The 56,276-nt window shown below is 70.5% G+C and carries 53 protein-coding genes (2 of these 53 running past the window's edge); 28 read left to right on the forward strand and 25 right to left on the reverse strand.

Annotation, left to right across the window (positions count from 1 at the left end):
* Positions 1 to 370: the 3' portion of an ankyrin repeat domain-containing protein gene (locus tag K338_RS0102545; protein ID WP_022916618.1), read on the forward strand. It extends 8 nt beyond the left edge of the window; the window shows 370 of its 378 coding nt (coding positions 9-378); the start codon falls outside the window, past its left edge; it ends in the stop codon at positions 368 to 370.
* A gap of 118 nt (positions 371 to 488) precedes the next feature.
* Here the strand turns inward: K338_RS0102545 and K338_RS0102550 are convergent, their stop codons facing one another.
* From K338_RS0102550 to K338_RS20045, 6 genes are all read right to left on the reverse strand, one after another.
* Positions 489 to 2,000, reverse strand: a complete 1,512-nt coding sequence (locus tag K338_RS0102550; protein ID WP_022916619.1) for a catalase — start codon at positions 1,998 to 2,000, stop codon at positions 489 to 491.
* Positions 2,001 to 2,017: 17 nt separating this feature from the next.
* Positions 2,018 to 2,458, reverse strand: coding sequence for a Fur family transcriptional regulator (locus tag K338_RS0102555; protein ID WP_022916620.1), 441 nt, complete (start codon positions 2,456 to 2,458; stop codon positions 2,018 to 2,020).
* Positions 2,459 to 2,541: 83 nt separating this feature from the next.
* Positions 2,542 to 3,351, reverse strand: a complete 810-nt coding sequence (locus tag K338_RS0102560; protein WP_022916621.1) for a M48 family metalloprotease — start codon at positions 3,349 to 3,351, stop codon at positions 2,542 to 2,544.
* 2 nt (positions 3,352 to 3,353) lie between these two features.
* Positions 3,354 to 3,716 (reverse strand): BlaI/MecI/CopY family transcriptional regulator, encoded by a 363-nt coding sequence (locus K338_RS0102565; protein ID WP_022916622.1) that lies wholly within the window; start codon positions 3,714 to 3,716, stop codon positions 3,354 to 3,356.
* Positions 3,717 to 3,807: 91 nt separating this feature from the next.
* Complete coding sequence (locus K338_RS0102570; RefSeq protein ID WP_022916623.1) at positions 3,808 to 6,069, reverse strand: heavy metal translocating P-type ATPase; 2,262 nt, start codon at positions 6,067 to 6,069, stop codon at positions 3,808 to 3,810.
* A complete protein-coding gene (locus K338_RS20045; RefSeq protein WP_022916624.1) occupies positions 6,066 to 8,105 on the reverse strand; it encodes a cytochrome c oxidase assembly protein in 2,040 nt (679 codons plus the stop codon). Before K338_RS20045 ends, K338_RS0102570 begins: the two co-directional genes overlap by 4 nt.
* Before the next feature lie 98 nt (positions 8,106 to 8,203).
* On the opposite strand from K338_RS20045, the gene K338_RS24240 reads away from it, so the two are divergent.
* Complete coding sequence (locus K338_RS24240; protein ID WP_022916625.1) at positions 8,204 to 8,845, forward strand: DUF5134 domain-containing protein; 642 nt, start codon at positions 8,204 to 8,206, stop codon at positions 8,843 to 8,845.
* 33 nt (positions 8,846 to 8,878) lie between these two features.
* On the opposite strand, the gene K338_RS0102585 is transcribed toward K338_RS24240, so the two are convergent.
* Positions 8,879 to 10,507 (reverse strand): GH35 family beta-galactosidase, encoded by a 1,629-nt coding sequence (locus K338_RS0102585; protein ID WP_022916626.1) that lies wholly within the window; start codon positions 10,505 to 10,507, stop codon positions 8,879 to 8,881.
* A 119-nt stretch (positions 10,508 to 10,626) separates the two neighbouring features.
* On the opposite strand from K338_RS0102585, the gene K338_RS25420 reads away from it, so the two are divergent.
* On the forward strand, positions 10,627 to 11,118 hold the full coding sequence (locus tag K338_RS25420; RefSeq protein ID WP_157612179.1) for a hypothetical protein: 492 nt from the start codon (positions 10,627 to 10,629) through the stop codon (positions 11,116 to 11,118).
* A 120-nt stretch (positions 11,119 to 11,238) separates the two neighbouring features.
* Positions 11,239 to 12,282 (forward strand): NAD(P)-dependent alcohol dehydrogenase, encoded by a 1,044-nt coding sequence (locus tag K338_RS0102600; RefSeq protein ID WP_022916629.1) that lies wholly within the window; start codon positions 11,239 to 11,241, stop codon positions 12,280 to 12,282.
* Positions 12,283 to 12,326: 44 nt separating this feature from the next.
* Here K338_RS0102600 and K338_RS0102605 read toward each other — a convergent pair whose 3' ends face one another.
* The 4 genes from K338_RS0102605 to K338_RS20065 all read right to left on the reverse strand — a co-directional run bounded on the left by K338_RS0102605 (position 12,327) and on the right by K338_RS20065 (position 17,798).
* The gene (locus K338_RS0102605) at positions 12,327 to 13,550 is read right to left on the reverse strand and encodes an NAD(P)/FAD-dependent oxidoreductase (RefSeq protein ID WP_022916630.1); all 1,224 of its coding nucleotides are present in this window, start codon (positions 13,548 to 13,550) and stop codon (positions 12,327 to 12,329) included.
* Positions 13,551 to 14,010: 460 nt separating this feature from the next.
* Entirely contained in the window at positions 14,011 to 14,808 is a 798-nt protein-coding gene (locus K338_RS25935) for a class I SAM-dependent methyltransferase (protein WP_022916631.1), read from the reverse strand.
* Positions 14,809 to 14,851: 43 nt separating this feature from the next.
* Entirely contained in the window at positions 14,852 to 17,074 is a 2,223-nt protein-coding gene (locus tag K338_RS0102615; RefSeq protein WP_022916632.1) for an ATP-binding protein, read from the reverse strand.
* A gap of 10 nt (positions 17,075 to 17,084) precedes the next feature.
* On the reverse strand, positions 17,085 to 17,798 hold the full coding sequence (locus K338_RS20065; protein WP_022916633.1) for an endonuclease III domain-containing protein: 714 nt from the start codon (positions 17,796 to 17,798) through the stop codon (positions 17,085 to 17,087).
* On the opposite strand from K338_RS20065, the gene K338_RS0102625 reads away from it, so the two are divergent.
* On the forward strand, positions 17,718 to 18,488 hold the full coding sequence (locus K338_RS0102625; RefSeq protein ID WP_084480551.1) for an ATP-binding cassette domain-containing protein: 771 nt from the start codon (positions 17,718 to 17,720) through the stop codon (positions 18,486 to 18,488). The genes K338_RS20065 and K338_RS0102625 overlap by 81 nt on opposite strands.
* A gap of 47 nt (positions 18,489 to 18,535) precedes the next feature.
* On the opposite strand, the gene K338_RS0102630 is transcribed toward K338_RS0102625, so the two are convergent.
* Both K338_RS0102630 and K338_RS0102635 read right to left on the reverse strand, forming a co-directional pair.
* Positions 18,536 to 18,913 (reverse strand): transcriptional regulator, encoded by a 378-nt coding sequence (locus tag K338_RS0102630; RefSeq protein WP_022916635.1) that lies wholly within the window; start codon positions 18,911 to 18,913, stop codon positions 18,536 to 18,538.
* Positions 18,906 to 19,469 (reverse strand): hypothetical protein, encoded by a 564-nt coding sequence (locus K338_RS0102635; protein ID WP_022916636.1) that lies wholly within the window; start codon positions 19,467 to 19,469, stop codon positions 18,906 to 18,908. Before K338_RS0102635 ends, K338_RS0102630 begins: the two co-directional genes overlap by 8 nt.
* Before the next feature lie 116 nt (positions 19,470 to 19,585).
* Between K338_RS0102635 and K338_RS0102640 the strand changes: the two genes are divergently transcribed.
* On the forward strand, positions 19,586 to 19,795 hold the full coding sequence (locus K338_RS0102640) for a hypothetical protein (RefSeq protein WP_022916637.1): 210 nt from the start codon (positions 19,586 to 19,588) through the stop codon (positions 19,793 to 19,795).
* Positions 19,796 to 19,834: 39 nt separating this feature from the next.
* Here the strand turns inward: K338_RS0102640 and K338_RS0102645 are convergent, their stop codons facing one another.
* The gene (locus K338_RS0102645; RefSeq protein ID WP_022916638.1) at positions 19,835 to 20,608 is read right to left on the reverse strand and encodes an ABC transporter ATP-binding protein; all 774 of its coding nucleotides are present in this window, start codon (positions 20,606 to 20,608) and stop codon (positions 19,835 to 19,837) included.
* 74 nt (positions 20,609 to 20,682) lie between these two features.
* Complete coding sequence (locus tag K338_RS0102650; RefSeq protein ID WP_022916639.1) at positions 20,683 to 21,828, reverse strand: acyl-CoA dehydrogenase family protein; 1,146 nt, start codon at positions 21,826 to 21,828, stop codon at positions 20,683 to 20,685.
* Between the two features lie 409 nt (positions 21,829 to 22,237).
* Here K338_RS0102650 and K338_RS0102655 point away from each other — a divergent pair, with 409 nt between their 5' ends.
* Positions 22,238 to 22,519: an HU family DNA-binding protein gene (locus tag K338_RS0102655; RefSeq protein WP_022916640.1), complete on the forward strand. Its 282-nt coding sequence runs from the start codon at positions 22,238 to 22,240 to the stop codon at positions 22,517 to 22,519.
* Positions 22,520 to 22,709: 190 nt separating this feature from the next.
* Here K338_RS0102655 and K338_RS0102660 read toward each other — a convergent pair whose 3' ends face one another.
* Positions 22,710 to 23,696 (reverse strand): TetR/AcrR family transcriptional regulator, encoded by a 987-nt coding sequence (locus K338_RS0102660; protein WP_022916641.1) that lies wholly within the window; start codon positions 23,694 to 23,696, stop codon positions 22,710 to 22,712.
* Positions 23,697 to 23,787: 91 nt separating this feature from the next.
* Between K338_RS0102660 and K338_RS20075 the strand changes: the two genes are divergently transcribed.
* From K338_RS20075 to K338_RS24250, 6 genes are all read left to right on the forward strand, one after another.
* A complete protein-coding gene (locus tag K338_RS20075; protein ID WP_022916642.1) occupies positions 23,788 to 24,738 on the forward strand; it encodes an ATP-binding cassette domain-containing protein in 951 nt (316 codons plus the stop codon).
* Entirely contained in the window at positions 24,735 to 25,532 is a 798-nt protein-coding gene (locus K338_RS0102670) for an ABC transporter permease (RefSeq protein ID WP_022916643.1), read from the forward strand. Before K338_RS20075 ends, K338_RS0102670 begins: the two co-directional genes overlap by 4 nt.
* A complete protein-coding gene (locus tag K338_RS20080; RefSeq protein ID WP_022916644.1) occupies positions 25,529 to 26,176 on the forward strand; it encodes a GNAT family N-acetyltransferase in 648 nt (215 codons plus the stop codon). The genes K338_RS0102670 and K338_RS20080 overlap by 4 nt, the downstream gene beginning before the upstream one ends.
* 50 nt (positions 26,177 to 26,226) lie before the next feature.
* Positions 26,227 to 26,571 (forward strand): DUF3039 domain-containing protein, encoded by a 345-nt coding sequence (locus K338_RS20085; protein ID WP_022916645.1) that lies wholly within the window; start codon positions 26,227 to 26,229, stop codon positions 26,569 to 26,571.
* Positions 26,571 to 28,394, forward strand: a complete 1,824-nt coding sequence (locus K338_RS0102685; RefSeq protein WP_040652754.1) for a DEAD/DEAH box helicase — start codon at positions 26,571 to 26,573, stop codon at positions 28,392 to 28,394. The genes K338_RS20085 and K338_RS0102685 overlap by 1 nt, the downstream gene beginning before the upstream one ends.
* 131 nt (positions 28,395 to 28,525) lie before the next feature.
* Positions 28,526 to 28,879 (forward strand): hypothetical protein, encoded by a 354-nt coding sequence (locus K338_RS24250; protein WP_022916647.1) that lies wholly within the window; start codon positions 28,526 to 28,528, stop codon positions 28,877 to 28,879.
* A gap of 42 nt (positions 28,880 to 28,921) precedes the next feature.
* Here the strand turns inward: K338_RS24250 and K338_RS0102700 are convergent, their stop codons facing one another.
* On the reverse strand, positions 28,922 to 30,289 hold the full coding sequence (locus tag K338_RS0102700) for a nicotinate phosphoribosyltransferase (RefSeq protein ID WP_027286358.1): 1,368 nt from the start codon (positions 30,287 to 30,289) through the stop codon (positions 28,922 to 28,924).
* 199 nt (positions 30,290 to 30,488) lie between these two features.
* On the opposite strand from K338_RS0102700, the gene clpS reads away from it, so the two are divergent.
* The 5 genes from clpS (at position 30,489) to K338_RS0102725 (ending at position 36,008) form a co-directional block, all read left to right on the forward strand.
* On the forward strand, positions 30,489 to 30,794 hold the full coding sequence (gene clpS, locus K338_RS0102705) for an ATP-dependent Clp protease adapter ClpS (protein ID WP_022916649.1): 306 nt from the start codon (positions 30,489 to 30,491) through the stop codon (positions 30,792 to 30,794).
* Positions 30,791 to 31,390, forward strand: coding sequence for a DUF2017 domain-containing protein (locus K338_RS0102710; protein ID WP_022916650.1), 600 nt, complete (start codon positions 30,791 to 30,793; stop codon positions 31,388 to 31,390). The genes clpS and K338_RS0102710 overlap by 4 nt, the downstream gene beginning before the upstream one ends.
* Positions 31,391 to 31,431: 41 nt before the next feature.
* On the forward strand, positions 31,432 to 32,364 hold the full coding sequence (gene murI / locus K338_RS20095; RefSeq protein ID WP_022916651.1) for a glutamate racemase: 933 nt from the start codon (positions 31,432 to 31,434) through the stop codon (positions 32,362 to 32,364).
* The gene (locus K338_RS0102720) at positions 32,361 to 33,131 is read left to right on the forward strand and encodes an MBL fold metallo-hydrolase (protein ID WP_022916652.1); all 771 of its coding nucleotides are present in this window, start codon (positions 32,361 to 32,363) and stop codon (positions 33,129 to 33,131) included. Before murI ends, K338_RS0102720 begins: the two co-directional genes overlap by 4 nt.
* 180 nt (positions 33,132 to 33,311) lie before the next feature.
* A complete protein-coding gene (locus K338_RS0102725) occupies positions 33,312 to 36,008 on the forward strand; it encodes a phosphoenolpyruvate carboxylase (protein WP_022916653.1) in 2,697 nt (898 codons plus the stop codon).
* A 65-nt stretch (positions 36,009 to 36,073) separates the two neighbouring features.
* Here the strand turns inward: K338_RS0102725 and K338_RS0102730 are convergent, their stop codons facing one another.
* Positions 36,074 to 37,084: an MsnO8 family LLM class oxidoreductase gene (locus K338_RS0102730; protein WP_157612183.1), complete on the reverse strand. Its 1,011-nt coding sequence runs from the start codon at positions 37,082 to 37,084 to the stop codon at positions 36,074 to 36,076.
* A 122-nt stretch (positions 37,085 to 37,206) separates the two neighbouring features.
* On the opposite strand from K338_RS0102730, the gene rph reads away from it, so the two are divergent.
* From rph to K338_RS0102750, 4 genes are all read left to right on the forward strand, one after another.
* Positions 37,207 to 38,007 (forward strand): ribonuclease PH, encoded by an 801-nt coding sequence (gene rph, locus K338_RS20100; protein ID WP_051154665.1) that lies wholly within the window; start codon positions 37,207 to 37,209, stop codon positions 38,005 to 38,007.
* Positions 38,004 to 38,633 (forward strand): RdgB/HAM1 family non-canonical purine NTP pyrophosphatase, encoded by a 630-nt coding sequence (gene rdgB, locus K338_RS0102740; RefSeq protein WP_022916656.1) that lies wholly within the window; start codon positions 38,004 to 38,006, stop codon positions 38,631 to 38,633. Before rph ends, rdgB begins: the two co-directional genes overlap by 4 nt.
* Entirely contained in the window at positions 38,630 to 39,349 is a 720-nt protein-coding gene (locus K338_RS0102745) for an MgtC/SapB family protein (RefSeq protein WP_022916657.1), read from the forward strand. Before rdgB ends, K338_RS0102745 begins: the two co-directional genes overlap by 4 nt.
* A gap of 120 nt (positions 39,350 to 39,469) precedes the next feature.
* Complete coding sequence (locus K338_RS0102750) at positions 39,470 to 40,960, forward strand: mannitol dehydrogenase family protein (protein WP_022916658.1); 1,491 nt, start codon at positions 39,470 to 39,472, stop codon at positions 40,958 to 40,960.
* A gap of 102 nt (positions 40,961 to 41,062) precedes the next feature.
* On the opposite strand, the gene K338_RS0102755 is transcribed toward K338_RS0102750, so the two are convergent.
* Complete coding sequence (locus tag K338_RS0102755; protein ID WP_022916659.1) at positions 41,063 to 42,019, reverse strand: sugar-binding transcriptional regulator; 957 nt, start codon at positions 42,017 to 42,019, stop codon at positions 41,063 to 41,065.
* Between the two features lie 225 nt (positions 42,020 to 42,244).
* Here K338_RS0102755 and K338_RS0102760 point away from each other — a divergent pair, with 225 nt between their 5' ends.
* The 3 genes from K338_RS0102760 to K338_RS0102770 are packed head-to-tail and all read left to right on the forward strand — an operon-like array spanning position 42,245 to position 45,427.
* A complete protein-coding gene (locus K338_RS0102760; protein ID WP_022916660.1) occupies positions 42,245 to 43,582 on the forward strand; it encodes an ABC transporter substrate-binding protein in 1,338 nt (445 codons plus the stop codon).
* Positions 43,579 to 44,532 carry a carbohydrate ABC transporter permease gene (locus K338_RS0102765; RefSeq protein WP_022916661.1) on the forward strand — a complete coding sequence of 318 codons (954 nt, stop codon included), beginning with the start codon at positions 43,579 to 43,581 and terminating at the stop codon, positions 44,530 to 44,532. The genes K338_RS0102760 and K338_RS0102765 overlap by 4 nt, the downstream gene beginning before the upstream one ends.
* Before the next feature lie 4 nt (positions 44,533 to 44,536).
* Entirely contained in the window at positions 44,537 to 45,427 is an 891-nt protein-coding gene (locus K338_RS0102770; protein WP_022916662.1) for a carbohydrate ABC transporter permease, read from the forward strand.
* 110 nt (positions 45,428 to 45,537) lie between these two features.
* Here the strand turns inward: K338_RS0102770 and K338_RS0102775 are convergent, their stop codons facing one another.
* Both K338_RS0102775 and K338_RS0102780 read right to left on the reverse strand, forming a co-directional pair.
* Entirely contained in the window at positions 45,538 to 45,888 is a 351-nt protein-coding gene (locus K338_RS0102775; protein ID WP_027286363.1) for a DUF3054 domain-containing protein, read from the reverse strand.
* 101 nt (positions 45,889 to 45,989) lie between these two features.
* A complete protein-coding gene (locus K338_RS0102780) occupies positions 45,990 to 46,529 on the reverse strand; it encodes an NUDIX hydrolase family protein (RefSeq protein WP_022916664.1) in 540 nt (179 codons plus the stop codon).
* A gap of 142 nt (positions 46,530 to 46,671) precedes the next feature.
* On the opposite strand from K338_RS0102780, the gene K338_RS20105 reads away from it, so the two are divergent.
* Positions 46,672 to 47,334: a DedA family protein gene (locus tag K338_RS20105; RefSeq protein ID WP_022916665.1), complete on the forward strand. Its 663-nt coding sequence runs from the start codon at positions 46,672 to 46,674 to the stop codon at positions 47,332 to 47,334.
* Here K338_RS20105 and K338_RS0102790 read toward each other — a convergent pair.
* The 4 genes from K338_RS0102790 to K338_RS0102805 all read right to left on the reverse strand — a co-directional run bounded on the left by K338_RS0102790 (position 47,319) and on the right by K338_RS0102805 (position 54,663).
* Positions 47,319 to 49,418, reverse strand: a complete 2,100-nt coding sequence (locus K338_RS0102790) for a glycoside hydrolase family 3 protein (protein ID WP_022916666.1) — start codon at positions 49,416 to 49,418, stop codon at positions 47,319 to 47,321. The genes K338_RS20105 and K338_RS0102790 overlap by 16 nt on opposite strands.
* A gap of 52 nt (positions 49,419 to 49,470) precedes the next feature.
* Entirely contained in the window at positions 49,471 to 50,385 is a 915-nt protein-coding gene (locus tag K338_RS0102795) for an endonuclease/exonuclease/phosphatase family protein (protein WP_022916667.1), read from the reverse strand.
* Between the two features lie 38 nt (positions 50,386 to 50,423).
* Positions 50,424 to 52,574 carry a penicillin binding protein PBP4B gene (gene pbp4b / locus K338_RS0102800; RefSeq protein ID WP_169579514.1) on the reverse strand — a complete coding sequence of 717 codons (2,151 nt, stop codon included), beginning with the start codon at positions 52,572 to 52,574 and terminating at the stop codon, positions 50,424 to 50,426.
* Positions 52,575 to 52,773: 199 nt separating this feature from the next.
* The gene (locus K338_RS0102805) at positions 52,774 to 54,663 is read right to left on the reverse strand and encodes an endonuclease/exonuclease/phosphatase family protein (RefSeq protein WP_022916669.1); all 1,890 of its coding nucleotides are present in this window, start codon (positions 54,661 to 54,663) and stop codon (positions 52,774 to 52,776) included.
* A gap of 457 nt (positions 54,664 to 55,120) precedes the next feature.
* Here K338_RS0102805 and K338_RS20110 point away from each other — a divergent pair, with 457 nt between their 5' ends.
* Positions 55,121 to 55,906 carry a transporter substrate-binding domain-containing protein gene (locus K338_RS20110; protein WP_022916670.1) on the forward strand — a complete coding sequence of 262 codons (786 nt, stop codon included), beginning with the start codon at positions 55,121 to 55,123 and terminating at the stop codon, positions 55,904 to 55,906.
* Between the two features lie 66 nt (positions 55,907 to 55,972).
* Positions 55,973 to 56,276, forward strand: partial view of an amino acid ABC transporter permease gene (locus K338_RS0102815; RefSeq protein WP_022916671.1) — the beginning only. The gene runs 368 nt beyond the window's last position; the window shows 304 of its 672 coding nt (coding positions 1-304); its start codon is at positions 55,973 to 55,975; its stop codon lies off the right edge, out of view.

Raw genomic sequence — 56,276 nt, forward strand, 5'->3', positions numbered from 1 at the left:
GTTATCCGAGGAGCAGACAGCCAAGATCGTGGCGATGACGATGGACCTCGCGCGGGAGGGGCGAACTGCTGAGCTGCTGGAGTTCATCGACCATGGGCTGCCGGTCGACTCCCAGGACGAGGCGGGCAACACCGCACTGATGCTGGCTGCTTATCGCGGCCATCCGCAGACGGTGCGTGCTCTCGTCGACCGGGGAGCCGACGTCGATCTGCGGAACGACCGCGGCCAGGCACCGATCGCCGGTGCACTGTTCAAGGGCGAGGACGAGGTGGTGACGGTGCTGCGGGCTGCCGGTGCGGACCTCGATGCCGGCACCCCGAGCGCCCGGGAGGTCGCGCAGATGTTCGGGCGCGCACACCTGCTGGAGTAGTTCGTGCCTCGGCGAAGACCGAGCAGCCGGTGCACAGACGACGGAGCCCGGACGACTACAGTCGTCCGGGCTCCGCTGCTGCTCGGTGCTCACGCCTCGTGGCTAGCGCTTCATGGCCTCAGGCGTGGACGGGTTCGTTGTCCGGGTTGGGCTCGGTCTCGTCGAGCGTCCCGGCCGCGAGAGCCTCGATCGCGCGACGCACCCCCGCACCGTAGGCCGGGTCGGCCTGCGTGGCATTGTGGATGTGCCGCTCGACCGTCGCCTCGGAAGCCCCTTGGATCGCGCGAGCAGTGTTGGCGAACAGACGGCGCTGCTCCTCCGGGCTCATCAGCCGGAAGAGGTCCCCGGGCTGTTCGAAGTAGTTGTCGTCGTCCTCACGGAAGTTGAACCGGTCCGCGTGGTCGCCGACCGCAATCCCCGGCTCCCGGTAGGAGGGGTCAGCCTCGAAGCGACCGTAGGAGTTGGGCGTGTAGCCGGGCGTGGAGCCCTGGTTGCCGTCCACCCGACCCTGACCATCGCGGTGGTAGGTGTTGACCACCTTGGCGCCGCGCGGGTAGTTCACCGGGATCTGGTGATGGTTGACGCCCAGGCGGTAGCGCGCGGCATCACCGTAGGAGAACAGGCGTCCCTGCAGCATCTTGTCGGGAGAGAAGCCGATACCGGGCACGACGTTCGCCGGGGTGAAGGCCACCTGCTCGACGTCCTGGAAGTAGTTCTCCGGGTTGCGGTTGAGCTCGAACTCGCCGACCTCGATGAGCGGGAACTCCTGCTGCGACCAGACCTTGGTGAGGTCGAACGGGTTGAACCGGTGGTTGTCGGCCTGTTCCTGAGTCATCACCTGGATGTACATCGTCCACTTGGGGAAGTCGCCACGCTCGATGGACTCGTACAGGTCGCGCTGGGCGGACTCACGGTCTTCCGCGACAACGGCTGCGGCCTCGGCGTCGGTGAGGTTCTTGATGCCCTGCTGCGTCTTGAAGTGCATCATGACGTAGACGCGCTCACCCTCGGCGTTGATCATCGAGTACGCGTGGGAGCTGAAACCGTGCATGTGCCGGTAGCTGGCCGGGATGCCCCGGTCACCCATGACATAGGTGACCTGGTGCAAGGCCTCGGGCAGCCTGGTCCAGAAGTCCCAGTTGTTCTCCGCAGAGCGCAGGTTGGTGCGCGGGTCGCGCTTGACGGCGCGGTTGAGGTCCGGGAAGTGGTGGGCGTCGCGAAGGAAGAAGACGGGAGTGTTGTTCCCGACCATGTCCCAGTTGCCCTCTTCGGTGAAGAACCGAAGGGCGAAGCCACGGATGTCGCGTTCGGCATCGGCCGCGCCGCGTTCACCGGCAACGGTGGAGAAGCGAGCGAACATCTCGGTCTGCTTGCCCACCTCGGAGAAGACCGCTGCGCGGGAGTACTTGGTGATGTCCTGAGTGACGGTGAAGGTGCCCCAGGCGCCCGACCCCTTGGCGTGCATGCGGCGCTCGGGGATGACCTCGCGGTCGAAGTGCGCCAGCTTCTCCAGGAACCAAACGTCCTGCAGCAGCATCGGCCCACGAGGCCCGGCCGTCACGGCGTTGTCGTTGTCCCAGACCGGTGCGCCGGCGGCGGTGGTCAGGGGCTTGGTGTTGTCGGTTGTCATATGGGCTCCTCCGTGTGTCAGGAAGTGGGTGGTGTCTGAGTGGCTTGTGTGGCGCACGACGGGCACGTACCCCAGAAGATGACCTCAGCCGCGTCGATGACGTACCCGTGGTCGTCGCTGGCGGTCAGGCACGGGGCATGGCCCACAGTGCAGGCGACGTCGCTGACCTCGCCGCAGGATCGGCACACCAGGTGGTGGTGGTTGTCGTCACGGAACAGCTCGAAGCGACCGGGTGAGCCTTCTGGCTCGATCCGCCGAAGGATGTGCGCATCGGTGAGCGCGTTCAGGATGTGGTAGACGGACTGGATCGTCGCGGTGCCCAACCGGTCGCGCACCGCCTCGACGATCGCCTCGGCCGTGGAGTGGGGGTGCGCCTCCACCTCGGCGAGAACTGCCAGGCGTGGCCCCGTGACCCGAAGGTTGGCCTCGCGCAACAGCTCGGTGGGTGCGAAGGTCATGAGGACACCGTAGCGTATCTATGAGTAATTCAAAAATGCGAATATCTCCGGGTCCTGGTCGATAGCTGTCGATGGCAGCCCGGTCAGATCCGGATCGGTTCCGGGACACGGCAGCGTCGCGCCGGGGGCCATCGGCGCAGGGTCAACCGTTCCGCACGCAGCTCCAGGCTCGGGTCGCCGGTGAGCTGCGCCATCTGTGCGAGCGCGTTGGCCAGGTGCGCTGCGCCCGCCTGACGGGCGGCGGCGTCGTCGGCAACCAGCTCCACCAGCCGCAACGTCGCCTGCCGCAGCTTCGGGCCTGCGGCCAGGTGCCGCGGCAGGCAGCGGGCATTGATCTCCGCGATGCGCACCGCCCAGCTGTGGCGGTACCGCAGGTGGGCGTACTCGTGGGCGAGCACCGCCTGCAGCTGAGCGGGGGAGAGCACGATCTCCAGCGCGGTGGACACCAAGATCTCTGCGGAGCGACCAGGGGTGGCGCACGCGCACGGGGTGCTCGAGCGCAGCCGTACCAGGGTGAACCCGCGCCGCGGCTCGCGAGAGATGGCCGCTGGGCCGAGGGAACGCACGGCACGCCGGTGGGACTCCGCCAGCGGCGGTGCCGTGACGAGGAGCAGCCCGAGCAGCACGCCAAGCAACCCCAGGCTCAGCCACGCGACCAGGGTCAGGGCGATGCCACCGGCCGCCGTGCTGACTCCGGAGGCCGAGACCGCTGCGGCAAGGAGCAGCACCACCGCGCTGAGCGCCAGCGCACAACCGCCGAAGAAGGCGCTGAACCAGAGCGTCAGCGCTGTGCGTGGATGGTGCACGTGCCACGTCCCGATGGTCAGCACGTGTGGAGCTGTCAGCACGAGCAGAGCGGCGGCAGCAGCCAGGACACCGACAGCAGGAAGCACCGCTACCGTTTCTTCCCGGTGAGTGCCTGTTGCAGCACAGCCACGTCCCCGTCAGACAGGTTCCCGGCGAACTGCAGGAGGGCTGCCTGGCGGTCCCGGGCGCCATCAAGAGCATCGATCATCGTCGAGCTGGTGTGCTCGTCCCCGGACCGAGCTGCCCGGAAGCGCACCTTGCGCGGTGAGTCCCCAGACCGGAGCACCTCGCCCTTCTTCTCCAGCCGGTCCAGCACGGTCAGCACCGTCGTGTAGGCGGCCGCGGGGCCGGGCAGCTGTTCCTGGATCACACCGGCGCTGACGGGTTCGGACTGCTCCCACAGCACACCCAGCACCTGCGCCTCCAGCTCACCACGCGCACGCCGCCCCATGTCGCCACCTCCATTCGCTCGCCGTCGACTCTACAAGGCGTGGAGCTGCTCGGCATGGCCGACCGAGCGGGCGGTACCGGCGCGGCCGGTCTCAGCCGGAGGCGCGCACGTTCTGCAGCCGCAGGCTGTTGTAGACCACGAACACCGAGGAGAGCGACATCGCTGCGGCGGAGATGAGCGGGTTGAGCAGTCCCACCGCGGCCAGCGGTAGTGCGGCGACGTTGTAGCCGAACGCCCAGACCAGGTTCATCCGGATCGTGCGCAGGGTGCGCCGTGCGAGGGAGATGGCGTCCGGGATCACCATCAGCGTGTCCCGGACGAGGATGATGTCGGCCGCCTTGAGGGCGATGTCGGTGCCGGAGACCATGGCCAGGCCGAGGTCTGCCGTGGCCAGCGCCACCGAGTCGTTGATGCCGTCGCCGACCATCGCGACCGTCTGCCCCTCGCGCTGCAGCTCGGCGACCACGTCGGCCTTCTGCGCGGGGAGGACACCAGCGCGGACGGTGGTGATGCCGAGCTCGTCGGCCACCCAGCGGGCAGCCTGCGGGCTGTCGCCGGTGAGCAGTACGGTCCGCAACCCGTGGGCGTGCAGCGCGGCCACTGCTCGCCGGGCGTCCGGGCGGAGCCGGTCGGCCAGGTGCAGCGCGCCGAGGATCTGCCCGGCCCGGGCCAGGAGCACGACGGTGCGCCCCTCGGCGCGAGCCCGGTCGGTCTCCGCCTGGAGCGCGGCACTGATCACCACCCCGTCCTCAGCCATCAGCTCCGGGCTGCCGACCAGTACATCCGCGCCATCCACCTGGGCCTGGGCTCCGAGCCCGTGCCTGGAGGTGAAGCCGGTCGCCTCCGGGATGGTCAGGTCGTGCCGGCTGGCAGCGCGTTCGATGGCTCGTGCGATCGGGTGCTCGCTACCCCGTTCGACCGCTGCCGCCAGCGCGAGCACTCTCGAGCGGGGCGTGCCGTGGCCGACCACGGTGACCACAGTCATCGCCCCGGTGGTCAGCGTGCCGGTCTTGTCCAGCACCGCCGTGGTGATCGCCCCGCTGGCTTCGAGTGCGTCGTGCCCCTTGATGATCATGCCCAGGCTCGCGCCGCGACCGATGCCGACCATCAGCGCGGTCGGGGTGGCCAGCCCGAGTGCGCACGGGCAGGCGATGATCAGCACGCTGATTCCGATCCCGAGGGCCAGGGTGGCTGGTGCCCCGGTGACCAGGTGGAGGAGCGTGACCAGCACGGCTAGGGCGATGACGCCGGGCACGAAGTAGGTGATGATGCGGTCCACCAGTGCCTGCACACGGGCCTTGCGGGCCTGGGCCTGCTCGGTCAGCGCAGCCATCTGGGCGAGCTGGGTGTGCGCACCGACGGACTCGGCGAGCACCTCCAGGCGGCCGTCGGTGCTGATCGTCCCGCCGGTCACCTGCGCCCCGGGCCCGACCTCGGCCGGCAACGGCTCACCGGTGAGCATCGAGGCATCGACGGCGGCCCGTCCGTGGCGTACCTGCCCGTCGGCGGCGATCGTCTCCCCGGGTAGCACCACGAACACGTCACCGGTGCGCAGCTCACCTGCCGGTTCGAGGCTTTCGACGCCGTCACGCACGATCCGTACCGAGGTCGCCGCGAGTGCGTTCAGCGCGCCGAGCACGTCCCCGGCACTGCGCCGGGACCGGGTCTCGAAGTAGCGTCCGGCCAGCTGGAACGTGGTCATTCCGGCTGCTACGTCCAGGTAGATGGAGTCTGCGCCCGCAGGTGTGCTCCCGAAGCCGATCCAGTAGCCGCCGGCTCCGGTGTCTCCGCCGAGCCCGGTGCTCATGGTGAGCACCGCCCAGCCGAAGGACACGGTGATGCCCAGGGAGACGAGAGTGTCCATGCTCACCGCACCATGGCGCAGGTTGCGCCAGGTGGCGCGGTGGAACGGCCACGCGGCCCAGGTCACGATCGGCAGCGCGAGCAGCACGGACACAGCCTCCCAGCCGGGGAAGCGCCAGCCCGGGACGAGCGCGAGCACGATGGTGATGTCCATCAACGGCACGGTCAGCAGCGCAGCCAGCACCAGGCGGCGCCGCAGCGAGGTGATCCGGGTCTCGGTCGCGCGGCGGGACCAGGTGTCGTCGGCGCCGTCGTGCCGGTGCGCGCCATACCCTGCGGACTCCACCTGCTGGACCAGGCGGTCGACGTCGGCGGCGCCGGGGCCGGTGACGATCGCCCGCTGGGTGGCGTAGTTCACGCTCGCGCGCACGCCGTCGAGCTTGCCCAGGGCCCGCTCCACCCGGTTCGCGCAGGCGGCACAGGTCATTCCCGCCACGTCCAGCTCCACGGTCTGGGTGTCGGTGCTGGCCTCGGTGCCGGTCGCAGTCATGGCGAGTCCTCTCCTGGGGTACCAGCCGCTCGCGGAGCGGAGCGCTCCGCGAGCTGGCGCATCATCTGGTTGTACGCCGCGAGCTCCTCGTCCCGGCCGGCATCCAGCTGCCGGTCCTTGCGCCGGCCCTCGCGGGAGTCCTGGCGGGCCCACTGCACCGCGAGCACCACGATGATGATCATCAGCGGGATCTCCCCGCCCGCCCAGGCCACCCCGCCAGCCACGTACTGGGACCTGGCGAGATCGGCCCAGGGCATGTCCAGGTAGCTGTAGAACTCCTCGGCGACGATCTGCTTGCTGGTCATCAGGATGACCCCGAAGAACGCGTGGAACGGCATCGCAGCCAGTACGTACCCGAGCTTGGTGATGTGCGGCAACGGACGCGGTGTGCGGTCCACGCCCACGACCAAGCCGTAGTAGAGGTACCCGATGAGCAGGAAGTGCACGTTCATCAGCTGGTGTGCCCAGTGGTACTTCATGTAGTCGTTGAACAGCGGGGTGAAGTACAGGCCGTAGTAGGAAGAGATGAAGCCGATGAACACCAGCAGCGGGTTGTAGAGCACCCGCAGACCGCGCCAGTGCAGCAACCAGGTCAGCCACTGGTGCATCCCGGCACCACCTCGTCCTGAGCTGGTGCGCAGCGCAAGGGTGAGCGGTCCACCGAGCACGAGCAGCCCGGGGGCGAGCATGTTCAACGCCATGTGCCCGATCATGTGCACCCCGAAGTCCGGTCCGGAGTAGCGGCCGAAACCTGAGCTGGTCGCCAGCACGACGGTCAACCAGCCCAGCACCCAGGCCAGGGTGCGTCCCACCGGCCAGCGGTCGCCGCGCCGGTGCAGCCGCCAGGTGCCATAGAGATACAACCCGACCCCGAGCGCGGCCATCGAAGCGAAGAGGACGTTCGCGCGCCACTGGGTGAACAGCACCCAAGCGGTGGGCGGAAGTGGCGTGTCGAAGCCGAGATAGACCTCGGCGATGGTGGAGTGGACGAAGTAGTGCGGCGGTGGTACCCGGGTCATCGCCACGCTCACTGCCGACCATGCGGTGGCCAGCACCAACCCGGTGGCCAGCAGCAGCGCCAGCGATCGCGAGCGCAGCAGACCACCCTGACCCAGCCACCAGCCGGTGCCTACCACTGCCACCAGGGACACGAGCAGCGCTGCCCGCACGATGAGGAACCACCCGGTGACCGAGGCGGTCGGGGCACTGCCGGCGAGCGTGAAGAGGATGAAGGGCACCTCGGTGGTCACCATCACGACCAGACCGGCAACGGTCAGTCGCAGCAACCGGGGCAGCATCGCCGGCGCCAGCAACCGGCCGCTGCCCACCCGGAGCGCAGCGATGGCGATCGCGCCGAGGGTGGGGTAGGCGGCCACGGTCTGGATGGCCGCGGCATCGCTGCCGATGTCGTGGTTCGGGCCAACCAGGACTTGACCGGAGACCACCGGTGCCAGCACACCCACCAGCGCGGCGAACAGCGGCAGCAGCAGACCGGTCCACCGGTGGGCGTACCACGCGCCGGCTGCCACCAGCAGGGCCGCACCGGCGTTGATCAGCCACGGGGCGGAGGCTTCGGTCGCCTCGAACAGGTAGATCGCCGCCTGCGGGTCGGAAAGGTCGGCAAAGCTCAGGCCGTTGCCGTCCAGCCCACGCAGCAGGACCAGGAACGTCGCGCAGCCCAACCAGAGCAGCGAGGTCGTCTGGAGCATGCGCAGCTCGAGGCGCTCCGGCAACCAGGCCAGCTCCCGCGCCGATCCCACCTGCAGGAACAGCAGGTGCACGAGCGCGCCGATGCTGAGCACGGCACCGGCCTGCGCACCCACCTGCACGACGGTGGTGCTCAGTGCGACCCGGGCACCGGGGTACTCCAGCTGGATCGTCCGGTAGGACCAGTCCCCGAGCATGGCGGTGGTCAGCAGTGGCAGCGCCAGCACCAGCACTGCGCAGCCAGCAGCGAGCCCGACGCTGACCGCGCTCCGGGGCCGCAGTGCCGGATCGGCGTCGGACCCCACCGGCTGCTCGGTGGCAACGCCCACTGTGCAGCCCTCCCTTCTCCGCCATCAGCCACAGCTCTACACTGCGTAGTAGGCGATCGCGCCATAACTCTACATATTGTAGAGTTCACGGCGTGGTTATGGATCCTGTCCTGCAGTGGATGTTCACGGCAGTCTTCCTCGCCGTGGCTGGGCACTGTGTCATCGGTCTCGCAGACTTCCTTCGCCCGGTGGTGCGCGGTGGGGCAGGTGAACGCGCCGATGGCGTCGTGGAGCGCCGGACGGCGATAGCCCATCTGTGCCACCTGCTGATGAGTCTGGCCATGGCTGCGATGGCCTGGCCCTGGTGGACGCACCTGCCGGCTACCCCGCAGGTGGTGGTGTTCGCGCTGGCTGCTGCATGGTTCGTCGTCCAGACCCGCACCGCCACCGCGGGCCGGCTGCGCTACGCGGTCGACGCTGTGATGATGCTCGCCATGGTGTGGATGGTCGCGGTGATGGGGTACGGACCACATGCGACGGCCGCAGGCACGACCGGTGCGATGGGCGGGCACCAGCACGGCATGCTCGCCCCGGCCCAGGTCGCGGTGGGCCTGGTCTTCACTGTGGCGATGCTCGCCGCCGCAGTGACCTGTGCGACCGGTCGTACCAGCGCACCAGCCTCGTCCGGGATGCCTGCAGCCCGCCGCAGCACTGTGCTCCATCGGCGCGCCGACGTTGCGGCCCGCACGGCGATGAGCACCGGTATGGCGGCGATGTGCTGGCTGATGGTCGCCTCCTGAGCCCGACCACGCCAGCGTTCGGCACCGCGCCGGTCAGCGGTACCGGTACAGCCGGATGCGCTGGATGGTGAACCGTCCCGGTTCGAGCCGGAGATGGCGGCCCTGGTGGGTCTGGTCGCCGTTCAGCCAGCGGATGTGCTGCCACACACCGTCGACGAAGTGGCCCTCCTCGCAGCTGAGGATGCCGATGGTGTCCTCGCTCGCCGGCGACGGGCCGAACGTGACGACGAGGCCGATACCGCCGAAGACGAGCTCGTCGGCGCCGGTGCGGATCACGATGCCACCAGCGGGCAGGCGGGTCTCGTCCCGGGGCCGGTCACCGGACTCGTTGATCACCCCGTCCGCCAGTGCGGGGGCTGCCATACGCTCGTAGGTCACGTTCAGCGCCAGGTCGCCGAGGGTGACCCGGTGCGGGAAGCGCTGGTCCTCGACAGGTTTGACCAGGCCCGCCATCGTGGGGTGCCCAGTGTGCTCGGAGATCAGCGGGGAGAGCTGCGCCACGACGTCGTACGCACCGGCGAGCATGGTCGCCGGTGCCTCCTCGATGGTCTCGATACCGAACGGGGAGAAGCCGATCGCCGAACACGAGCCGTAGGCGTAGAAGGCGTTCTCGGCCGCCTCGATGCTGCGCAGCGCCTCGGGGACGAAGAGCGGGTTGTCCGGCCGGGTGTAGCGGTCGGCCCACTGGACGAAGTCCGGGAAGTAGATGTCCGGTGAGATGAAGCTCAAGGAGGGCGCTGCGACCTGCCAGATGTCGATCAGGTGCGGCAACGGTCCCGCTGCCGGGTACTGGCCCGGCAGCGTCGCAGGCCGGGGCAGGGCGGCATTGGTGTACATCGGCAGGTCGAGCTCCGCCTTGCCGGCCGCAGCCACGTGCTGCACGTATCGGGCGAAGTGCCAGGCCATGAACAGCTCATCGGTCCAGACGCCAGGACCGAACACCTCCGGCCAGCTCCCCGCCACGCGCCCACCGGCGTCCTGCCACCGTATGCGCAGCTCAGGGGTGAGCGTGCCCCCGTTCTCCTGCAGATGGGCGATGAGCTCCGGGGGCACCGGCTCGCCGTAGGCCCGCTCGGCGGCCGCACAGCGATCACGGGCCTCGGGGATCATCCCGATCTCGTTCTCCACCTGCACCAGGATCACCGTGTGGTCGACGTCCACCTCGGCCAGGTGGCGCAGCAGGGCGGCGAACGCCCGCGCGTCGGCGTCCCGGTTCTCCTCGCTGAACGGGGTGAGGATCTCCAGCGCTCGCCCGTGGGCGTCCCGGCTGCGGGGGAAGCGCTCCGGGTCCGTCTTCACCCAGGCGGGCGCGTAGCAGGACATGCTGTTCTTCCAGCTGCCGAACCACAGCAGCACCAGATGCATCCCGCGCGCACGCGCCTGGTCGATGAGGCCGTCGACCATCGACCAGGCGAAGCTGCCCTCGACCGGCTCCACCTGGTCCCAGTACACGGGCGCAACCACAGTGTTCATCTGCAGCGCCTCGAAGGTGTCCCAGTGCTCGGCCAGGTACCCGGGCTCACCGCTGGAGTTGCCGATCTCCCCGCCCCGGACCAGGAACGGCCGCCCGTCCACCAGCAACCGGCTCGCGGAGCCGTGGCGTTCGAGCCGCGGGAGCGACGGTGCGGGTGTGGCTGTCGTGGAGCTGTCTGTGCAGGCCATGGCCAGCGATTCTTGCACAGCTGGAGAGGCCGGCCCGCGGCGGCGGCCGGGGAGAACCGCCGCTGTCCACACCACGTTGACCTGCCCAGGCGTAGCCTCGCGGGGGACAGGAGCGGATGATGGGCGCAGTACTGGTGATCGACGACGACCCGCACATCCGCGAGCTGGTGGTGGCGCTCCTGGCCGGTGCCGGGCTGCAGACAGTGTGCGCCGGTGACGGCCGGGAGGCGCTGCGACAGCTCGGGGAGCACCCTGCTGGAGAACATGGCCGGGGGCCTGGGGTTCGAGCTGGGCGAGCTCGTGCTCGTCGGCATGCTCGCTATGGGGATCACGCTCTCGCCGTGGAGCCTGCTCGCCCTGCTGGCTCTTTCCTCGCCGAGGTGATCATCCCGATCGCGAACTCCACCGGCCTCCTGTTCCTGCTGAGCAGGGTGCTGCCGATGACCTACTGCGTGGACCTCGGCCGCGCCATCGTGTACGCCGGCAGCCCGGAGCACGACTCGGTGGTGCTGTTCAACCCAGCGCTCAGCCTCGCTGCCATCGCCGGTCTGACCGCGGTGTGCCTGGTGGTCGGCACCGTGCTGTACGCCCGGTCGGAGAAGATCCGCTGACGGCGGCCCGCGCGCATCGCGCGTTGGTTGCGGGCGACGAGCGCGGGGTGCACGGTGGACGGAGTGCTCGCGATCGCTCGAGCCAAGGGCAGCGGAAGCCACCAGCGCACGGAGTGAAGCATGAAAGCCCTGAGACTGCACGAGTACCACCAGCAGCCGGCGTACGAAGACGCCTCCGACCCGGAGATCGACGGCCCGTGGGACGTGATCGTGGACATCGGCGCTGCCGGTGTGTGCCGTACCGACCTGCACGTCATCGAGGGGCAGTGGGAAGAGATCCAGCATCCGGAGCTGCCCTACATCCTCGGTCACGAGAACGCCGGCTGGGTGCGGGAAGTCGGGTCCGCGGTGACCAACGTGGCCCCGGGGGATGCGGTGATCATGCACCCGTTGACCAGCTGCGGACTGTGCGGACCGTGCCGCATCGGGGACGACTCGCACTGCGAGAACGCCACCTTCCCCGGTCTGAACGTGGACGGTGGGATGGCCGAGCAGCTGCGCACCAACGCCCGCGCCGTGGTCAAGCTGGACGAGTCCCTGGAGCCGGCGGACGTCGCAGCGCTGGCGGACGCCGGACTGACCGCCTACCACGCCGTACGCAAGGCGAGAGCCCACCTGGTGCCCGGGACGCACGCCGTCGTGATCGGCGCCGGCGGACTGGGACACATCGGCATCCAGGTGCTCAAGGCACTGACCGCCAGCACGGTCACCGTGCTGGAGAAGAGCGACCAGGCGATGGAGCTCGCCCGCGACCTGGGCGCCGACCACACCGTGCAGATGACCGACGACGACACGGTCGCCGGGGAGGTCGACGAGCTCACCGCAGGCGGTGCGCACGTGGTGTTCGACTTCGTCGGTGAGCAGGGGGCGGAGAAGCTCGCGCCACGGCTGCTGCGCGACGGCGGCTTCCACCACGTGATCGGCTACGGTGGCACGATCGAGCTGCCCACGATCGAGATCATCTCCCGGGAGATCAGCGTGATCGGTGACCTGGTGGGCACCTACAACGACCTGGTGGAGCTGATGGCGCTGGCGGCCGACGGCCGGGTGTCGATGACCACCACCGCCTACCGGCTCAGCGCCGGCGCCCAGGCCCTGGCCGACCTCGATGCCGGCAGCATCACCGGGCGCGCCATCCTCGTGCCCGACCGCCTGATGTCCTGACACCGGGTGCGCGGAGCGACCCCGGGCTGCGGCCCAGCGCCCGCTCAGCGCAGCGGGTCGAAGGGTGCGAGCACCGCATCGCGCCGTCCGGTGACGATCTGCTCAGCGAGCAGCTTGCCGGTCGCCGGTCCCAGCACGATGCCCCACATCCCGTGCCCGCCGGCCACGTAGACCCCTGGCGCGCGGGTGGCGCCCACGAGCGGCAGGCCGTCCGGGGTCACCGGTCGCGCACCGACCCACTCGTCCTGCCGCTGCTCCAGGTCCACCCCGGTCAGCAGCGCCTGCGCCTGGTTCACCATCGCCTGGATCCGCCGGGGCTGCAGTGCTTCGTCAGGTCGGCGGAACTCCATCGTCCCGGCGATGCGCAGCCGGTCCTGGTACGGGGTGCAGGCGATGCGCTGGGTGGGCAGGTAGATCGGGTGCTGCGGCGGTGGCTGGCTGGCCACGGTGAAGGAGTAGCCACGTCCGGCGTGCACCGGCACCCGCACACCCAGCGGGCGCACCAGCTCCGGGAGCCACGCACCGGTGGCGACCACCACGGAGTCGGCCGCCAGGCGTTCACCGGAGTCGAGCACCACCCCGGGGCTGCTCTGGTGGTCCACTGCGACGGCGCGCACCCCCGTGCGTAGGTCTCCTCCCCGGGCCAGCACCGCCTCGCCGAGGGACTCGACGAACGGTCCTGGTTCGATGAAGCGTTGCCCGTCCAGCCGGTAGGCCACCTGCACGGCACCGGAGAGCTGCGGTGCCAACGTCTGCGGATGGTCCAGTCGCTCCAGCGGGATGTCCTGACCGTGGCCGGCCACCCGGGACATCTCGGCGACGAAACCTTCCGCCTCTCGTTCGGCGGTGAAGCCCACCACGAAGGGGCCGGTCCGGGTCCGGCTGTGCACCCCGCCGTCGGACAGCTCGTCGAACGCCGCCAGCGCCAGCTGGTTGATCGGGGTGAGCGCAGCCATGGTGCGGTGCCATGCGCGCATCGTGCCGTGACCGGCGAACCTCGCCAGGAAGGACCACAGGCGCAGGTCGAACCGGAACGGCACGTGCAGCGCAGCATCCGGATCGACCAGAGCCCGCGGCCCGTAGGTCCACAGGCTCGGATCTGCCAGCGGAGTGGTCTTCGCCGGTGTGAGGTAGCCGGCATTGCCCCAGGAGGACCCTGCCGCCACGCCGGTCCGGTCCACGACGGTCACCTGCACGCCATGCTCCTGCAGGTGCCAGGCAGTGGCCAGACCGACCATGCCTGCGCCGACAACAACCGCCCGTACCATCGCGCACTCCTCTCTGCCCACCCGAGAACTCAGCCTCAGTATGCGCAAGACGAATCGCGTCGCGGGCACCTGAGACAAGAAGCACCGCAAGAATCCGCTGCGCTGGACCAGGTGGAGCTGGCCATCCTGGCCGAGCTGGAGCACCACGGCCGGATGCCGAACACCGCCCTGGCGGCACGGGTGGGGACAGCAGAGCCGACCTGCCACAAGCGGTTGCGCGCACTGACCGTGTTCTTCGCCGCCGGCGACGAAGACTTCCTGGTGCACGTGGCAGTGGCCGACGCCGGGGGTTGCGTGCGGTCGTCTCCGACACGCTCAGCGTGCGGGAGGAGGTCGCAGCCACCAGCACGAGCCTCGTCTTCGACCACGCTCCGGGCCAGCGGCCGGCGGCAGCCGGCCGACCGGGAGCAGCCACCCAGCAGCGGTCGGACCGGGCCGCTGGGCGGACCCAGTGCCGCAGTCAGCGAGGACGACGGCCCCGTACGCAGAGGAACTGATAGAACCAGGTGCGCAGCTGCGGGTCCCGGCACAGCTCCTGGTAGCGCTCCAGCTGCGCCGCTGTGGCACCGGCTGCGACCAGATGATGGTAGGCCTGCTTGTTCAGGCTCAGGTGCAGCAGCATCCCGGGGCTGCCGCCGGTGACGGTCTGCGAGGTCTCGATGCCGTGGATCTCCGTGAGCCCGGCGGCCACCATCCGATCGTCGATCCGGTGCGCCCAGTCCACGTCGAGCCCACCCGCCGGCCCGACCACCCGATGGGAGAGGTGCTGGATCCTCTCCCACACCGCCAGGTCCTCCGCGCTGACCGCCGACAGCACTCGCCGCGGCCGGTCGGTCACGTCCCCGACCACCAGCCACCCGCCCGGGGCCAGGGAGTCGGCCAGCAGCGCCAGGATCTCTTCGCGCCGCGGCAGGTGCATCAGGGTGAGCCGGGTGTGGATCAGGTCGTAGGGGCCGGCCAGGTGCCCGGGTAGACCGTCGTTGATGTCGTGAGCCAACGGATCGACTCCCGGCTGGCTGTGCAGCTGGGCGGTGTCCAGGTCGACGGCGAGCACCTCACCGTCCGGTCCGACCTGGTCGGCCAGCCAGCGAGCCACCGACCCGCCGCCGGCACCGACGTCCAGGCAGCGCCACCCGGACTGGATACCGATAGGTGTGAGCATGCCGAAGGTCGCAGCATCGAGCATGGCAGCGAGGTGGTCCATCTGGGCGGCGCCCAGGTCAGAGCCGGTGTCGAAGAGGTAGCTGGTGTCGGTCATCCCTCGAGCGTGCGGGTACGACGGCGGTGCGCACCATCCGTAATCACCCGGATTCTCCTGTGAGCGCCCAGGCGATCACTGCCTGCCGGCTGGTCACGCCGAGCTTGGCGCGGATATGTTCCTGATGGGTCTCCACCGTGCGCCGGGAGATGACCAGCTGTTGGGCGATCTCCGCATTGGTCAGGCCGGTGCCGGTGAGCATCGCGATCTCGTGCTCGCGCGGGGACAGCGGCGAGCTGGTCGAGGCTGGTCTGAGCGCCTCGGTGACCAGCTCCTCGGCAGCCATGCCCGCACCTTCGGTGCGCAGCTCGGCAGCGACCTGCGGGCCGAGAGCCCCCTCGGCATCGGCGATCGCCGCGCGAACGATTCCGTCCACCAACGGCGGCAGCGCTGTACCACGGCGGGCGCGCCGAGCACCGGCAGCGGCGAGCCGCAGCACCGCCCGGGGCCGGTGCTCGCTGCTGGCGAGGCATACTGCCGACCAGAGCCATTCCGACTCCCCGTCCAGGCCGTCCAGCAGTCGCAGGTCGGCGATGGTCCCGGCCAGGTGCCGGCGGTGCGCGACCAGGTCGCCACGTCGGGCGGCCACGTAGGACATCCCCACGCGCGTCCGCCGGGTGAGGGCCGGCGCCGGCTCCGCGGGCTCCACCAGCCGGAGTGCCGCCGCTTGGGCGGTGGCGCCGGCGTCGATGTCGCCGCTGCAGAGGTGAGCATAGGCCAGCACGGTCAGGGACCAAGCGTGGGCGTGCCGGTCGCCACGCTCAGCGAAGACCGCCACGCTCTCCTCGGCGCAGGCCGCAGCGCGCGGCACGTCGCCGCACGCTGCGGCGACCTGACTGAGGGCGCGCAGCACACGAGCGGCACCGTCCTGGTCGGGCAGAGAGCGCATGAGCACCAGCGCCGCCTGCGCCTCAGCCACCGCCTGCCGGTAGCGGCCCTGGCGATACCCCAGCCGGCACAGGGCGAGCAGTGCTTCCGCCCGGGTCCGTGGCGCCGGCATGCCCACCTCGAGCAGCGCCTCGACCCGGTCCCGGGCCGCGTTCATCTGGCCCCGGTGCTCCCAGTAGCCGACTAGGCAGGTCACCAGCCGGAGCGCAAGGTCGGAGCAGGTGCCGCGAGCCCAACCGGCCGCTGCCAGCACGTTCGCCTCCATGTGCTGCAGTCGCGCAAAGCACTCCTGCCCACCGGGTCCCATGAGGCCACGAGCCTCAGCCCCAGCCGCCTCGAGAAAGTAGTGGGCGTGGGCCCAGCGGATCTGCTGGCTGCACCCGGTCTGTGTCAGCCGGGCGGCGGCATGCTGCCGGATCGGTTCCAGCAGCCGGTAGCTCAGCTCACCGGCGGCTGCCGGTTCGGAGAGCAGCAACGAATGGTCCAGCAGTGCCGTCAGGTCTGCCAGGAGTCCATCCCGTTCACCGGCCACTGCAGCGATGGCCGCCAGGTCGAACGAGCCGGCGAACACCGACAGGTCGGCCAGCAGCCGCTGCTGTGCCCCGGACAGCCGTTGACAGCTCCAGTCGATCGTGGCCGCCAGTGTGGTGTGCTCCGGACTGGTCGGCATCGGCAACGGGCTGTGCTGCAGCGCTGTCCTCAACCGGTCGAGCAGTGCGGGCAGCGCGAGCACGCGGGTCTGTCGAGCGGCGATCTCGATCGCCAGCGGGAGATGACCGACGAAGTCGCAGACCTGGTCGATGCGCTGACGGGTGCGCTCATCGAGCACCAGCTCGGTCACCAGGGATGCCCGGTCCAGGAACAGGTCGGCGGCAGCGTCCGGCGCCAGCGGTCGGATCTGGTGCAGCCGTTCGCCCGGCACTCCCAGCGGAACCCGGCTGGTGGCCAGCACGCGCAGCTGTGGTGCGGTGGCCAGCAGCCTGTGCACCAGTGCGGCGAGCGTGTCGAGCACGTGCTCGCAGCCATCGAGCAGGAGCAGCCGCTGCTCGTCCCGGGTCGCTGCCACCAGGGCGTCCGCGAGCTGGGTGCCGGGACCTTGCCGCACGCGCAGCGCGGCTGCGACCGTTGCGGCCACGTCCTCGCCGGTGGTGACCGTGGCCAGCGGCACCGGGACCAGCCCGGCGGCGAACTGGTCAGCCACCCGGCCAGCGACCTCCGCAGCGAGCCGGGTCTTGCCGACCCCGGGTGGGCCGACCAGCGTGACCAGGGGAGTGGTGCTGAGCAGGTGAGCAACGCCGTCGACCTCACTGTCCCGACCGACGAACCGGGTCAGACCGACCTGCGGGTCCGTCCCGACCGGTTGCCCGAGCTGCTGCACCTGGCCACCCTCAGCGGCGGTGCGCGCCTTCAGGAACCACGTCGACCGGTCCGGCCGGCGCAGGTCGTCTCCCGCGGCGAGCCCGTGCTTCGGTCTCGATCTGCTTCTTCGTGGCGGCGAAGGAGCAGATCGGGCACGCGGCCAGGTCGTGCCGCTGTGCCGGGCAGAACTCCCGGCCGAAGTAGATGATCTGCAGGTGCCGGCGGTTCCAGGTCTCCTTCGGGAAGGCGCGCTTCAGGTCCGCCTCCACCTTCTCCACAGTGGTCCCCGTGGACAGCCCCCAGCGCCGAGCCAACCGGAAGATGTGCGTGTCCACCGGGAACGCCGGGATGTCGAAGCCCTGGGCCATCACCACGCTCGCAGTCTTGTGCCCCACCCCGGCCAGGCCCTCGAGGAACTCCCAGTCCGGTAGCACCTCGCCACCAGCATCCAGGATCTGCCCGGCCGCGGTCCACACGTTCCGCGCCTTGGTGGGCGCCAGGCCGATCTGCCGGATCAGCTCCAGGATCCGCTCGGCACCCAGGTCATACATCTGCTGCGGGGTGGACGCGGCAGCGAACAGGGCTGGGGTGACCTCATTGACCTTCTTGTCCGTGGTCTGCGCCGACAGCGCCACCGCCACCAGCAGCGTGTACACGTTCACGTGGTCCAGGGCGATCGGCGGGTCCGGGTACAGCTCGTCGAGGATCGTCCCGATCCGTTCCACCTTCTCCGCTCGTCGCACGCGGCCAGCCTATCCGGGAACAGCGGGGCGACGGCGGGCTACCGCGACCAGATCGGCTCCGGAAAGTCCACCGTGCTCGCCCTGCTCGCCGGGCTGCGGGAACCGGACGCCGGGGCGGTGCTCCTCGACGGTGTGCCAGTCGGCGCGGTGGACCGGACGCTGCTGAGCAGCGTGGTGTTCCAGCACCCGTACCTGTTCGCCGGCACCATCGCCGAGAACGTGCGTGCCGGGGACCCGGCCGCCAGCGACGCCCAGCAGCAGGCAGCGATCGCTCGTGCGCGGGTGGACGATCTGGTCCAGCGACTGCCCGATGGTGTGCACACCCTGGTGGGGGAGGGCGGCATCGCGCTCTCCGGCGGAGAGCGCCAGCGGATCTCCATCGCCCGTGCCCTGCTCAAACCGGCGCCGGTGCTGCTCATCGACGAGGCGACGTCGGCGTTGGACGCGCAGAACGAGCGCGCGGTCGCAGCGGCCGTGACCACCGGGGCAAACCGGGAGCAGACCACCATCGTGGTGGCGCACCGGCTGAGCACGATCGCCGGCGCCGACCGGGTGCTGTTCCTGGACCAGGGGCGCATCGTGGAGGACGGCACCGTGGCGGAGCTGCTCGCCGCCGGCGGACGGTTCGCACAGTTCTGGCAGCGGCAGCGGGCCGCCGCGGGCTGGCGGCTGGAGCCGGCACGCACCTGAGCGGCTGACGCCTGTGCACGGTGCAGCCGCTGTGCTGCCGCAGAAGGTCAGCGTGCCGGCGGGTCGCTGCGGTCGAGGTGTGCGGCGTCCACGATCAGCTGCAGCGACCGCACGTGCGCCTCGAACGCCTCCCGCCCGACGGCGGTGGCCGAGTACCAGCGGGTGCGTCGTCTGCCGGTGTAGGTAGAGCTGGAGGTCACGTACCCGACCTCGGAGAGCGCGGCCAGGTGGGTGGACAGGTTGCCATCGCTCAGACCTAGCGTCTTGGCCAGCGCCGTGAACCGCATCGCCCCGTCAGCGGGCAGCCCGTGCAAGGTCGCCTGGATCCGCAGCCGGTTGGAGTCGGTGAGCACTGCGTCGAACGGGGTGCGCAGGTGTTCCAGCAGCTCCTCGGGCAGGTCGCTGCGCGGTGTCGGCTCAGACATGGCGGCTCCCCACCAGCGTCCGTCGCACACCGAGCACCAGCAGCGGCAGCGCTGTGGTCACCCCGAAGAGAGCCAGCGGCGGGGCGAGGTCCTGACCGGCAGCGAGCGCGGCCAGCACCACCACGGCGATGCTCGCCACGACGAACGGTACGTCCTCGGTGGCCACGGCGTACAAGCACATCGCCAGCCCCCACAGCCCGCCGAGGAACAGGGCGGTGTAGATCCAGGAGGACGGTTGCGCGGCGGCGACCAGGAACGGGGAGGCGCCGAGCACCACCACCCACCCCCACCGGATGCGGCCCTCCGACCCGGTGCGGATCGCGTGCCGTACCGGGTACCAGCTGCCCAGCATGCCGACCGCCCAGGCGAGCAGCACCACCACCAGCCGAGCTGCGCCGTCGAGCAGGTCGAGGGCGGCGTAGCCGACCCCGAACGCGATCCCCCAGCCGAGCAGCGGCACTCCGGTGATCCTCGAGCGCCCGATGGTCCGGGCCTGGTCGGTGAGCGACCCGAGCTCACGGATGAGCTGCTCCGCCTGCTCCGGTTGCTGGGACATGGGTGAAGTCTACGAAAGGCGAGACGCGCAGCCCCGGTGTCGGTTACTCTGCAGCACAGAGTTATTACTCTGTGGCACAAAGTATTCGACCCGGATACCTCGAGGAAGGGAAGACGATGGGGCGCAACTTCAGCAGCGGACTGCTCGCAGGGGTGACCGCTGCGACGATCTGGATGGCGATCGCACTATGGCAGGGGATGCCGACCGAGACCGTGGGGATGTGGGCGCTGGTGTTCCTCATCGGCACCACGCTGATCTCCACGATCATCTCCGGCATCATCGTCAAGGGCGCCGGCGGGACCGCTGCGGAGGCGGAACGATCCTGACCCCGCGCCGCCAAGGGTGCACCTGCCGGTATGGGGCGGTCAGCGGAACCGTTGCACCGCCAGCGGTGCCGCCTCCGCCAGCTCGGCGACCGCCTCGTGCTCCCGGGCCGCGAGCACCTCACCCAGCGGGCCGGAGGCCACGAACCGTCCCTCGGCGAGGAAGTGCACGCTCGGGCACATCCGGGCGACCAGCTCCAGGTCGTGCGAGATCACCACAGCAGCAGTGCCCAGCCGGGTGAGCAGGTCGCCGAGCCGGCGAGACATCTCCCCGCGCGCGGCCGGGTCTACAGCGGTGAACGGCTCGTCCAGCACCAGGATCTGCGGCCGGGTGGCCAGCGCTGTGGCCAACGCCACCCGCTGCCGCTCACCACCGGAGAGGGTGATCATCCGCCGGGTGGCGAAGTGCTCCTCGAGGGCGACGGCGTCCAGCAGCTCCTCGACCGGCGTCGCGTGCGTACGGCCCGCCTTGCGTGCTTCCTTCAACGCGGTGCGCAGCGAGACGGTCACCGTCATCCGCGGGTCGGAGATGGTCATCGAGTCCTGGGACATGAACCGTACCTCAGCCCGGAACTCCTTGCCCGGTCTGCCGCGCATCCGGTCCACCGGGCGCCCGCCGTAGGTCACCGAGCCGCGGCTGGGTCGCAGCACCCCCCGCAGCAGCCGGGCCAGCGTGGTCTTCCCGACGCCGGACGGGCCGACGATGCCCAGCGGCGCATCCCCGGGGGTGATCGTCAGGTCGATGCCCTGCAGGACCTCGTTCCCGGGGTAGCCGCCCCATGCGTCGTGGGCCTGAAGAACGGATCCTGCCGCCATGGAGCGAGCACTCCTTCGTCTGGGAGAACGGTCTTGCGTATGCTAACCCGCTCTGCTGTCCGTCCCGTCGGTGCTCAGTCCGGGACTGGACCGAGCAGCGCGTTCGCCCACGCGCTGTGCGCGGACTCGTCGTCGCTGGGGTGGAACAGTCCGGCGAGCACGTCCCGGTACAGCCGGGAGAGCTCGCTGCGGTTGAAGTACGCTCCACCGCCGCTGACCCGGATGGCCGCGTCCACCACGTCCTTGGCGGTCTCGGTGGCGCGCACCTTCACCGCCGACAGGCGGGGGAACCACATCGAGCCGTGGTCGGCCAGGCTGTCCACGTCTGCTGCGAGCGTGCTGATCTGCGGGTAGATGCCGTCCAGGGCGATGCCCGCGTGCGCCAGGCGCCACCGGATGTCCGGATCGCGGGAGTACGGGGCGCCGTCGTGCTGCAACGAGGTGCGCTTGCCCACGGTGGCCACGGCGACATCGATCGCCCGCTGGGCGATCCCGGTGTACACCGAGGCCAGCAGCAGCTCGAAGCAGGCGAAGATGCCGAAGATCAGCGGATCCGGGTTCGGGCCCGGGTCCAGCCGGCGCACCACCCGCTCGGCCGGGGCGTGCGCACCCTGGAGCACTGTGGTGCAGGATTGCGAGGCGCGCTGGCCCAGGGCGTCCCAGTCGTCCTTGATCTCGAAGCCGCCACCGTCGCGGGTGATGAACGCGTACACCGACTTCGGCCCGTCCGGGGAGGTGGTGTCGGTGCCGAACGTGCCCAGGCGGGTCCAGGCGGGGGAGAGGGAGGTGAAGATCTTCGTGCCGTGGAAGGTGTAGCCGCCCTCGCCGTCCGGTCGGGCCTCCGTGGTGGAGCCGAACAGCACCAGGTCGTTGCCGCGCTCGGAGATGCCGAAACCGAAGACCTCCCCGGCGGCGGCCTCGGTGAGCACCTGGTCCATGAACGTCTCGCCACGGTCGTGGACCACCTTGGCCACCCCGACCCACACCTGGTGCATGTTCACCGCCAGTGCGGTGGCAGGTGCCGCCCCGGCGAGGGCCATCTGCTCCCGGGTGACCTCTTCCAGGCTCATCCCCAGGCCGCCGAGCTCTTTGGGTACCAGGGCGGTGAGGTAGCCGGCCTCCTTCAGCTCCTGCAGGTCCTCTGTGAAGAACGCGTTCTCCCGGTCGTAGCCCGCGGCCCGGTCCCGGATCCGGTCCAGCAGCTCTGGTGCCAGCAGCATGGTGCTCCCTCTCTCACGTCTCGCCCGCACCCATCTCACCACGGAACCACCGGCTTCCGGGGGTCGGTCCAGGACCTGGTTGCGGTGCGGGACAGCTGGGCAGCGTCTGTGCACAACACACTGAGGCAGCAGCTGCTGATGCTGCGGGTTCCCCCACCTTCCTAGACTTTCGGCGTAGAGTCCGTGCAGCACGGAGCGGGCCGGCGTCGTCTTTCCGGCCGGTGGGGCTGTTGTGCCGGATGGGACGAAAATGACAGAAGTTCGGGTCGTGGGTGGTCGGAAGCCCAGAAAATCGCGGAAACACGCCGAGAATCGGCGTGGATTTGCGTGCACGGACGCTCCGCCGTCGTAGTGTGACCACGGCGCCTCCCGCTCGGGAAGCGATCAAGAACGATGAGAGGGAACCTACGTGTCCGTCAACCGCACTGATCTCGTTGCTGCGATCGCCGAGAAGGCGTCGCTGACCAAGACCGACGCCGACGCCGCGCTGGGTGCGCTGCAGGAGGTCCTGGTCGAGTCCCTCGGCAAGGGCGAGGCCGTCAAGGTCACCGGCCTGCTGAGCGTCGAGCGGGTGGAGCGCGCTGCGCGCACCGGCCGCAACCCCCGTACCGGTGAGGAGATCCAGATCCCGGCCGGTTACGGCGTCAAGGTCTCCGCTGGCTCGGCACTGAAGAAGGCCGTCGCCAAGTGACTCTCGGCGGCCGCTGAGCCGCCATCGACGAAGGGGCGTAGGAGAGATCCTGCGCCCCTTCGTCGTGCCGGGGGAGGGGTGTGCGGGTGCTGCGTGCGAGAGCCGGGGATGGCCGGCCGTTCGACACCGATGGGCGGTCGTCGGCCTGAGAGCGTGTGCGGACTGCCGAGGCGCGCGGGTGCGCGGTGCCCTACGCCTGCCGCTCCCGCGCCGCCGCCTGCAGCTCCCGCGCCGCCGCCTGCCGCTCCCGCGCCTGCGCCACGGCCTCGCGCTCGCGCTTGACCGCCTCCCGTACCCGCTTGGCCGCCTCCCGCGCGGCTTTCTCCGCCTCCCGTCGAGCGGCACGGGCCTCGCGCACCTTCGGATCTTTGGGGAAGGTGTCGGTCTCGGGAGGTTGCTGCAGGGCCGAGGGCGTCGCGGCCGGGGCTCCCTCGCTGCGTGCCTGGAGGTAGAGGTCGACGCCGTCGAGGATGCGCTCCAGCCCGAATGCGAGCGGGTCACTCTCGGCGGTGAACACGCCGGCGTCGATCGCCACGCGCAGGTGCGGGAACTGCTCGGCGGTGACCAGCTGGCCGATCACCTCCGCCACCTGGCGGTCCAGCTCGTCCGGGCTGATGCCGGTCTCCCGGGCCTGGTCGGTGTAGCCGTGGTTGACGATCGCCTGCCACCGTGCGTGCCCGGTCATCAGCAGGAGCACGGCGGTCGCCTCCTGCGCATCCAGCGCGGTGTCCACCAGCAACCCGAGGGCAGCGTCCATCCAGGCGAGGTTCGCCGGGGTGCTCGGGATGCCGGCGATCGGTAGGTCCAGCAGCCAGGGGTGCGCAGTGTAGACCGCCATCGTCTCGTCGTGCCAGCGGACGAGACCCTCGCGCCATCCGGTCGCCTCGGTGATGCTCAACGGGGGAGCCCCGAGCGCCTCCTCACCCATCAGCAGCAGCAGGTCGTCCTTGCTGGTCACGTAGCGGTACAGCGACATCGTGGTGAAGCCGAGCTGCTTCGCCACCGCGGACATGGACACAGCACCCAGCCCGTCGGAGTCGGCGATCTCGACGGCGGCGTCCACGATCCGTTCCAGGCTCAGCTCCCGCTTGGGTCCCCGTTGCTGCGGGTGGGCGGCCACCCCCCAGGCCAGGGCCAGGCCACGGGGCAGCTCTACCTCGTCCAGGTCTGGGTCCATGCACCCCAGCCTAGTTCTGTTTATGGCGTAGACAAGTTGGTGTACAACGCAGACAGTGTATGGCGTACACAGGCGTTGGGAGGGAGTTGTCATGAACGTAGCGATCGAGGTGAGCGGACTGCACAAGGCGTTCGGCGCCGTCGACGTGCTCGCGGGCATCGACCTGAGCGTGCGGCGCGGCACTGTGCACGCCCTGCTCGGCCCGAACGGTGCGGGCAAGACCACGCTGGTGCACATCCTGGCGACGCTGGTGCGCCCGGATGCCGGCACCGCGCGGATCGCCGGCGCCGACCTGCTCGCCGAACCGGCTCAGGTGCGCCGGCGGATCGCGCTGACCGGGCAGTCCGCTGCGGTCGATGACGTACTCACCGCTGCGGAGAACCTGCGGATGATGGCCCGGCTGCGCGGGCTGCGCGGCCGGGCTGCGCGGCGGCGGGCAGCGGAGCTGATCGAGCGGTTCGGCCTGGTCGAGGCGGCTGGTCGCAGGGTGAAGACGTTCTCCGGCGGGATGCGGCGCCGTCTCGACCTGGCCCTCAGCCTGGTGGTCGCCGCGGACGTGGTGTTCCTCGACGAACCGACCACCGGGCTCGACCCGCGCAGCCGGCGCGAGCTCTGGGAAGTGATCGGTGGGCTGCGCACCAGCGGCACCACCGTGCTGCTGACCACGCAGTACCTCGAGGAGGCCGACGAGCTTGCCGACCGGGTGTCCATCCTCGGCGGCGGGTCGATCGTGGCAGAGGGGACCCCCGCCGAGCTCAAGCGCACGGTGGGGGAGGAGCGGGTGGAGCTGCGGGACCATTCCGGAGCGCTGCTGCACGCCGAACCCACCGACGGCAACTCCGCCGGGCTGCGCCGCGCCCTGGACGTGATCGACCGGCTCGGCCTCACCGGCGAGCTGGTGGTGCGCCGGCCGAGCCTGGACGATGTGTTCTTCGCCCTCACCGAGACGGCCTCCGGCTCCGGGACCAGCCCGGACGGTGCCAGCGGCCCGGCTGCTCCCCCCACCCGGCCGCTGGCCGCTACCGGAAGGACCCCGCGATGACCGCCCTGACGCCCACAGCACCCTCGGCCGCCCACCGGCTCCCCGGCACCGAGGAGGCGGTGTTCATCGGCCGCAGCCTGCGCCACAGCCTGCGCAACGTGGACGCTCTGCTGATGGCGATCATGCTGCCGGTGATGCTGATGCTGTTGTTCGTCTACGTGTTCGGCGGCGCCTTCGACCCGAGCGGGGGTTACGTGAACTACGTGGTACCGGGCATCATCCTGCTCTGCGCCGGATTCGGGGCCTCCTCCACGGCTGTCGACGTGGCCGGGGACAAGACCTCCGGGATCATGGATCGGCTGCGCACCCTGCCGATCCGCAGCTGGGCCGCCGTGACCGGGCACGTCGTGGCCAGCCTGGTGCGCAACCTGCTCGCCACCGCAGTGGTGGTCGGGGTGGCGCTGGCGATCGGCTTCCGGCCGAGCGCCGGTCCCGGGCAGTGGCTGCTGGCGATCGCATTGATCGCGGTGTACATCCTGGCCATCACCTACTTGTTCGCCGCGATCGGCCTGGTCACGGGCAGCCCGGAGGCGGCCAACGGGTACGGGTTCGTGCTGCTCTTCCTGCCCTACCTGTCGACGGCGTTCGTCGGCGCGGACACGTTGCCCACCTGGCTGCGGGGGTTCGCCGAGCACCAGCCGATCACCCCGGTCATCGAGACGGTCCGGGCGCTGCTGATGGGCACCTCGGCCGGTTCGGCGCCGGTCCTGGCCCTGGCCTGGTTGGCCGGGATCCTCGCGGTGGCGGTGGTCTGGTCGGTACTGAGCTTCCGGCGACAGGCCGGCCGACGATGAGTATCGAAGTGGTGCGGGCTGAGGCTCTGGGCGACCGGGGACGGCGTGCGGCGGCCGCGCTGCTCGCCCGCGGCTTCGCCGAGGACTTCGCCGCCATCACCAGCGACCGAGACCGACTGGCCGCCGCGTTCGAGCCGATCCTCCTGCCCGAGCACATCTACCTGGCACTGCGCGACGGCCAGCCCGCCGGGATCGCCACGCTCACCGGTGCCGACCAGGAGGTGTTCGCCCCCCGGTGGGCACTGCTGCGCCGTCGGCTCGGAGTCCTGCGGGGCACAGTGCTGCACGTGGTGGTACGCATCTGGTTCATGGGCGGTGATCCGGACGGCGTCCCGGGCCGGGCAGAGATCGGGTCGGTCGCGACCGACCCGGAGCACCGGGGCCGTGGTGTGGCCACAGCGCTGATCCGGCACCTGGTGGAGGACTCCGCCCACCGGGTGTACGTGCTGCGTGACATCAAGGACACCAACGAGGCAGCACTGAGCGTGTACCGCAGGCTCGGCTTCGTCGAGTACACCCGCCGCAAGGCCCGCTTCTCCCGGCGCGCCGGGTTCTCCGCGTACGTCTCGATGAGGCGGGTGGGAGCCGGCAGCTCCCAGACCGAGGCAGCAGCTGGGCCGGACCGGGGCGCGCACGAGGGGTGAGTGGGCCTGTCCAGACAGCAGCACGCCGTCAGGCTTCGTACACTGGGACCATGAGCGAGCCGATTCCTCCCACCGAGCCCCAGGAGACCGAACGCCTGTCCTCCGGGGCGGGAACCGACGTCCTGGAGCGGGAAGAGGTCCGCGAAGAGGCCTCGCCGGGTGACGGCGACCGGTACGCGCACTACGTGAAGAAGGAGAAGATCACCGCGGCAGCCGTCTCCGGTGCCCCGGTGGTAGCCCTCTGCGGCAAGGTCTGGACCCCGAACCGAGACCCCAGCAAGTTCCCGGTCTGCCCCGCGTGCAAGGAGATCTACGAAGGACTGACCGGTGGTGGCGGGGACGACTCCTCCTCCGGAAAGGGCCGCGGGTTCTTCGGCTTCGGCTCCAAGAAGTGATCGGGCCGGACTCACCGGCCGCCACAGCTCACCCACCGACCGCCGCCGCACCGGCGGCGGGGTCCACGAGCGCGGCCTCCAACCTGCCCCCGGCCTACCCCGCCCGCGCGCCGTGGGGCACCGCCCCCGCATTGCGCGCCTGGCAGGCCGCCGCCCTGGAGCAGTACCTGGAACGCGCGCCTCGGGACTTCCTCGCCGTGGCCACCCCGGGCGCCGGGAAGACCACGTTCGCCCTCCGGGTGGCCACCGAGCTGCTGCAGGCACGGGTGGTGCGCCGGGTCACCGTGGTCGCTCCGACCGAGCACCTGAAGACCCAGTGGGCGGATGCCGCCGGTCGGGTGGGCATCCGGATCGACCCGAACTTCCGCAACGCCCAGGGTCGGCACGGGTCGGCCTACGACGGGGTGGCGCTCACCTATGCACAGGTCGCAGCGAACCCGAACCTGCACCGGGCGCGCACCCAGGCCGCGCCCACGCTGGTGATCCTGGACGAGGTGCACCACGGCGGTGACGCGCTCTCCTGGGGGGATGCCGTGCGGGAGGCGTTCGACCCGGCGCGGCGGCGGCTGTCCCTGACCGGTACGCCGTTCCGCTCGGACACCGCGCCGATCCCGTTCATCACCTACGCTCCCGACGCCGACGGCATCCGCCGCTCCCAGCCGGACTACACCTACGGCTACGGCGACGCGCTGCGCGACCACGTGGTCCGGCCGGTGATCTTCATGTCCTACTCCGGGCAGATGCGCTGGCGCACCAAGACCGGTGAAGAGGTCAGCGCACGGCTGGGTGAACCACTCACCAAGGACCTGGTGAACCAGGCCTGGCGCACCGCGCTGGACCCGGAGGGGGAGTGGATCCCCTCGGTGCTGGCGGCGGCGGACAAGCGCCTGACCGAGGTGCGCCGGCACGTGCCGGACGCCGGCGGGCTGGTGATCGCCACCGACCAGACCAAGGCCCGAGCCTATGCCGCGCACCTGCGCCGGGTCACCGGGCAGGCGCCGGTGGTGGTGCTCTCCGACGACGACGGCGCCTCGCACCGGATCGAGGAGTTCGCCGCCGGCGACCAGCGCTGGATGGTGGCGGTGCGGATGGTCTCCGAGGGGGTGGACGTGCCCCGGCTGGCGGTCGGGGTATATGCCACCTCGGCCGCCACACCGCTGTTCTTCGCCCAGGCCGTGGGCAGGTTCGTGCGCGCCCGCAAGCGCGGGGAGACCGCCTCGATCTTCCTGCCGTCGGTGCCGAACCTGCTGGCGCTGGCCGCCGAGCTGGAGACCGAACGGGACCACGCCCTGGACCGAGCTGGGCGCGCCGAGGCCGACGAGGGCCTGTTCTCCGCAGAGGACGACGAGCTCGCCCGGGCGCGCCGTGCGGAGAAGGCCAGCGACGAGCTGATGTTGCCCGGCTTCGAGGCGCTGGAGGCGCAGGCCTCCTTCGACAAGGTGCTCTACGACGGCGGCGAGTTCGGGCTCGGCGGGGACGTCGGCTCCGCCGAGGAGCAGGAGTACCTGGGGATCCCCGGGCTGCTGGACGCCGACCAGGTGGCCACGCTGCTGCGCTCCCGGCAAGCCGACCAGGTGGCCGCCCGGCGCCGGAACGGGCAGCCGGACGCGGCCCCGGTGGACGACCACCGGGTGGTGGCCGAGCTGCGCAAAGAGCTGAACGCGCTGGTCAAGGCCTGGGCCCGCCGTTCGGGCACCCCGCACGGAGTGGTGCACACCCGGCTTCGGGAGCAGTCCGGCGGTGGGGAGGTGGCCACCGCGTCGGCCGAGCACCTGCGGAGCCGGATCTCCACGGTGCGCCGGTGGTTCGTCGGCAAGAAGTAGTCCGCGAGCCCGCTCCTCGCCACCCCGCTTGCCCCTCCACCCCCCCTCCGTTCGGCTGAAACGATGCAGGCGATACTTCCCGCGCGGGGTCGTGCCCGCGGGTATCGACCTGGTGCAGGAAGTGCTTCGCGATGGTCGGTGGCACCGCCGAGGCTCTCGGTCTGCTGGCGGCGGTCGCGCTGACTGTGCTGGTGGCGCGCCAGCGACGCCGTGCGATGGTCGCACCGATGCTGGCGGCGGCCGCCATGCTCGGCACGCTGCTTGCCTACTGGTTCGGCAACCGGCCGGTGAACGCGCTGATCGTCGGGTGGACGCCGGACACGCTGCCGGCGGACTGGTCCGCCTACCGAGCCACCTGGGAGACGGCGCACGCGATCTCCGCGGGGCTCGCGGCCGTGGCGTTCGCCGCACTGCTGGCGCTGCTCTGGTCTCCGGTCGCCGGAGCCAGGCGGACGCCGGCGATACCTGGCCCGCCGGGCCGATGACGCAGAGCACGACCGCACGCAGGAAGTATCGCCTGGATCGATTCAGCCCGGCAGGGGGATGTGCGTGGTGGGGATGGCGGGGTCCCCGCTCGACAGCCGGCGTGAGTGCGGGGCCAGCTCGGCGCGGGAGGCCGCGTGCCGTGCCGCGGCCCGGCGCACGCCCTCGGCACCGGTGGTGCCCGGCTGCACCATCCCGTCCCGCACCAGCGGCACCAGCAGCGCCCGCAGATCCTCGTCCTCGGGCTGCCAGTCCGCTGCGGCCCCAGCCACCACGAGCTCCTCGCTGGCCCGCCCGGAGGGCTCCAACCGCCGGGCCGCGCTCTTCCGCCCGCCGACGCTCGCCTTGGCCGCCGAGGCCTTCTGCACCGGTTCCATCCGACCGTCAGCGCCCTCCCGGAGCACCAGCTTGTAGACCATCCCGCAGGTGGGCGCCCCGGAGCCGGTGACCACCGAGGTGCCCACCCCGTAAGAGTCCACCGGGGCCACCGCCAGGGAGGCGATCGCATACTCGTCCAGGTCGGAGGAGACCACGATCTTGGTGCCCGCTGCCCCCAGGGAGTCCAGCTGCTCGCGCACCTCCCGGGCTACCTGGGCCAGGTCGCCAGAGTCCAACCGCACCGAGTCCAGCTCGGTGCCTGCGGCGGCGATCGCCCGGCGCACCCCCTCGGCGATGTCGTAGGTGTCCACCAGCAGCGTGGTCTGGGTGCCCAGCGAGGCCACCTGGGAGGCGAAGGCGGACGGTTCGTCGTCGTGCAGCAGCGTGAAGGAGTGCGCCGCCGTGCCGATCGTGGCCAGTCCCCAGCGGCGGCCGGCCTCCAGGTTCGAGGTCCCGGCGAACCCGGCCACCACCGACGCGCGGGCCGCAGCCGGTGCTGCCTGCTCGTGCGCACGCCGGCCGCCCATCTCCAGGCACGGCCGGGAACCGGCGGCGCTGGTCATCCTCGAGGCTGCCGAGGCCACGGCCGAGTCGTAGTTGAGGATGGACAGCACCAACGTCTCCAGCAGCACCCCCTCGGCGAACGAGGACTCCACCACCAGCAGCGGCGAGCCCGGGAAGAACACCTCCCCCTCGGCGTAGCCGTAGATGTCACCGGTGAACCGGTAGTTCGCCAGGAAGTCCAGGGTCTGGTCGTTGACCACCTCGCCTTCGCGCAGGTAGTCCAGCTCGGCGTCGGTGAACCGGAACTGCGGCAGCGCCTCCAGCAGCCGGCCGGTGCCGGCCACCACCCCATAGCGCCGCCCCGGAGGCAGCCGCCGGGTGAACACCTCGAAGACGCACTCCCGCGAGGCGGTGCCGTCGGCCAGCGCCGCCTGCACCATCGTCAGCTCGTACCGGTCGGTCAGCAGCGCCGTGCTCGTGCTGCTGGTTGCGCCGGTGCTTCCCGTGGGCCCGGCCATCCGCTCAGACATGCTCATACGGTACTGGTCGCCCGGACCCCGGTGAGCCGTGCTGGACCGGTGAGCTGCGCCGTCGCGCACCACCGAGCACAAGGTCGAGCAAGACCGGGCACCGGTGCCCGATCTCGATCGACGCTGCTGGTGGGACGGGTCGGGGCGAGCTTCGCCGTCGAGCCCGCGTCTGCGCCCGGCCCTGGTTAGGGTGTGGAGCATGCCCGCTGCACCGGTTCCCGTCGGCTCCCCGGACGTCGACACGCACACCACGATCGAACCCGACCGACCGTGGCTGACCATCGTGTGGAACGACCCGGTGAACCTGATGAGCTATGTGGCGCACGTGTTCCGCAGCTACTTCGGCTACTCCGAGGAGAAGGCCACCACCCTGATGCTCCAGGTGCACCACGAGGGCCGCAGCGTGGTCTCCTCCGGCTCCCGGGAGAAGATGGAGATCGACGTGCAGGCGATGCACTCCTACGGGCTGTGGGCCACCCTCGCCCAGGACGGCGACCCGCTGTGAGGGCGTTCCGGCGTCGGCGCGGGGTGTACGTGGCCCAGCTGGAGGGCGACGAGGCGACCATCCTCGCCCGGGTGGTGGCCGACACCTCCGCGCTGCTCGGCGTGCCGCTGCGTCCCGGGGAGGAGGCCGCGGAGGCGAGCGACCCGCTGGCGCACCTGTCCTGGTCCACCGAGGGGCTGGAGAGCCCGACCGACCCGGCGCTGGCCCGGCTGCTGCCAGATGCCAGCCGTACCGATGACGAGCTCAGCCAGGAGTTCCGCCGGCTCACCGAGCCCGAGCTGCGTGCCGCGAAGGTGGCCCGGTTGCGGATGGTCTGGGACGCGTTGCGGGAGTCCACCGGGCAGGTCCGGGTGCCGGCGGACCGGGCGTTGGACTTCGCGGCCGCGCTGACCGACGTGCGTCTGGTGATCGCCGAACGGCTCGGCATCCGTACCGAGGAGGACGCGGAGCAGGTCCAGGACCGCGTGGCACGCCGCGATGTGCACCAGGGCCCGGACGAGGACGAGGTGCACCTGGCCCTCGGCATGGTCTACTCCGCGCTCAGCTGGCTGCAGGAGTCCCTGATGCAGGTGATGCTGCCCACAATGGAGGACTAGGGGAGGCCGCCAAGGCGCCGGTCCGTCTACGCTCGCAGGTGATGAATGATGCACCTATCGGCATCTTCGACTCCGGTGTCGGGGGTCTGACGGTAGCCCGGGCCGTCATCGACCAGTTGCCAGAAGAGTCCGTGCTCTACATCGGCGACTCCGCCCACGGACCCTACGGCCCGCTGCCGATCGCCCAGGTGCGTGCGCACGCGCTGGCCGTGATGGACGACCTGGTCGCCTCCGGGGTGAAGATGCTGGTGATCGCGTGCAACTCCGCCTCCGCTGCAGTGCTGCGCGACGCGCGCGAGCGCTACACCATGGGCCGGGGGGTCCCGGTGGTCGAGGTGATCCAGCCGGCCGTGCGGCGCGCCGTGGCCACCACCCGTACCGGACGCATCGGGGTGATCGGCACCCGCGCGACCATCGACTCCCGCGCCTACGAGGACGCCTTCGCCGCCGCCCCGCACCTGCAGCTGACCACTGCCGCCGCGCCGCAGTTCGTGGAGCTGGTCGAGCGCGGCATCACCAGCGGGCCGGAGGTGCTCGACCTGGCCCGGGAGTACCTGGCACCGGTGCTTGCTGCCGATGTGGACACGCTCGTGCTCGGCTGCACGCACTACCCGCTGCTCACCGGAGCGATCCAGTACGTGGTGGGAGACGCCGTCACCCTGGTCTCCAGCGCCGAGGAGACCGCCAAGGACGTGTACGCCGCCCTGGTGGCGCACGGTCTGCAGCGGGAGGGCGCCGGCCCGGCCCGGCACCGGTTCCTGTCCACCGGCCAGCCGGCCGCGTTCACCGCCCTGGCACGCCGCTTCCTCGGCCCGGAGGTGGGTGCGGAGAGCGCCGCGGAGATCACCGGGGAGATCCCGGCGGTGCGGCCTGGGCAGCGCCCACCGGAGCCCGGCGAGAGCGTGGCTCCGGGCTACCAGCACATCGCAGCACAGTCCGGGCATGCCCCGGCCGGGGGAGAAGGAGCGCAGTGAGACTGACCGTCCTGGGCTGCTCGGGGTCGATGTCCAGCCCCGAGTCCGCCTCGTCCAGCTATCTGGTGCAGGCTGACGACGGCGAGCGCACCTACGCGGTGCTGCTCGACCTGGGATCGGGGGCGATGGGCCAGCTGCTGCGCCACCACGACCCGACCGCGGTGGACGCGGTGCTGCTCTCCCACCTGCATGCCGACCACGTGGTGGACCTGGCCGCGCTGCACGTGTACCTGCAGTACGGGCCGGCCGGTCCGCAGCCGCCGATGCCGGTGCACGGCCCCGCGGGCACGATCGAGCGGATCCAGCAGCTGTGCGGGGAGGAGGACTGCGAGGAGCAGTTCGCTGTGGGGACCTGGCAACCGGGCAGGCCGGTGCAGATCGGCCCGATGAGCATCGAGGTGTTCGAGGTGCGCCACCCGGTGACCGCCTATGCGCTGCGGATCACCGGCCCGAGCGAGGACGGCTCCGGTCCGGTGGTGCTCACCTACACCGGGGACACCGACTCCTGCGCCGGCGTCATCGACGCCGCCCGCGCGGCGGACCTGCTGCTCAGCGAGGCCGCGTTCTGGGAGGAGGGACCACAGGTGCGCGGGCTGCACCTGACCGGTCGGCGCGCGGGGGAGGTGGCCACCGCCGCCGAGGCGCGCCACCTGGTGCTCACCCACCTGCAGCCCTGGACCCCGGCAGACACGGTCCGCTCCGAGGCGCTCACCGCCTTCTCCGGTCCGGTGGGCCTGGCCGCCCCCGGGGCGGTGTGGGAGCTGTGAGATCACTCACCAACGCTCGGTCAAGTTTCGGGCATAGTTCCACTATGTGAGTGTCACCTTTCGCCCAGTTGTGCGACGGCGGGACTCGGCTGTGACGAGACTCACACCGGGGGCTGGGGTTCTGTCCAGGACGCAGACGGTCGCGTCTCACGGTGAGAACGTCTCGGTACGCTGAGGGTCATGAGCGAAGTACGCGACCAGGCCGTGACCACCCCGGCGAACGGGATCGCATCTGGCTCTCGCAGCGGGGCGATCGACCAGATGCCCGACTCGCTGCGGCACGACGTGCGCCTCCTCGGGGAGCTGCTCGGCACCGTGCTCGCCGAGAGCGGGGGTGAGGACCTGCTGGCCGACGTGGAGAAGCTGCGTGAGCTGACCATCACGGCCTACGACGACGCCTCCTCGGACGCCATCTCCCAGGCCGAGGAGCTGGTGGAGTCCTTCACCCTGGAGCGCGCCGAGCAGGTGGCACGAGCCTTTACCTGCTATTTCCACCTGGTCAACCTCGCCGAGGAGTACCACCGGGTGCGGGTGCTGCGCTCCCGGGACACCGGCGACGTGGACCCGGCCCGCGCACCGGAGGACACCCTCGGCGGCGCCTGGCGTTTCCTGGTCGAGCAGCTCGGCGAGGAGGAGGCCCGCTCGCGGATCGACGCCCTGGAGTTCCGCCCGGTGCTCACCGCCCACCCCACCGAGGCACGCCGCCGCGCAGTGGCCGCCAGCATCCGGGAGATCTCCGAGCTGCTCGCCCAGCGGGACGACCCGCGCCTGGGTGCCAGTGCCCTGGCGGAGAACCGGCGTGAGCTGTTCACCCAGGTGGACCGGCTCTGGCGCACCTCGCCGCTGCGGCTGACCAAGCCCACCCCGCTGGACGAGATCCGCACCGTCACCGGCATCTTCGACCAGACGCTGTTCGACGCCCTGCCGCAGATGTACCGGGCGATCGACGCGCTGCTGCAGGATGCTGACGCCCCGGCACCGGTGCGGGCCCCCTCGTTCGTACGGCTCGGCTCCTGGATCGGTGCGGACCGGGACGGCAACCCGAACGTCACCGCTGCGATCACCCGGTCGGCTGCGGCGACCACCGCTGACCACGTGCTCGGTGCGTTGCTCGAGCGGGCCCACCGGGTGGGCGCCGCGCTCACGGTGGATGCGGTCACCACCCCACCCTCGGCCGAGCTCGAGCTGCTCTGGAACCGGCAGCACCAGCTCGCCGCCGAGCTGACCGCCGAGGTGGCCCTCGCCTCACCGAACGAACCGCACCGGCGGGTGATGCTGGTGGTTGCCGAGCGGATCGCCGCCACCCGCCGCCGGGACGCCGACCTCGCCTACAGCTCACCGGAGGAGCTGCTCGCCGACCTGCGCGTGGTGCAGTCCTCCCTGGCTGCCGCCGGTGACGCCCGGCAGGCCTACGGCGACCTGCAGGACCTGATCTGGCAGGTGGAGACCTTCGGGTTCCATCTGGTGGAGTTCGAGGTGCGCCAGCACTCCAAGCTGCACAACCAGGCCCTGGCCGAGCTGGACGCCGGTGGCGAGCTCAGCCCGATGAGCGAAGAGGTGCTGGAGACGATCCGCTCCATCGCCGCCATCCAGAAGCGCTACGGCGTGGTGGCTGCGCACCGGTACGTGATCTCCTTCGCCACCTGCGCTGCGGACATCGCCGCCGTCTACCGGCTCGCCGAGGCCGCGATGGGCTCTGCCGAGGACGTGCCGGTGCTGGACGTGGTCCCGCTGTTCGAGACCTTCGCCGACCTGCAGTCCTCGGTGGCAGCGCTGGACGAGATGATCGAGCTGCCGCAGGTCAAGGCCCGGATGGCCCAGACCGGCCGGCGGATCGAGATCATGCTCGGCTACTCCGACTCCTCCAAGGACGTCGGCCCGGTCGCCGCGACGCTCGCGCTCTACGACGCGCAGGAGCAGATCGCCCGGTGGGCCGAGCGCAACGACATCACCCTCACCCTGTTCCACGGCCGCGGCGGGGCGCTCGGCCGCGGCGGCGGTCCGGCGAACCGTGCCGTGCTCGCCCAGCCACCGGGCAGCGTGGACGGCCGGTTCAAGCTCACCGAGCAGGGAGAGGTGATCGCGGCCCGGTACGGCGACCCGGTGATCGCCCACCGGCACATCGAGCAGGTCGCCGCGGCCACGCTGCTGCAGGCCACCCCGGCGATCGAGGAGCGTAACTCCACCGCTGCGAGGGACTTCGCCGATGTGGCTGCCACGATGGACGCCGCGTCCCGGGACCGGTTCTTCGAGCTGGTGCACGCCGAGGACTTCGCTCCCTGGTTCGCCCAGGTCACCCCGCAGGAGGAGGTCGGCTGGCTGCCGCTGGGCTCCCGCCCGGCCCGCCGCGGGCTGAGCGTGGAGTCCCTGGAGGACCTGCGCGCCATCCCGTGGGTGTTCGCCTGGACCCAGGCCCGGATCAACCTCACCGGCTGGTTCGGCCTCGGCACCGCGCTGGCGGCCGTCGGGGACCTGGAACGGCTCCGGGAGGCCTACCGGCGCTGGCCGTTGTTCACCACGATGATCGACAACGTGGAGATGTCCCTGGCCAAGACCGACGAGCGGATCGCCCGCCGGTACCTGGCCCTCGGCAACCGGGAGGACCTGGCCGAGCTGGTGCTGGAGGAGATGGCGCTCACCCGTCAGTGGGTGGTGGACATCACCGGTCAGGAGCGGCTGCTCGCCGGGCACCGGGTGCTCGGCCGTGCGGTACAGCTGCGCAGCCCGTACGTGGACGCCTTGTCGCTGCTGCAGCTGCGGGCGCTGCGCACGCTGCGGGCCACCGACGGCTCTGACGAGACCGCGGACGAGGCGATCCGCCGGCTGATGCTGCTCACTGTCAACGGTGTGGCCGCCGGCCTGCAGAACACCGGCTGAGGGAAGCCCCGCACGCGGGACTGTGGCGAGGACACCGGGGCGGTCGGAGGAGCTCCGCACTGACCTCAGTCCGCCCCGGTGTCCTCCGATGCGGTAGGCCGGTGCACGTCGAGTGCCGCCAGGGCAGCGTCCGCGGCCGCGAGCGCGTCCCGGTCGTAGGTGGAGGTGGTGGCGAGCACCTCGTGGGCCCCGGTGCGTCGCACCAGGTCGGTCAGCTCGGCGTGGACCTGGCCGGCGGTGCCGGTGATCGCCAGGCGCAGCTGTCGTTCGACGGCGGAGCGCACCCGGGCATCGAGATCGTCCAGGTCCGCCGGGCGCACCGGACGCAGCGGGGCGAACACCCCCGTGCGCCGGGTCTCGGCGAGCGCGACCGCCTCGGGCAGCAGCAGCTCCCGGGCTCGTTCCGCCGTGCCAGCGACCAGCACCTCCAGGCTGATCGTCAGTCGTGGCTCCGGCCACAGCGGGCTGGGCCGGTAGTCGCGCTGGTAGGCCGCCAGCGCATCGGAGCCCGTGTACAGGGCAGGTCCGCCGAGCACCACCGGCAGACCGTACCGGGCAGCCACCGCCAGTCCCGATCCGGTGGCCAGCAGGTGCACCGGCACCTGCTCGTCGACCTCCGGCACCGCACGCACCGGACCTGTGCCGCGCAGGTGCGCGAGCAGGTCCTCCAGGTCAGCGTCGAACTCTGCCACGGAGTACTCGGTGACCCGCAGGCTCTTGCGCACTCCGGAGGTGAAGCCCAGCGAGCGGCCGATGCCCAGATCGATCCGACCCGGGAACAGCGCGGCGAGGGTGCGTGCCTGCTCGGCGACCACCAACGGCTGGTGGTTGGGCAGCATCACCCCACCGGAACCCACCCGGATCCGCGTGGTTGCTGCTGCCACAGCGGCCATCAGCACCGTCGGCGCAGCGCTCGCGATCCCCGGCACACCATGGTGCTCGGCAACCCAGAACCGGTGGTACCCCAGCGCTTCGGCCCGCTCCGCCCGGTCCACTGTGGCCCGTAGCGACTCCTGCGCGGACTCTCCGGCTCGGGTGCGCGAGCGGTCCAGCAACGAGATCGGCACAACAGGCATCGTCGGTGGCAACCACTGCACCACGGGAACCATTCCCGCCCGCGCGCCGACCACGGGCAACCTGGTGCCTGCCCGGTATGGCAGCTCAGGGCAACAACCGGTCGGCACTAGGCTGGGCTGCCATGACAGACACCCCGAACCCAGAGCCCATCGCCCGAGCCGACGGCCGCCGCCCCGACCAGCTCCGCCCCGTGGTGTTCCACCGCGGCTGGTCCGACCAGGCCGAAGGATCGGTGCTGGTGGAGTTCGGGGGTACCCGCGTGCTGTGCACCGCTTCGTTCACCGAGGGCGTGCCGCGCTGGCGCAAGGGCTCCGGCCTGGGCTGGGTGACCGCGGAGTACGCGATGCTGCCCCGGTCCACCAACTCCCGCTCCAGCAGGGAGTCGGTCAAGGGCAAGATCGGGGGCCGCACCCACGAGATCTCCCGCCTCATCGGGCGCGCGCTCCGGGCGATCATCGAGGTCTCCGCCCTCGGCGAGAACACGATCGTGCTGGACTGCGACGTGCTCCAGGCCGACGGCGGCACCCGTACCGCCGCCATCACCGGCGCCTATGTGGCGCTCGCCGACGCCATCGAGTGGGGGCGTGCGCACGGAGCAGTCCCGGACGAGGCGAGAGTCTTGACCGACTCCGTGGCCGCCGTCAGCGTGGGAATCATCGACGGCACCCCGATGCTGGACCTGCCCTACACCGAGGACGTGCGCGCGGAGACGGACATGAACGTGGTAGTCACCGGAAGCGGTGACTTCGTGGAGGTGCAGGGCACCGCCGAAGGTGCCCCGTTCCGCCGCGGCGAGCTGGACCAGCTGCTCGACCTGGCCGTGGCCGGATGCGCCGAGCTGACCGCTGCGCAGCAGGCGGCGCTGGCCCGGCACCTGGTCCGCCGGGAGGCACCCGGCCCGCTCGTGGACGTGCGCGGATGACCGGCCCTCGCCTGGTGCTGGCCACGCACAATGCGCACAAGGTCGCCGAGCTGCGCGCCATCCTCACCGGTCCCCGTGCGGCCGTGGGGGATGACCTGGTTGCCGAGCAGATCGTCGGCGCTGACGACGTCCACGCCCCAGATCCGGTCGAGGACGGCATCACCTTCGCCGAGAACGCGCTGATCAAGGCCCGCGCCCTGGTCGCCCGCACCGGGCTGCCTGCCGTGGCCGACGACTCTGGTCTGAGCGTGGACGTGCTCGGCGGTGCCCCGGGCATCTTCTCCGCCCGCTGGGCCGGACGGCACGGTGACGACCTGGCCAACCTGGAGCTGCTGCTCGCCCAGCTCGCCGACGTCGCCGAGGAGCACCGCGGCGCCGCCTTCGTCTGCGCCGCCGCCCTGGTCACCCCCGATGGGCACGAGCACGTGGAGACCGGCCGCCTGGTCGGCACCCTGCTGAGAACACCGCGCGGAGCCGGCGGTTTCGGGTACGACCCCATCTTGCAGCCGGCAGGCCAGGACCGTTCCTGCGCCGAGCTCACCCCAGACGAGAAGAACGCCATCTCCCACCGCGGCCAGGCGTTCCGGGCGCTCGCCCCGCACATCCGTGCCGCCCTGGCGTCATGATGCACTTCCTCACCGACACCACCTGGACCGAGCTGTACCTGTTGGCGGTCGCCTTCGTGCTGTGCGCCCTGATCGGCATCGAACGCCAGGTGCGGCAGAAGGCAGCGGGCTTCCGGACCCACGTGCTGGTCGGCATGGGTGCGGCCGGGTTCACCCTGGTCTCCGCGTTCGGGTTCTCCACGGTGCTCGGCGAGGACGTGAACCTGGATCCATCACGGATCGCCGCCCAGATCGTCTCCGGAATCGGCTTCCTCGGTGCCGGGGTGATCTTCACCCGCCGGGACGTGGTCCGTGGCCTGACCACAGCCGCCACCATCTGGGTCGCCGCCGCGGTGGGCATGGCGGCCGGCGCAGGCATGGTCTCGCTGGCGTTCTTCCTCACTGCGCTGCACCTGCTCGCCGTCGTCGTGATCGGTCCGGTGGTGCGCAAGATCCCCACCCGGGACCACAACCGGGTGCTGCGGGTGCGCTACCTGGACGGTGCCGGTGTGCTCCGGGACATCCTCGCCCTGGCCACCGAGCTGGGCTACTCCACGTTGATCCTGGGCAGCCGCCGGCTGGAGCGGGACGGCCTGAAGCTGGTGGAGATCGACATCCGGTTCAAGGGGCGCATCCCGTTGCGCACGGCCATCCCGAGCGTGAACGCGATCGAAGGGGTGCGCCAGGTGCAGGTGCGCAGCGACGACGAGCAGGAGGACGACGAGGACGTCTCCTGACCACCCACGGGATGTGCGCGGAGTCGGTGCGCACCCACCCCCGCACCACCGCTCATCTGAGTGCTCACCGCGTGCTCACCTGATAGCGTCGGTCCCGACGAGCCAACTTCAGGAGCTGTGATGACCTCGCTCAGCAATGCCACCCTGACCAGCCTTCCCCCGGACGTGGCCCGCCCCGGCTACGACCGCAGCGCCCTGCGCACCGGGATCGTGCACATCGGCGTCGGTGGTTTCCACCGGGCGCACCAGGCGATGTACCTGGACGAGCTGATGAACGCCGGCCAGGCCCAGGACTGGGCGATCTGCGGGCTCGGCCTGCTGCCCGGCGACACCCGGATGCGCGATGCCTTGCACGCCCAGGACGGCCTGTACACCCTGGTCGTCAAGCACCCGGACGGGTCCACCCAGGCCCGGGTGATCGGCTCGATCGTCGACTACCTGTACGCCCCGGACGACCCGGAGGCAGCGCTCGCCCGGCTCGCAGACCCGTCGACCCGGATCGTCTCGCTGACCGTCACCGAGGGCGGCTACAACGTCAACCAGGTCACCGGCGAGTTCGACCTGACCAACCCGGCGGTCCGCGCGGACCTGGAGCCCGGCGCACTGCCGACCACCTCGTTCGGGTACGTGATCGAGGCACTGCGCCGCCGCCGAGCGGCCGGCACGCCACCGTTCACCGTGATGAGCTGTGACAACATCCAAGGCAACGGCGACAACGCCCGGCGCATGTTCGGCGCCTTCGCCCGCGCCAAGGATCCCGACCTGGCGGACTGGGTCGATGCGCAGGTGCCGTTCCCGAACTCCATGGTGGACCGGATCACCCCGGTCACCACCGATGCCGACCGGGCACTGGTGGCCGACCGGTTCGGCATCGAGGATGCCTGGCCGGTGGTCACCGAGCCGTTCACCCAGTGGGTCCTGGAGGACGACTTCGTCTCCGGCCGTCCTCCGTACGAGCAGGCCGGCGCGCAGGTGGTCGAGGACGTCACCCCGTACGAGCTGATGAAGCTGCGGCTGCTGAACGTCAGCCACCAGGGCATCGCCTATCTCGGCTACCTGGCCGGCTACCGCCTGGTGCACGACGTGGCCCAGGACCCGATGTTCGCCACCTTCTTGCGCGGCTACATGGACCACGAGGCCCAGCCCACGCTCCAACCGCTGCCGGGAGTGGACCTCGAGGAGTACAAGTCCACGCTGATCGAGCGGTTCTCCAACCCCTACGTACGGGACACCGTGGCCCGGCTCTGCGCAGAGTCCTCCGACCGGATCCCCACCTGGCTGGTGCCGGTGATCGGCGAGAACCTCGCCAGCGGGGGAGAGGTGAAGCGGTCGGCCCTCATCGTGGCCAGCTGGGCACGGTACGCCGAGGGCACCGACGAGCAGGGGGAGCCGATCGAGATCGTGGACCGGATCGCCGAGCGGGTGCATGCTGCTGCGCTCGCCCAGTCCGAGGACGACCTGGCGTTCTTGCGGGACCGGGACCTCTTCGGTGACCTGGTCGAGGACGAGCGGTTCGTGACCGCCTACCGGTGGGCGCTGTGCTCGTTGCACTCTCGCGGGTCGAAGGCCACCATCCAGGCTCTGCTCGACGGCGAAGGTTCTGCTTCGTAGGGCCGCTCACCGCGCCCACCACTTCGCGCGCGAACGCCCTGGTTCGCGGCGACACGCCGGGCGCAAGCCGCACGATCGAGCGTTCGCGATCTGTGGGAGAGCTCAGAGGATCCCGGTCAGCTCGGCCAGGGCCCGGGCGCACTCGGTGTCGAGCACGAGCACGCCGACGAAGCCGCCACGCACTCCCGCACGCACCGCCCTGGCGGTCGCACGGCCGAACCCGCACGCCACCACCGTGGGGGTGCGGCGCAGCTGGTCCAGCGTGACCGCCACGACCCGTTCCTCCAACGGTGCGTGCAGCTCGCGACCATCGGCGTCGAAGAGTCGGCCAGAGCACTCCCCAGCCACCTCGTGCGCCTCGATCGCCGCCCGGTCCGCCGGGGACAGCGTCGGGTAGACCGTGGAGGCCTGCGGGGTCCACCCGCCGATCGCCACCACGGCCAGGTCCAGGGAGTCCGCCCGGGCGAGAGCCTCGGCGATCTGCGGCTGGGCACGAAGGCCGGCCGCCGTGGTCGCGTCCCGCACCGTCAGCGGTGCCCAGATCGGCCAGGTGCGCACCCCGGGCAGTGCCTTGAAGTGCTGGATGAGCTCCAACGAGTCGCCGCTGCCCTCCACCGGCTGGGCACCCACGAGCTGGACCACGTCGCACGGCGGCAGCCGATCGAGGTACCGCGCTGCGGACTCGATCGTGCGCGACCAGGAGATGCCGACGGTCATCCCCTCGGTCACCCGCTCGCGCACGGCCCGGGCCAGGGTGCGGGCGAGCAGGTCCCGCCGCTGCTGTGGTTCTGAGTGCGAGGGGGCGATGATCACCGGGACCCCGAGCGCCTCGGTCAGCGGTTCGCTCAGGTCCTCCTCGGTGTCCTCTGGCAGTGCGATGGAGATGCGGACGATGCCCAGCTCGCGTGCCGTGTTCAGCAGCCGCGCCACCCGGAACCGGGACAGCTGTCGTTCGTTGGCGATCTCCACCTTCGACTTGCCGTCCACGTGGAAGTCCACGCTCACATCACGCATCAGGACGAGCTCGTCATGGTCCACGGCGACCTCCTCCACGAACATATGGGCATCACGTCCTTGCTCATCTGAGTGTAGGGCACTACAGTCAGATCATCAGATGAGCGAGTGCCTAGATCTCAGATGAGCGCCACAGGTCGGGATGCTGACCTGTGGCCGACAGTGAGGACGATGATGTTCCGACCAGCTCTCACCCGGACCCGCAGTGCGCCGGGTCCTGCGGGCCGCCGTGCTCGCCGAGTGCCGATCGCCCGGTCTCGAGCAGCCGCGATGCTCGCTGCGACCGGGCTGACGCTGGCCGGCTGCGCCGGTGCCGGGGCAGTCTCCAGCGGGGGAGACACCGAGCAGATCGTGGTGGCGATCGTCTCCAACCCGCAGATGCAGGACGCGATCGCGCTGCAGGAGCAGTTCCGCGCCGAGCACCCAGGCATCGACGTGCAGTTCGTCAGTCTGCCGGAGAACGAGGCGCGGGCGAAGATCACCGCCTCGGTGGCCACCGGCGGCGGGGAGTTCGACGTGGTGATGATCTCCAACTACGAGACGGCGATGTGGGCGCAGAACGGGTGGCTCGAGAACCTCCAACCGTATGCCGACGCCACCGAGGGCTACCACCCGGAGGACTTCGTGCCCAGTGTGCGTGAGGCGCTCTCCTACGAAGGCGACCTGTACTCGGTGCCGTTCTACGGCGAGTCCTCCTTCCTCGCCTACCGCCAGGACATGTTCACCGAGCAGGGCTTGCAGATGCCGGAGCACCCGACCTGGGACCAGGTCGCCGACCTCGCCGCAGAGCTGCACGACCCGGAGCAGGACTTCGCCGGGATCTGCCTGCGCGGTCTGGCCGGCTGGGGCGAGAACATGGCGCCGATGTCCACGGTGATCAACACCTACGGCGGCCAGTGGTTCGACGAGCACTGGGACGCCACGCTGGACTCGCCCCAGGTGCGCTCCGCCGTCACCGACTACGTCAACCTGGTGCGCGACTACGGCGAGCCGGGTGCTGCCACGGCTGGGTTCGGTGAGTGCCTGACGATGTTCACCCAGGGTCAGGCGGCCATGTGGTACGACGCGACGTCGATGGTCTCCTCGGTGGAGGACCCGAGCTCCTCGACCGTGGCCGGGGACGTCGGCTACGCCCCGGCCCCGGTCATGGAGACCGAGGCCGCTGGCTGGTTGTACTCCTGGGCGCTGGCCATCCCCGCGACGTCCGAGCACCAGGACGCCGCCTGGGAGTTCATCTCCTGGATGACCCATCCGGACTACATGCACCTGGTGGGTGAGGAGATCGGCTGGGCGCGTGTACCGCCGGGCAGCCGGTTGTCCACCTACGACATCCCGGAGTACGCCGAGGTGGCCGGGGCGTACGAGGAAGAGATGCTGCGCGCGATGGAGCACGCCAGCCAGGAGGTCACGATGACCGAGCCGGTGCCGTACCGCGGTATCCAGTTCGTGGCGATCCCCGAGTTCCAGGACCTCGGCACCCGCGTCGGACAACAGATGTCCGCAGCGATAGCCGGGCAGGTCACCGTCGAGGAGGCGCTGGCGCAGTCCCAGCGCTATGCCGAGACCGTCGCCGCGTCCTACCAGGCCCAGCAGGAGGAGCAGCCGTGACCACCACCGCCCTTGCCGCACAGAACAACCGCCGCCAGGCGCTCCGTGGCGGTGCTGCCGACCCGGCCGCGGCACACGACCGCGCCGAGGCCTGGCGCCGGCGCGCACCGCTGCTGCCGGCCCTGGTCTTCACCATCATCGTCACCCAGGTGCCGTTCCTGGTCACCATCTGGTACTCGCTGCGCTCGGAGAACCTGCTCCGCCCCGGTGAGGACCGGTTCGTGGGTCTGGCCAACTACGCGGACCTGTTCGCCGACTCCACGTTCCGACAGGCCGCGCTGAACAGCGTGATCTTCACCCTCGGCTGCGTGCTGGTGGCGATGCTGCTCGGCATCGGTCTCGCCTTGCTGCTGGACCGGCCGTTCGCCGGCCGCGGCCTGGCCCGCACGCTGCTGATCACACCGTTCCTGATCATGCCGGTGGCCGCGGCGATGATCTGGAGCGTGTCCATGTTCAACCCGACCTACGGGATGGTGAACTGGGCGATCGGCCTGGTCGGGTTCGACGCGGTGAACTGGACCGCCACCTTCCCGGTGCTGTCCATCCTGATCGCACTGGTCTGGCAGTGGACCCCGTTCATGATGCTGCTGGTGCTCGCCGGGCTGCAGGCTCAGCCCAAGGACGTGCTCGAAGCGGCGCAGATGGACGGCGCCGGCTGGGGCCGCACCTTCACCGCTATCACCCTTCCGCAGCTGCGCCGGTACATCGAGCTGGGCATCCTGCTCGGCGCGATCTACGTGGTCAACACCTTCGACCAGATCTACCTGATGACCGCCGGCGGCCCCGGCACCGCCAGCGCGAACCTGCCGTTCTACATCTACCAGCGTGCCTTCCTCGGGTTCGACATCGGGCAGGCCGCCGCCATGGGGGTCGTGGTGGTGATCGCCACGATCATCGTGGCCACGTTCGCCCTGCGACTGATCTTCCGCAGCTTCGAGCAGAAGGACTGACGCCATGACCACCACGACTCCTGCGGCACCGGCCGCACGACCCGGGTCCTCGGCCCCGCGCTCGCAGCCGCGACCCGACCGCGGCGCCGGGCCCCGCAGCGGGCTGCTCACCGCGCTCACCTGGGTGCTTGCGATCGGGTTCTTCTTCCCCGTGCTCTGGATGGTGCTGACCGCCTTCAAGCAGGAGAACCAGGCCGCCTCGGACCCGCCCACCTGGCTCTTCACACCCACGCTGGACCAGTTCCGTGCGGTGATCGAGGGCGGCGCCGGCGTGTACTTCGCGAACTCGCTGATCGCCACCGGGCTGTCCACCCTGCTGGTGATCGCCCTCGGTGTCCCGGCCTCCTACGCGCTGGCCATCCGACCGGTGAAGAAGACCAGCGACGTGCTGTTCTTCTTCATGTCCACCAAGATGCTGCCGGTGGTGGCGGTGATCGTGCCGATCTACGTGATCGCCGGCCGGCTGCACGTGCTGGACACGGTCTGGACCCTGGTGGTGCTCTACACCGCGATGAACCTGCCGATCGCCGTGTGGATGATGCGTTCGTTCTTCCAGGAGATCCCCGGTGAGGTGCTCGAAGCGGCCTCGATGGACGGCGCCGGGTTGCTGCGCACGCTGCGCTCGGTGCTGATGCCGATGGTCGCCCCCGGGCTCGCCGCCACTGCGCTGATCTGCGTGATCTTCGCCTGGAACGAGTTCTTCTTCGCCCTCAACCTCACCGCGGCCCGTGCGTCGACCGTGCCGATCTTCATCACCTCGACGATGACCAGCGAGGGTCTGTTCCTGGCGCGGTTGTCCGCTGCGTCGCTGCTCGCCTCGCTGCCGGTGGTGGTGGCCGGCTGGGTGGCGCAGAAGCAGCTGGTCCGGGGTCTGTCCATGGGGGCCATCAAGTAGTGGCTGCACGAGGGTGCACCTGTGGTCCCGCGGGGGTGCACCTATGGCTGCAAATCGCCCGATTCGTGACCATAAGTGCACCCTCGCCGCGATTGGGGCCGGGGTTGGAGTCAGGCTCGGTGGCGGAGGATCACCCGGGCCACCAGCCGCCACCCGAGCAGCAGCAGCGCCAGCGCGCCGGCAGCCACCAGTGGGAAGGCCCCGGACGCGCCCTGCCCGCTGACCAGCCGCAACCCCAGCCCCCCGGCGACCGTGACCAGCCAGAGGAGCACCGCCGTCGGCCAGAGCCGCAGCGGGTTGCGCCAGCTGCGCAGCACCAGCCAACCGGCCCCGAGAGCCACCAGGAACGGCCACGCGGTGGTGGCGATCCCGGCGAGGGCGTTGGTCTCGTCGTGGCTGCTGCGCCCCGCGACCACGAATGCGAGCACAGCGGCGGCGTCGGCCGCGGCGGCACGTACCACCGCCCGGCCAGACCGGGCCGAGCGAGGGCGACCACCGGATGCGGCCCGCACAGGAGTGCCGCTGTGGTGAGGCGCCTCTGGTCCGCTGGCGCCGGATGAGGTCACACCAGGCGCCCGGTGCTGGCCAGCGCCGTGCGCACCAGGGCGCCGTGCCCGTCGGCCATGCCTTCCTGGATCACCGGGGAGACCGCCTCTTCCGGGGTGAACCAGGCGATGTCCAGGGCATCCTGCTGCGGCTGGCAGTCACCGTCCACCGGCACGATGTAGGCCAGCGAGACGGCGTGCTGTCGCGGGTCGTGGTACGGCGTGATCCCCGGGGTGGGAAAGTACTCGGCCACGGTGAACGGGGTGAGCGTGACCGGCAGCCGCGGCAGGGCCATCGGGCCCAGGTCCTTGTCCAGGTGCCGGGCCAGCGCATCGCGGATCCGTTCGTGGTACATCACCCGGCCGGAGACCAGCGCCCGGGAGATGCCACCGTCCCGCGGGGTGCGCAGCAGCATGCCGACGTGCTGGATGACGCCGTCGGAGTCCACCCGGACCGGGATCGCGTCCACGTAGACGATCGGCAGCCGCTTGCGCAGCGCATCCAGCTCGTCCCTCTCGAACCATCCGTCACCGGTGTCGATCGCAGTCTCACTCACCCTCTTGTTCTACCCCGTCGGCGGGGTGGATGGCGAACGCGGCCCTGTTTCCGATACGGGAAGACCTCGGGGGACAGACTCAGGGTCGGACCAGGGTGATACCTCATGGTGTGCGCACCGCTCACCGGGTTGCCATGGAGTGATGGATTCCCTGCTGACCACGTTGAGCGAAGCCTTCGGGCCGTTGATGCTGCTGCTCGGCGCCGTGCTCGCGTTCGCCGAGTCGGCGTTCGGGCTCGGTGTCGTGGTGCCCGGCGAGACGGCGGTGCTCACCCTCGGTGCCGCCACGTCCTCACCGGGCCAGCTCGGGGCAGCGCTGATCACGGTGGCAGCCGGCGCGAGCGCCGGTGACCACCTGGGCTACTGGCTCGGGTCCCGGTTCGGCACCCGGCTGCGCAGCTCTCGTGTGGTCCGCCGCGTCGGGGTGCACCGGTGGGAGCGCGCCACCACGATGCTGCGCCGCAACGGCGTGCTCGCCCTGGTGGTCTCTCGGCTGCTGCCCGGGGTGCGTACCCTGATGCCGGCGGTGGCCGGTGCCGCGGGCCTGGGCTACGGCCGGTTCCTGGTGGGATCGGTGGTCGGGGCAGGCCTGTGGAGCGGCCTCTGGGTCGGTGTCGGTGCCGCGGCCCGCAGCGCACTCCCCGAGGTGGCTGCGACCCTCGGCGTGGCCGGCTGGGGCCTGCTCGGTGCTGTGCTGCTGTTCGGGTCCGGCGTGCTGGGGCTGCTCCGGTGGCATAGGCGGCGGCAGGCACCGGAGCCGGTACCCGCCGCCGCTGCCCAGCGGTCTGATCAGCCGTGCCCGTGACCGGGTCGCCCGGTGGTGAACTCCATGGTCCACTCCGTGGTGGCACCCTCGGCGAGCTCCCAGCCCTCCAGCGGCTCGGCGACGATGGTCACGACCCTGTTCTCGTCGGTCCGTCCGCCCGGCCGGGACCGGGGCACCTGGTAGGTGCCCGCTTCGGTGACCTCACCGTTCACCAGGTACTGCACGCCCTGACTCTCCGGGACGGTGTACCGGTCTCGTTCGCGCCCGTGCCGGTCGAGGAGCTCCGGCTCGGCCGGCGTGACCGGGTAGTGCAGACCGAACCCGATCGGGAACAGGGTCTGTGAGCCGTCCGCGGTCGGCACGTCCACCGGCAGCAGCCCGGTGGGGTTGATGTCACCGGCGATGGCCGCCACCGCCCCGTGGAAGCTGGGCTCGAACCAGCCGTAGAGGTTCAGCACGGCGTCCGCCGCCGGCAGCACGTTCACGTCATACGGGTTGCGCGTGGCCACCACGACCACCGGTGTGCCGGTCTCGGCCAGCGCTGCGACCATCTCCTGCTGGGCCGGGTTGGCGTTGTTCGAGGCGAAGACGACCACGTCGTGGTCCGCGGCCTCGGCCACAGCCCGCTCCCGGTAGCCGGGTGAGGGGGAGGAGCCGTCCTCGTAGTCCTCGGTGACCTCAAAGCCGCGCTCGATCAGCATCGGCCCCATCCGCTCCGGCCACGCCGACCCAGCACCGACCATCAGCACCGAGTCCCGGCCCGGCTGCAGGGGCAGCACGTCGCCCTCGTTGCGCACCATCGTCACCGCGCGCTCACCGATCTCGTCCGCAGTGGCCAGGTGCTCGTCGGTGCCGACCGTGTCCAGCACCGCATCGACCGGCACGCTCGGGTCGTCGGCCCAGACGCCCCGCTCGGCCTTCCACGCCAGGATCCGGGTGACCGAGGACTCCAGGCGTTCGCGGGTGATGTCCCCGGCCTCGATCGCCTCGTGCACGCCGGCGAACGAGGCGTCGACGTCCGGGGAGTTCAGCAGGATGTCCGACCCGGCCTGGATGGCCAGGGCGGCGATGTCGCCGTCGTCGAGCGGGTGCCCGGGGATGTCCTTCAGCGCGCCCATGCCGAGCGAGTCGGTGGTGATCAGCCCGTCGAACCCCATCTGCTCGCGGAGCAGCCCGGTGAGCACGTCGTGGGACAGCGTCCCGGGCATCTGCGCATCGATCGCTTCCACGATGATGTGGGCGGTCATGATCATGTCGATCCCGCCGTCGATCGCGGCCTGGAACGGCACGAGGTGCTGGTCCAGCGTCTCCCGGTCATAACGCACGATCGGCAGCCCGGAGTGGGAGTCCACGTCGGTGTCGCCGTGCCCGGGGAAGTGCTTCGCCGTGGCGGCGATGCCCTCGGACTGCATCCCCTGCACCTGGGCCACACCCAGGTCGGCGACGGTCTGCGGGTCGGCGCCCATGGAGCGCACCCCGATCACCGGGTTGTCCGGGTTGGTGTTCACGTCCAGCACGGGCGCGAAGTCGACGTTCACCCCCACCGCCGCCAGCTCCGAACCGAGGACCTGGCCCTGGCGGTGGGCCAGGTCGGAGTCGAAGGTGGCGCCGAGGGCCATGTTCCCGGGCAGCACAGTGGCCGGTTCGGTCATCCGGGCCACGATCCCACCCTCCTGGTCGATGGTGATCGCCAGCGGGATGCCGGACGCGGCCTCGGAGGTAGACACCTCCTGCAAGCCGTTGGACAGCTCCGCAGCACCCACCGGATCGCCCTCGATGATCGGGTTCGACCAGGCGAAGTACAGCACACCGCCCAGGTCGTACTTCTCGATCACCTCGGCGGGGGTGTCCACTCCGTAGTACTGCTGGTTCTCGGCGGCCATCGAGTCGTCGTCGGCGGAGTTGCCGTACACCCGGGTCCAGGTCATCTGGCCGATGAGCTCGTCGATGCTCATCGCCTCGACCGTCTCGGTGATCCGGTCCTCGGTGCTCCGGTCCTCATGGCTCGACGGGGCGTGCCCACTGTGGCCGTGTGCGGCAGCAGGGACGATGGCAGCGAGCACCAACCCTGCCCCCAGGCTCAGTGCCACGCCTGCTCTGGCGCCGCTGGTTCGTGCGGACATCGTTCTCTTCTCTCCTGGTCGTGGTCGTCGCGGACGGGGTGGGTCGCTGTGGTCAGTGTCGGTGGCCGCGCGGCACCACCAGGTCGACGACGGTCGGTCGGTGGTCCGAGGAGGTCGCCGCGGGTCCGTCGGTGGGTACGAACGCGCCCTCGACGCTCACGTGGTCGCTGACGGCGACGTAGTCGATGCGCCGGTCGGGGGCGTCGGCCGGGAAGGTGAAACCGTCACCGTCGCCAGCGATCGTCCAGGCGTCGGTGAGCACCGTCCACAGCGGCGCGAGCTCGGCGGCCTCCGGCGTGGCGTTGAAGTCACCCATCAGGATCTGCGTGGTCCCGGCGTCGTCCTCGGCGAGGATCTCCAGGGTGTCGGCCACCTGCATCTCGCGGACGCTGGGATCCCCTCGGTAGTCCAGGTGGGTGGAGTAGACGTGCACCCGCGCGGCCCGGGCCTGGATGGTCGCCTCGGCGAACCCAGGCCCGGGTGCGGGCACCGGCTCCTCGTCCTGGGTGGACAGCCGGGTGATCTCGTGGTTGGTGAAGTCGACGATCGGGTAGTCGGAGAGCACGGCGACGCCGAACTCGGCGCGGGGCCCGCCGTCGTCGACCGGGTCGTTGGAGTAGATCGGGGCAAAGGCGACGTGCATGTCCAGCGCCTGGGCGAGCTCCTCGGCCAGGTCCAGGTCCAGGCTTCGCTCGCCCCAGTGCACGTCGACCTCCTGGAGGGCCACCACGTCCGCATCGATGGTCTCGATCGCCTCCGCAGTGCTGGCGATGTCGAAGCTGCCGTCCGCGTCCCGGCCGGCTGCGATGTTGTAGGAGGCGACCCGCAGCTCCACCGCCGGGAACCGGCCGTGCGCACTGGCCTGCCCGTTTGCGTGCGCGGCCGCTGGGCCGGTGGCGGCGAGCACCAGGCCCGCGCCCAGGCTCAGCGCGACACCGAGCCCGGTGGTCCTCGTTCGTGCTGTCATCAGCTGCTCCTTCGATGGTGTGCGCCGGCCGGTCCTGCTCAGCTCGAGCGGGTGTCGTTGCTCAGCGCCCGGTACACATACGCGGAGACGGGCACCAGGTCGGCGACCGCATACTCGGCGCCGGCGAACCCGTTCGGCGGGTCGACCACCGGGGAGTGGCGCATGTTGGTCAGGATCGTGATCGTCAGGTCGTGCAGCGGGTCGATGATCGTCAGCGTCCCGGTCCAGCCCTGGTGGCCGAACGTGCTGCGGCTCGGACCCCAGTTGAAGTAGTAGTACGCGGCGGCGTTCGCGGAGTGCACTCGCCAGCCGAGGCCGATGGTGGAGGAGCCGACCTGGGTCGGGTCCGGGTCGTAGGGGGTGGTGAACTCCTGGATCACGTCCTGGCTGAAGTACTGCCGGCCCTCGTAGATGCCGTCGTTGAGCATCAGCTGGGTGAGCACCGCCAGGTCGGAGGTGGTGGAGAACAGCCCGGCGTGCCCGGCGAGGCCGGCCATCGAGTAGAACGCCTTCTCGTCGTGCACCTCCCCGCGCAGCGTGTAGTCCCGGATGTAGACCGGGGTGCCGTCCGGCTGGGTGCCGAAGGAGACGTTCCCGTCCCGGGTGTTGCCGTTCAGCTCGGTGGCGGCGACCTGCTCCGGTTCGATGCCATGGTCCAGCGGGTTGAAGAAGGTGTGCTCCAGCCCGAGCGGTGCGTAGAGCTCCTGCTGCAGGTAGGTGTCCAGCCGCTGACCGGTGACCTGCTCCACGATCAGCCCGAGGATCATGAAGTCCACGTCGCTGTAGGCGAACGTGGTGCGCGGGGCGTACATCAGCGGGGTCTGGCAGATCGAGGAGATGATGCCGGAGCGGTCGTCAGGGTCGGTGGTCTGGTACCACAGCTCGCCGGCCGCGTCCCGGTTCTGGTACTGCGGGTCCGGGATCAGCCCGCCGCGGTGGTGCAGCAGGTCACGCAGGGTGATCGTGTCCTTGCCGGTGTGCTCGGCGGTGATGCCGCCCGCACCGCCCACGGTCCAGATCCCGGTGTAGTTCGTGCTCTGGTCGGTGAAGCACTCCCAGCCCGGGAAGCTGGCCACCGGCCGGTCCAGGTCGAGCCGGCCCTGGCTGACCAGGTGCTGGATGGCGTAGTTGGTGGCGTACATCTTCGTGTTCGAGGCCAGGTCGAACAGGGTGTCTGTGCTGGCCGCCTGCCACTCCTCCTCCGGCAGCAGCTCCGCCGGGAACCGCTGACCCTCCTCGGTGCGGGTGGAGTAGCGCAGTGCATACCCGTACGCGTCGTTCTTGACGATCTTGCCGTCCTTGGTGACGATCATCGCCACCGCCGGCGAACCGTCGTCGACCTGGTCCTGGAGGAACTGGTCCAGGTCGGCCAGCCGGTCCGGGTCGAAACCGACGTCCTCGGGATCTGCCGTCTGCAGCGTGTCGTAGGCGACGTCCTGGGGGAGCAGCAGCCACGCCCGCTCGCCCCTGGTGTGCGTACCTACCTGGAAGGTGCGTTCGATCTGCCCGAAGGACAGGTAGTACTTCCCGTCGGCCCGGAACCCGGCCACGTCGTCGAAGACCAGGTCGGTGTAGGCACGCAGCATGTTCCCGGTGACGTTCGAGCCGATCCGGTCGGTGTCGGTGGCGATCTCGTAGTAGTCCCGACCCCGGGCGATGGTGAGGAGGTCCAACGTACCGGGAGCGGCGCCGTCGAACTCATACTCGTTCGTGCCGTAGGAGTAGGTGAGGTCCAGCAGGCCGGTGAGGTCCTCCACGGCCACGTACGGCACGCCCTCCCGCCAGGTCACGTCCGCCGCGGGGACCTCCTGCGGCTGGCTGTAGCCGCGCGGGTCGCCGTCGACGAACCACACCTCGGCCGAGGCGTCGGTGGCCTGGACGTACCGGGTCTGCTCGCCGAAGGTGGCATCCTCGGTGCGGAAGCCGAGGTAGGCGTCCGGTGCGGTCCGGCGGAAGGTGAACGTGTAGCTGGCCCCGAAGTCGTCGCGGTCCACCTCGGCCAGCCGTCCGTTCCGACCCTCGAGGGAGGTGGCCCGTACCGGGAGCCGCGGTTCCTGCTCGGAGGCGTAGTGCACCACCAGCTCGGCGGTCTGGCCGCGGGCCGGGTCGGCGGCTGCCGGCAGCGTCCCGGCGGCCAGGGTGGACAGGGCCAGCACGGCAGCCAGACCCGCCGCAAGATGACGACTCATCGTTCTCTCCCTCATCGGTGAGGACTCGGCCTCCCCAGCCGAACCATCGCCTCAGCGCGATGAAACTTCCTGACGTCGAATGTCACGATGCCGTAACACCTTTACCCGTGTCAACGGCCCCTTGGTCGCGAACGCCCGCTCTCGCGGCCGGCAAGCGCTTCCCGACCGCGAAAGCGGGCGTTCGCGGCGGGAGGGGTGGTCAGTCTGCGGGCAGCAACGTGACGACCACGGCCAGGTGGTCCGACAGCTCGCTGGGCACCGCATGTGCGTCGCTGCCGGTCATCTCCGGGGAGACGAGCACGTGGTCGATCTGGATGTCCGGGGCGTCAGCGGGGGAGGTGGGCAGCGGGCGCGCATCGGCGAGGGCATCGGTGAGCCCGGCCGCGAGCAGCACCTCCCAGCTAGGGTCGCCCGGCTCCAGGTTGAGGTCTCCGCCCAGCACCACCGGGGCTGGCTGCTCGCCGACCAGGTCGGCGAGCACCTCAGCCTGCGCCAGCGACCCGTCGCCCGGACCGGGGTGCGGCTGGATGTGCGTGCTGACCACCGTCCACTCCTGGCCGCCGAAAGCAACATGCGCGGGCAGGGCCTGCGCCCCGGTCACCGCACCGAACGAGGGCAGCGGCACCGGTTCGCCCCACCGCGCCGGCAGGTCGGTGAGGATCGCATCACCCCAGACCGGGTCGGCCGCCGGACCGAAGTGCGCCGGCAGGTCGAGCAGCCGGGACAGGATGGTCAGCTGGTCCTGACCACCGTTGAGCAGCCAGGCCCGGTCCACCTCGCTGAGGAGCACCACGTCCGGGTCCTCGGCAGCGATCAGCTCGGCCACCCCGCGGGCGTCGAACGTGCCGTCCATCCCGTAGCCCATGCGCACGTTGTAGGCGAGAATCCGTAGCCCCTCGTGCTCCTCGGCGGTCCAGGGCACCGGCTGCAGCGTGGCCGCCGCACCGAACGGGGCCAGCACCGCCAATGCCGCGGCCCCGGCCCAGACCGGTGCACGGAGTGGCCGCACGCGCTCCCGCCCGGGCCGCGCACCCAGCACCCCGAGCAGCCCCAGCAGCACAGCGAGCACCACCAGCACCAGATCGGCGCGGTAGCCCAGGTCGTACCCGGCGTAGTAGACGAACAGCAGCACCACCCAGGCCACCGCGCCACCGAAGACCGCCAGGCTGCCGACGGCGGAGCTCCCCGGGCGTAGCTCCCTCCCGGGGGGCAGGGCGCGCCTGGGGCGCAGGCCGGTGAGCACCACCGCCAGTGCGGGCAGCCCGGTCAGGTGGGCCAGCAGCGACCAGGTGCTGGTCTGCGCCGGCAGCAGCACCAGGGCCACGGCACCGGTCAGCACCGCCCCGGCGATCGCGGTGAGCACTCGCCCGGTGCGCACGTGCAGTGCACACAGCACTGCCGCCACTGCCGCCAGCCCCAGCAGCGGCGGACCGAGGAGCTCACCGGCCACCAGGGCCCGCGCCGGGTTCCCGACCGTCACCCCGGCCAGCAGCAGCGCCGGTAGCACCACCATCCCCAGCGCGTTCGGAAGCACTGCGCGTGGCGACTGGCGGTCCCGGGCCGCTCGCAGCGTGGTGCGCAGCCCGACGGCGAGCGCGGCCAGCTGCACCACCAACCACACCACCGCCCACACGTCCTCGCGCCAGATGGCGCCGTAGGTGCCCAGGAACGCGTGGCTGACCGCCGCCGCGGTGATGCCACCCAGCAGCCCGGGCACGACCGCCTCGGCCAGCACCGCCGCCACCAGACAGAGCGCTGCGACCGCGGCAGCCACGCCGAGAGACGATGCCGCCACCTGCGGCAGACCGCCGTCGGTGGCCTGCAGCACCCCACGACAGACCGCAGCGAGCAGCACCAGGGCGAGCACCGCCGTCGGCACGGAGACCACCCCGCGGCGTACCAGCAGCAGCGGGACCACGGCCACGCCCACGCAGCCGAGCGCGTAGGCGCCCATCAGCTCCGGCGGGGTGGAGGCCGCCTGCCCGACGAGGGTGATCAGGGACGGCGCCCACACCCGCACCACGTCCACCAGCACCCACACCACGGCGGCCACCGCCAGCACGCGGGTCATCCGCACGTTCGTCTCCATGACAGCAGATCATGCCTGGAAGGTGGTGGCCCCTGCTGTGAATCAGCGCAGAATTGCTGCCGGAGAACAGCCTGAGCAGCTGTTCGCAGTTCCGCATTCCCCGCTGCAGGAATGTCGCGGTGTGCGCATAATCCCGAAACCAAGAATGGCGGCGCGGATAACGGTATCGCAACGATTCCACGTGGTGCGGATGGCTGGCGCCGCGGTTCGATCCCACCGGCCGCAGTGCCCGGCCCACCGCGGCACCGCACTGCTGGACCACAGGTACCCGCCGGTGCGCTGGAGCGGAATATCGCGGATCCGGGCGACTTCGGAGCGTTTGACACCTCTCCACCCTCTCTATAGTTTCGGCGAAGCACGTGGAAACCACGCGATCTGACTGACGACCTCGACGAGACCGGTGCTGAAGGAAAGGCCCTTCGTGAAATACAACAAGCGATTCTCGACCACAGCAGCGGTGGCTGCGACCTTCATGATCACCGCGGGCCTGGCCGGCTGCGGCGGCGACGAGGGCGGCGAGGGCGAAGGCCTCGAAGACAGCTACACCGTGGCTTCGGACACCTCCTTCGTGCCGTTCGAGTTCGAGGAGGACGGCGAGTACGTCGGCTTCGACATCGACATCATCAACGAGATCGCCGACCGCGTCGGATTCGACATCGAGCTGGAGACCACCAACTTCGACGGCATCATCCCCGGTCTGCAGACCGGCACCTTCGACATCGCGATCGCCGGCATCACCATCACCGACGAGCGCGGCGAGGCGGTGGACTTCACCAGCCCGTACTACAAGTCCGGTCTGCGCATCGGGGTGCCGGCGGACGACACCACCATCGAGAGCGTGGACGACCTCGAGGGTCTGACGATCGCCACCCGGCTCGGGTCCACCAGCGCCGACTACATCGAGAACAACATCGAGGGCGCCACCGCGAACACCTACGAGCAGCTCGACCAGGCCTACCTGTCTGTGGAGGGCGGCGGTTCGGACGCCGTGCTCTACGACGCGCCGAACGTGGAGTACTACATCCTCACCGCTGGCGAGGACACCCTGAAGACCGTCGGTGAGCTGCTCGAGGCGCAGAACTACGGTATCGCCGTCTCCCAGGGCAACGAGGAGCTGGTGGACGCGATGAACACTGCGCTTGCGGAGATGATCGACGACGGCACCTACGCCGAGATCTACAGCGAGTGGTTCGGCAGCGAGCCGGAGTGGCTGGAGGAGCTGGCCGAGCTGCAGGTCAGCTGACGCCCACCCGATGAACGATGACCTGGGCGGGCGTACCCCTGCCCCGGAGTGGAAGGTGCACGGGCGATGAGATCCCTGTGGGACTTCAACTGGGTCGGCGTGCTGGAGTTCCTGCCCCAGCTCGGCGTGGGACTCCTCTACACCCTGTTGGTCTCGGTCGTCGGGCTGGTGATCGGCTTCGTGCTCGGCGCGATCTTCGGCCTGGCTCGGTTGAGCCGGTTCAAGATCGTCTACGCGATCGCCAGCATCTACATCGAGGTGATCCGCGGCACGCCGCTGCTGGTGCAGGCGATCTGGCTGTTCTTCGCCCTGCCGTTGATCATCAAGTACACGCTGCCCTCGGTGCTGGCAGGCATCATCGTGATCGGGA

It is taken from the genome of Ruania albidiflava DSM 18029 (genome assembly GCF_000421225.1).
GTDB lineage: Bacteria > Actinomycetota > Actinomycetes > Actinomycetales > Beutenbergiaceae > Ruania > Ruania albidiflava.

Excerpts from the sequence above, each read along its gene's own strand:
- rdgB (WP_022916656.1), top strand. The coding sequence starts at position 38,004 with ATGACCGGCCCTCGCCTGGTGCTGGCCACGCACAATGCGCACAAGGTC.
- K338_RS0102640 (WP_022916637.1), top strand. The coding sequence starts at position 19,586 with ATGGGGCGCAACTTCAGCAGCGGACTGCTCGCAGGGGTGACCGCTGCG.
- K338_RS0102635 (WP_022916636.1), bottom strand. The coding sequence starts at position 19,469 with ATGTCCCAGCAACCGGAGCAGGCGGAGCAGCTCATCCGTGAGCTCGGG.
- K338_RS24240 (WP_022916625.1), top strand. The coding sequence starts at position 8,204 with ATGGATCCTGTCCTGCAGTGGATGTTCACGGCAGTCTTCCTCGCCGTG.
- K338_RS0102645 (WP_022916638.1), bottom strand. The coding sequence starts at position 20,608 with ATGGCGGCAGGATCCGTTCTTCAGGCCCACGACGCATGGGGCGGCTAC.
- K338_RS20075 (WP_022916642.1), top strand. The coding sequence starts at position 23,788 with ATGAACGTAGCGATCGAGGTGAGCGGACTGCACAAGGCGTTCGGCGCC.
- K338_RS0102770 (WP_022916662.1), top strand. The coding sequence starts at position 44,537 with ATGACCACCACGACTCCTGCGGCACCGGCCGCACGACCCGGGTCCTCG.
- K338_RS0102790 (WP_022916666.1), bottom strand. The coding sequence starts at position 49,418 with ATGTCCGCACGAACCAGCGGCGCCAGAGCAGGCGTGGCACTGAGCCTG.
- murI (WP_022916651.1), top strand. The coding sequence starts at position 31,432 with ATGAATGATGCACCTATCGGCATCTTCGACTCCGGTGTCGGGGGTCTG.
- K338_RS0102730 (WP_157612183.1), bottom strand. The coding sequence starts at position 37,084 with ATGCCTGTTGTGCCGATCTCGTTGCTGGACCGCTCGCGCACCCGAGCC.
- K338_RS25420 (WP_157612179.1), top strand. The coding sequence starts at position 10,627 with ATGGGCGCAGTACTGGTGATCGACGACGACCCGCACATCCGCGAGCTG.
- K338_RS25935 (WP_022916631.1), bottom strand. The coding sequence starts at position 14,808 with ATGACCGACACCAGCTACCTCTTCGACACCGGCTCTGACCTGGGCGCC.
- K338_RS20085 (WP_022916645.1), top strand. The coding sequence starts at position 26,227 with ATGAGCGAGCCGATTCCTCCCACCGAGCCCCAGGAGACCGAACGCCTG.
- K338_RS0102750 (WP_022916658.1), top strand. The coding sequence starts at position 39,470 with ATGACCTCGCTCAGCAATGCCACCCTGACCAGCCTTCCCCCGGACGTG.
- K338_RS0102600 (WP_022916629.1), top strand. The coding sequence starts at position 11,239 with ATGAAAGCCCTGAGACTGCACGAGTACCACCAGCAGCCGGCGTACGAA.
- rph (WP_051154665.1), top strand. The coding sequence starts at position 37,207 with ATGACAGACACCCCGAACCCAGAGCCCATCGCCCGAGCCGACGGCCGC.
- K338_RS24250 (WP_022916647.1), top strand. The coding sequence starts at position 28,526 with ATGGTCGGTGGCACCGCCGAGGCTCTCGGTCTGCTGGCGGCGGTCGCG.
- K338_RS20080 (WP_022916644.1), top strand. The coding sequence starts at position 25,529 with ATGAGTATCGAAGTGGTGCGGGCTGAGGCTCTGGGCGACCGGGGACGG.
- K338_RS0102630 (WP_022916635.1), bottom strand. The coding sequence starts at position 18,913 with ATGTCTGAGCCGACACCGCGCAGCGACCTGCCCGAGGAGCTGCTGGAA.
- K338_RS0102565 (WP_022916622.1), bottom strand. The coding sequence starts at position 3,716 with ATGGGGCGGCGTGCGCGTGGTGAGCTGGAGGCGCAGGTGCTGGGTGTG.
- K338_RS0102725 (WP_022916653.1), top strand. The coding sequence starts at position 33,312 with ATGAGCGAAGTACGCGACCAGGCCGTGACCACCCCGGCGAACGGGATC.
- K338_RS0102660 (WP_022916641.1), bottom strand. The coding sequence starts at position 23,696 with ATGGACCCAGACCTGGACGAGGTAGAGCTGCCCCGTGGCCTGGCCCTG.
- pbp4b (WP_169579514.1), bottom strand. The coding sequence starts at position 52,574 with ATGAGTCGTCATCTTGCGGCGGGTCTGGCTGCCGTGCTGGCCCTGTCC.
- K338_RS0102550 (WP_022916619.1), bottom strand. The coding sequence starts at position 2,000 with ATGACAACCGACAACACCAAGCCCCTGACCACCGCCGCCGGCGCACCG.
- K338_RS0102805 (WP_022916669.1), bottom strand. The coding sequence starts at position 54,663 with ATGGAGACGAACGTGCGGATGACCCGCGTGCTGGCGGTGGCCGCCGTG.
- K338_RS0102760 (WP_022916660.1), top strand. The coding sequence starts at position 42,245 with ATGCTCGCTGCGACCGGGCTGACGCTGGCCGGCTGCGCCGGTGCCGGG.
- K338_RS0102555 (WP_022916620.1), bottom strand. The coding sequence starts at position 2,458 with ATGACCTTCGCACCCACCGAGCTGTTGCGCGAGGCCAACCTTCGGGTC.
- K338_RS0102570 (WP_022916623.1), bottom strand. The coding sequence starts at position 6,069 with ATGACTGCGACCGGCACCGAGGCCAGCACCGACACCCAGACCGTGGAG.
- K338_RS0102795 (WP_022916667.1), bottom strand. The coding sequence starts at position 50,385 with ATGACAGCACGAACGAGGACCACCGGGCTCGGTGTCGCGCTGAGCCTG.
- K338_RS20105 (WP_022916665.1), top strand. The coding sequence starts at position 46,672 with ATGGATTCCCTGCTGACCACGTTGAGCGAAGCCTTCGGGCCGTTGATG.
- K338_RS0102585 (WP_022916626.1), bottom strand. The coding sequence starts at position 10,507 with ATGGCCTGCACAGACAGCTCCACGACAGCCACACCCGCACCGTCGCTC.
- K338_RS0102700 (WP_027286358.1), bottom strand. The coding sequence starts at position 30,289 with ATGTCTGAGCGGATGGCCGGGCCCACGGGAAGCACCGGCGCAACCAGC.
- K338_RS0102670 (WP_022916643.1), top strand. The coding sequence starts at position 24,735 with ATGACCGCCCTGACGCCCACAGCACCCTCGGCCGCCCACCGGCTCCCC.
- K338_RS0102650 (WP_022916639.1), bottom strand. The coding sequence starts at position 21,828 with ATGCTGCTGGCACCAGAGCTGCTGGACCGGATCCGGGACCGGGCCGCG.
- clpS (WP_022916649.1), top strand. The coding sequence starts at position 30,489 with ATGCCCGCTGCACCGGTTCCCGTCGGCTCCCCGGACGTCGACACGCAC.
- K338_RS0102605 (WP_022916630.1), bottom strand. The coding sequence starts at position 13,550 with ATGGTACGGGCGGTTGTTGTCGGCGCAGGCATGGTCGGTCTGGCCACT.
- K338_RS0102755 (WP_022916659.1), bottom strand. The coding sequence starts at position 42,019 with ATGTTCGTGGAGGAGGTCGCCGTGGACCATGACGAGCTCGTCCTGATG.
- K338_RS0102745 (WP_022916657.1), top strand. The coding sequence starts at position 38,630 with ATGATGCACTTCCTCACCGACACCACCTGGACCGAGCTGTACCTGTTG.